We start from the raw sequence: 57671 nt of genomic DNA, 5'->3' as shown, positions 1-57671 counted from the left end.
TAGGCCCCGAGCCCGAGTTCGGCCATCAGCCGGACGTCCTCGCGCCACAGCCGGAGGTGGTCGGCCGCCACGTCGCCCGTGTGCCCGCCGTACACCTTCCCCGGCGTGGCACAGAAGGTGTCCCAGATCGAGGGCCCGCGCGAGGCGGACCCGCCCTCGATCTGGAAGGCCGCCGTGGCCGTGCCCCAGAGGAAACCCTCGGGGAATCGCATGTCCGTCATCCCTTGACCGCTCCCTGCATGATGCCGCCAACGATCTGGCGGCCGAAGACGATGAACACGAGCAGCAGCGGGAGCGTCCCCAGCAGGGCACCCGCCATGATGACCGACTGGTCCGGTATGTAGCCGCGGCCCAGCCCGGTCAGGGCCACCTGCACCGTCGGGCTGCCGTTCTGGGTCAGCGCGACGATCGGCCAGAAGAAGTCGTTCCAGGCCATGACGAAGGTCAGCATCCCCAGCACCGCCATCGCCGGTCGAGCGGCCGGGAACACCACGTGCCACATGACCCGTAAGGAACTCGCGCCGTCGGTGCGCGCCGCCTCCACCAATTCGATCGGCAGCGCGTGCACCAGGTACTGGCGCATGAAGAACACCCCGAAGGCACCCACCAGGGTCGGCAGGATCACCGCCTGGAGACGGTCGGTCCACGACAGCTTCGCGATCAGCATGTAGAGCGGCACCACGCTCAGCTGCGGCGGGATCAGCATCGTCCCGATCACCAACGCCATCAGCGTCCGTTGGCCGCGGAAGCGGAGCTTGGCGAAGGCGAAGCCCGCCAGGGTCGAGAAGAGCACGGTGCCCGCGGTGACCGTACCCGCCACGATCACGGTGTTCAGCAGGGCGGTGCCCATGTTGGCGTCGGTCCAGGCGACCTGGAGGTTGTGCCCCAGGTTCCCGCCGAACCAGAACGGCGGCGGGGTCTGCGCCAGCCGCGTGCTGTTCCGGGAGGCCGCGATCGCCGTCCACACGAGCGGGAAGAGCGAGCCGGCCGTGAACAGGCCGAGGACCAGGTACGCGAACCGGCCCGCGCGCAGTGACCTCATCGGGAGTCCTTCCGTCCGCTCAGCAGCCGCGCCGCCCCGGCGATCAGCAGCAGGATCAGGAACATCGCCCACGCGATGGCCGAGGCCCGGCCGAGGTGCAGGTTCACCCAGCCCTGCTCGTACAGGTACAGCCCGAGCGTCTGGAACTGGTGGTCCGAGCCGCCCGTGGCAGCGCCCCCGCCGTTGAACAGCAGCGGCTCCCCGAACAGCTGCGTCGCCCCGATCGTCGACACGACACAGGTGAAGAAGATCGTCGGCCGCAGCGAGGGCACCGTGACGTGCCGGAACTGTTGCCAGGGCGAGGCCCCGTCCAGCGCGGCGGACTCGTACAGCTCGCCCGGGACGGCCTGCATGGCGGCCAGGTAGATCAGCGCGTTGTAGCCGGTCCACCGCCAGATCACGATGGTGGACACCGCCAACTGCGAGGCGAAGGTGCCGTTCTGCCAGTCGACCGCCCCGAAACCGACCCCCGACAGCGCCCAGTTGATCATCCCGTAGTCCCGGCCGAACAGCAGCACGAACACGAGGGTCGCGGCCGCCACCGACGTCGCGTACGGGGTGAGCAGCGCGACCCGGAAGAAGGCGGAACCGCGCAGCTTGTAGTTGAGCAGATGGGCCAGGCCGAGCGCGATCGCCAGCTGCGGAACCGTGGACAGCAGCCCGATGGTGAAGGTGTTGCGCAGCGCGTTCCAGAAGAACTCGTCGCCCCACAGCCGGGTGAAGTTCTTCAGCCCCACCCACGTCATGCTGTCCGGATCGGTCAGCTCCACCTGGTGCAGCGCCGCCCAGCCCGTGTAGAGCAGCGGGAACAGCCCGAAGGCGGCGAAGAAGAGGAAGAAGGGCGCCACGAAGGCGTACGGGCTGAAGCGCAGGTCCCAGCGGTAGCGGCGCGAGCGCCACACCTGACCCCGCCCGCCCCGCCCGCCCCGGCCGCCCCCCTCCGCCGCCGGCCGCTGCGGGCCGACGGCGGAGGGGGACAGGACAGCGGTCTCGTCCGTCACCGGCGCCTCACTGGTCCAGGGCGTTGTCGATCGCCTTCACGGCGGCCTCCCAGCCCTCCTGCGGCGAACGGCCCTTCTGGTCGACCTGGAGCATGCCGATGTCCGCCAGGTTCTGCGAGATCACCAGGTCCTTCGGGCCGACCACCGTCACCGGCACCCCCTGCGCCGCCTTCGCGAAGATCTCGCCGATGGGGGCGCCGCCGAAGTACGCGTGCTGCGCGCCCGACACCGACGGCAGCTTGTACGCGGCGCTCGCGCTCGGGAAGCTGCCCCGCTTCTCGAACAGCTTCGCCTGCTGCTCCGGGGCCGTCAGCCAGGCCGCCAGCTTCGCCGCCTCCTGGGCGTGCTTGCCCGCCTTCGGCACCACGAGGAAGGAGCCGCCCCAGTTGCTGGGCTTCGGCGCCTGCGCCACGTCCCACTTGTCCTTGCCCGCCGGGCCCGCCTTGTCCTGGATGTAGCCGAGCATCCAGGCCGGGCAGGAGACCGTGGCGAAGGAGCCGTTGGCGAAGCCCTGGTCCCAGCCCGGGGTGAACTGCTGGAGCTTGGCGCTCAGCCCGTCGGTGGCGAAGGAGGCCGCCAGGTCGAAGGCCCCGCGCACCGCCGGGTTGGTCTTGTAGACGACCTTGCCCTGTTCGTCGTAGAACCGCTGGGCGCTGCTCCCGGTCACCGCTGCCATCACGCCCGAGGCCGAGTCCACGAAGGCCTTCCCGTCGCCCGCCTTCGCCTTGTACGCCCGGCCCGTCTCCAGGTACTTGTTCCAGTCGCCCGCCCACAGCGCCCCGACCGCGGCGCGGTCGGTGGGCAGCCCGGCCGCCTCGAAGAGGTCCTTGCGGTAGCAGATGCCCTGCGGGCCGATGTCGGTACCGAGGCCGACCGTCGCCCCGCCCTTCGCCGCGCTCGCCGTGCCCTGCGCCCACTTCCACGGCAGGTACGCGGCTTTGTCGACGCCCGGAGCCTTGCCGAGGTCGACGAGCTTGTCGGCCTGGGTGGCGGTGATCTCGGCGATGTTGTTGACCTCGACGGCCTGGATGTCCGCGAGCCCGCTGCCCGTGCCCAGGTGGGTGAGGAGCTGGGGGTAGTAGTTCTCGTTGCGCTCGATGGAGGTCTGCTCGATCCGGATCCCGGGATTCTGCGCCATGTAGTCGTCGTAGAGCCCGGCCTCCTTGAGGCCGAAGGCCCCGAAGACCCCGACGGTGAGGGTGGTCTTCCCCTTGCCGTCGGCCGGGGCGTCGGCGTCGGACTTCTCGGCCGGGTCCTGCGCGCAACCCGCGAGCAGCAGGGCGGCCGCGCCCACCGCGGTGACCACCGTGACGAGGTTTCTTCGCACTCGGGCTTGGGCTCGCATGTGCATCCTCCCTGAAGGACGGAACGTGCCGGGTGTCTGTGACACAGTGTGGGAGCGCTCCCACAGTCGTCAAGGGGTAGATTCACAACCGGGAGGAAGCCATGAACGGGCACGGGCGCAGCGGGGGACGGCCCACGCTGGAGGAGGTCGCGGCGCGCGCCAGGGTAGGGCGCGGCACGGTCTCCCGGGTGATCAACGGATCCCCCAAGGTCAGCGAGCATACCCGGGCCGCGGTCGAGGCCGCGGTGGCGGAGCTGGGGTACGTGCCGAACCGTGCCGCGCGGGCGCTGGCGGCCAACCGCAACGACGCCATCGCCCTCGTGATCCCCGAGCCCGAGGCGCGCTTCTTCGCCGAGCCCTACTTCTCCGAAGTGGTCCGCGGGGTCGGTGCCGCCCTCGCCGAGACCGACGTCCAGCTCGTCCTGACCCTGGCCGGCAGCGACCGCGAGCGCCGCCGTCTCGCCCAGTACCTGTCCGGGCACCGCGTGGACGGCGTCCTGCTCGTCTCCGTCCACGCCGGGGACCCGCTGCCGGAGCTGCTGGCCGAGCTCGGCATCCCGACCGTGATCAGCGGCCGCCGCTCCGCCGCCGAGACGCTGCCGTCCGTCGACTCCGACAACCTGGCGGGCGCGGCCGAGGCGGTACGCCACCTCCTCGCGCGGGGCCGCCGCACGGTCGCCACGATCACCGGACCGCTGGACGTGTACGGGGCCCAGTGCCGGCTCGACGGCTACCGGCAGGCCCTGGCCGCCGCCGGCCACACCGTCGACGAGACGCTGATCGCGGTCGGTGACTTCACCGAGGACGGCGGCCGCCGGGCCATGCGCGAGCTCCTGGACCGCCGCCCCGGGCTCGACGCGGTCTTCGCCGCCTCGGACGTCATGGCGGCGGGCGCCCTGCGGGAGCTGCGCGCGGCCGGCCGCCGGATACCGCAGGACGTGGCGCTCGTCGGCTTCGACGACTCGGTGGTCGCCCGGCACATGGATCCGCCGCTGACCAGCGTCCGGCAGCCGATCGAGGAGATGGGCCGCACCATGGCGCAGGTGCTGCTGGCGAGGATCGCGGGGGAGGCGGCCGAGACGGCCGAGGCGTCCGTCGTGCTGCCGAACCGGCTGGTGGTCCGCGAGTCCTCGTAGGAACGCGGAAGGCCCCGATCGCCTTCGCGATCGGGGCCTTCCCACAGGGTGAGTGACGGGACTTGAACCCGCGGCCACCTGGACCACAACCAGGTGCTCTACCAACTGAGCTACACCCACCATGTCCGGTCGGAAAACCGACCGGCCGAAGAAAAGGGTACAGGGTCCGGGAGGGTGCTCGCTCCACCCTTTCCCGCGCCCTTCTCCGGGAGGTACTACGCGCCCGGCGCGGCGTGCTTCGCGGCGATGGTCCGGGCGGTGTCCGAGTCGGGCCCGGGCTGCGGCACGAAGACCGCCTCCCGGTAGTAGCGCAGCTCGGTGATGGAGTCCTTGATGTCCGCCAGCGCCCGGTGGTTGCCGTTCTTCGGGGGGCTGTTGAAGTAGGCCCGCGGGTACCAGCGGCGCGCCAGCTCCTTGACCGAGGACACGTCCACGATCCGGTAGTGCAGGTAGCTCTCCAGCGCCGCCATGTCGCGCAGCAGGAAGCCGCGGTCGGTGCCGACCGAGTTCCCGCAGAGCGGCGCCTTGCGGGGCTCCTTCACGTGCTCCCGTACGTATGCCAGGACCTGCGCCTCGGCGTCCGCGAGGGTGGTCCCGCCGGCCAGCTCGTCGAGCAGCCCCGAGGCGGTGTGCATCTCGCGCACCACGTCGGGCATGGTCTCCAGGGCCGCGTCCGGCGGGCGGATCACGATGTCCACGCCTTCGCCGAGCACGTTGAGCTCCGAGTCGGTGACCAGTGCGGCCACCTCGATAAGTGCGTCGTCCGTCAACGAGAGCCCGGTCATCTCGCAGTCGATCCACACCATGCGATCGTTCATGTGTCCCACCTTATGCGGTCCCCCGCGGAGCGGACCGCATAAGCGGAAGGTCCCCCATCGGCGGTGACCGATGGGGGACCTTCCGTTCGTCGTACCCGCGGTGGGTTACGCGTGTTCCCGCAGGACCCGGCCCGGGGCGTAGAGCTCCGTGACCGTCGGGCCCGCAGCGGCCAGTGCCGCCGCCGCCCGGTGGGGCTGCGGAGTGCGCTGGTGCGGGACCGGCCCCGAGATCTCGGCCACCTGCGCGACGTCGGCCTGCGGCCGGCGTGCCCGGTAGGCGGAGCGGTAGGCGGCCGGGGAGGACCCCAGCTGCCGCCGGAAGTGACCCCGGAGGGCGACCGGCGAGCGGAACCCGCAGCGCCCGGCGACCTCGTCGACCGAATAGTCGGAGGTCTCCAGCAGCCGCTGCGCCTGGAGCACCCGCTGGGTGATCAGCCACTGCAGCGGCGCGCTGCCGGTGAGCGAGCGGAACCGGCGGTCGAAGGTGCGCCTGCTCATGTAGGCGCGGGCCGCCAGGGTCTCCACGTCGAACTGCTCGTGGAGGTGCTCCAGCGCCCAGGCGACGACCTCGGCCAGCGGGTCGGCGCCGATCTCCTCCGGCAGCGACCGGTCGAGATAGCGCTCCTGACCGCCCGTGCGGCGCGGCGGCACGACGAGCCTGCGGGCCAGGGCCCCGGCCGCCTCGCTGCCGTGGTCCGTGCGCACGATGTGCAGGCACAGGTCGATTCCGGCCGCGGTGCCCGCGGACGTGAGCACGTCGCCGTCGTCGACGAACAGTTCGCGCGGATCGACATGGACGGACGGGTACCGCTTGGCCAGCGTCGGCGCGTACATCCAGTGCGTCGTCGCGGGCCGGCCGTCCAGCAGACCGGCGGCGGCGAGCACGAAGGCTCCCGTGCACAGTCCGACGATCCGGGCCCCCTCCTCGTGCGCCAGACGCAGTGCGTCCAGCGCCTCGGGAGGCGGCGGTGAAGTGATGGAGCGCCAGGCGGGAACGACGACCGTGCCTGCCCGGGCGATCGCCTCCAACCCGTATGGCGCGGTCAGTTCGAGTCCGCCGGTGGTCCTCAGCGGACCGTCCTCACCGGCGCACACGAGCAGTCGGTAGCGTGGAACTCCCGCGTCCTGCCGGTCAATGCCGAACACGGAAAGTGGAATGGAGCTCTCGAAGATCGGTCCGCCGCTGAAGAGCAGCACCGCGACGATCTCCCTGCGGCGACGCCCCGCGAGCTTCCGGCCGGCGTCTGTGACGACGGCGGTGGAATCCTGGCTCATGGCGCTAAGCCCCCCTTGGGTGTCGCGACTCCTTGGTCTGGTCGCACCTGCACGTTTCCCCTCGGCCTTGCACGTGGATCCCCCGCCGTAAATACATGATCGAATCTACTGCGTCCCGTGGTGTCGGCGTGACAAGTTCAGCACGCAGCGCTATGTCGACTTCTCAACTTGGCGAAAAGCATTCGATCAGTAAGCGTTCCGCTCCGCTACCCGAATGGGAAGTCCGCCGCCCGGCTGTGGCCAGTACCCGTAGGGCCTCTGCGCCCCTCGGGTGCTGTAGTCGCTGGTGGTGAGGGGGTTGGGGGGACATTCCGGCAAGGAGGGCACCCTGCCGGGAAGTTGGCTGAAAACGTGCGGGTGTGGGTGTGCGAATGAGTCAGTCCTGCGGGGACCCGGCTCCGGAGCCGTGGCAGCCGCGCGGGTTCCCGGCCCCGCCGCGCGAGTGCCGGCGGCGGCGGGACCGCGGCGACCGCTCCTCCGTCAGGACCCGCGCCGCGGCCCGCTCCGCCTTCTCCGAGTGGCGCAGCAGCACCCGGCACGCGGCCGTCACGGCCAGCAGGCCGAGGGTCGCGACGGCCGCCCCGCCGAAGGAGGTTCCGTAGACGACGAGGACCACGGGGACGAGCAGGCAGCTGAAGGCGGCCCAGCGCACCACGTCACCCGCGGGGTCGTCATGGGCGCGCGCGGCGGACCGCACGGACGGGTGAGGGGACGAATGGCGTCCCGGGCGCTCCGACGGGGTCGAACGCGGACCCGGGTCGGCGGGCTGGAGGGACCGGACGGACTGCGTCGGCTGAGCTGGTCGGACGGGGTGGACCGGATGACCGGGCACGGCGTGCTCCCTGCGGGCTCTTCCTGGACGGTCGGACTCGTGTCCAACGCCGCGCGGCGGGGCTCGGTCACTGCGCGCACGGGTGGCGACGCCCCCGTCTCGTCACTGGCTGTAGGGGACAGTGGTCATTGCCAAGGAGCGCTCGCTCCGGCATGCTCCCTGGGACGCTCTCCAAGGGCGGCAAGCCCTGTGCAGGACAGGAGTGTCGCCGTACCCTGGTGGGTATGGGCTTGGGAAGATGCTTCCCGGACAGAGCTCCGTCACACTGCGTCGCCGATTTCTCCCCTGTTCCTTCCTCCAAGGACCTCTTCGCCGAGACACCCATGGCCGGTCACGAATTCTCCGAACCCGCGGACCGCAAGCGCAAACGCCTCGCCGACCCCGCGTCGGCCGCCGATCTGCGCGCGGTGGAACAGACACGCATGCCCTGCGATCCGGCCTTCCGGCACGGAGTCGTTGTGGGATTCGACGGATCCACGTCCAGTGAGCGTGCCCTCGCGTACGCGATCGGCATGGCGCGGCGCTCCGGATCCGGTCTGATCATCGTCCACGTCGCCAACCGGCTGCCCACCACCGTGTGGGCGGGGTGCGAGCCGCCCGTCTTCGTGGACGTGCCGGACCACCGCACCGAGGTGCTCGGGCTGGAACTCGCCTGTGCGGACTACCTGGCGGAAGTGCCGTGGATCCTCGTCGAGCGGGGTGGTGACATCTGCCATGAGCTGGAGGAGGTCGGCCGGGAGTATTCGGCCGACGCCATCGTGGTGGGTTCCACGCACGGGATCGTGGGCCGGATCTTCGGCTCGGTGGCCGGCCGTCTCGCCAAGCGCGCGCAGCGACCCGTCGTTGTCATTCCGTGACCCTCTGTTAAGTCGATTGTGCGGTTGTGCCCTCGTGTAAAGGGTAGATAAATGCTGCTGGGACGCAGCAAACAACTGCAGATCGAAGGGAGCCCGCCGTGGACAATGGTGTCTCTGCGGGAAGCACGGCCTCGACTTCGACCCTCGGGAACATCGCCCTGGGTCTCACCCTTCTCGCGTTCGGTATCGGCCACACCGGTGTCATCGACGGCGTGTCCGCTGCCAACTCCGTGTCGCTCGCGATGTACGTCGGCGGCGCGGCCCTGTTCCTCCTCGGGCTCCTGGAGTACCGCGGCGGCGACGGGTTCAACGGCACCGCGTTCGCGGGCCTCGGCATCTTCTGGTTCACCTGGGCCAAGGGCGCGGGCGCCTCGGTCTCCGACGAAGCCGCCGGAACGTTTCTCGTCCTGTTCGCGATGCTCGCGCTGACCCTCACGGTCGCCGCCGCGAGCGGTCTGTTCAGCCAGGGCGTCTACGGTCTGCTGACCCTGTCGCTCGTCCTGCTGGCGATAGGTTCCTTCATGGACAGCGGCGGGCTCGCCAAGGCAGGCGGCTGGGTCGCCGCCGTGTCCGGGCTGCTGGCCTGGTACGGGGCCACTGCGGCCCTGGCGCACTGGCCGATGGCCGTCGGCAAGTCCCGGCGCGGCGCCGTCGCCGCGAGCTGAGCACCCCCGGAATCCGCGGGGATCCGCAGGGATCCGCAGGGCTCCAACGCAATCGACCCCCGTGCGCGGTGCGCACGGGGGTCGACTCGTGTGACGGGGGGCCGTCGGCTACTCGACGGTCACCGACTTCGCCAGGTTGCGCGGCTTGTCGATGTCCCGGCCCATGGCCAGGGCCGTGTGGTACGCCAGCAGCTGGAGCGGGATGCCCATCAGGATCGGGTCCAGCTCGTCCTCGTTCTTCGGGACCACGATGGTGTGGTCCGCCTTCTCCTGCTCGCGGTGGGCGACCGCCAGGATCCGGCCGCTGCGGGCCTTGATCTCCTCCAGCGCCGCGCGGTTCTTCTCCAGCAGGTCGTCGTCCGGAACGATCGCGACCGTCGGCAGCGAGGGCTCGATCAGGGCGAGGGGGCCGTGCTTGAGCTCGGAGGCCGGGTAGGCCTCGGCGTGGATGTAGGAGATCTCCTTCAGCTTGAGGGAGGCCTCCAGGGCCACCGGGTAGCCGCGCACCCGGCCGATGAACATCATCGACTTGGCCTCGGCGAACTCGGCCGCGAGCTTCTTGATGTCCTCCTCGCCGTCGAGGATCTCCTGGATCTGCGAGGGCAGCTTGCGCAGGCCCTCGATGATCCGCTTGCCGTCGGTGACCGACAGGTCCCGGATGCGGCCCAGGTGCACGGCGAGCAGCGCGAAGGCCACGACCGTGTTGGTGAAGCACTTGGTGGAGACGACGCAGACCTCGGGGCCGGCGTGCACGTACACGCCGCCGTCGGCCTCGCGGGCGATCGCGGAGCCGACCACGTTGACCACGCCGAGGACGCGGGCGCCCTTGCGCTTGAGCTCCTGCACGGCCGCGAGCACGTCGTACGTCTCGCCCGACTGGGAGACCGCGATGTAGAGGGTGTCGGGGTCCACGACCGGATTGCGGTAGCGGAACTCGGACGCCGGCTCGGCGTCCGCGGGGATGCGGGCCATGCCCTCGATGAGGCCGGCGCCGATGAGGCCCGCGTGGTACGAGGTGCCGCAGCCGAGGATCTTGACCCGACGGATGCCGCGCGCCTCGCGCGGGTCCAGGTTCAGGCCGCCCAGGTGCACGGTGTTGAAGCGGTCGTCGATCCGGCCGCGCAGCACGCGGTCGACCGCGTCGGGCTGCTCGGAGATCTCCTTGTGCATGTACGTGTCGTGGCCGCCCATGTCGTACGAGGCGGCCTCCCACTCGACGGTCTCCGGCGTGGCGGTGGTGGTAGCACCGCTGGTGGTGTAGGTCCGGAAGTCGTCGGCCTTCAGGGTGGCCATCTCGCCGTCGTCGAGGGTGACGACCTGGCGGGTGTGCGCGACCAGGGCGGCGACGTCCGAGGCGACGAACATCTCCTTCTCGCCGATGCCGAGGACGACCGGCGAGCCGTTGCGGGCGACGACGATGCGGTCGGCGAAGTCGGCGTGCATGACGGCGATGCCGTAGGTGCCCTCGATCGCCTTGACGGCCTCGCGGACCTTGTCCTCCAGGGACTCGGCCTCGGAGCGGGCGATCAGGTGGACGATCACCTCGGTGTCGGTCTCCGACACGAAGACGACGCCCTCGGCCTCGAGCTTGGCGCGCAGCTCGGAGGCGTTGTCGACGATGCCGTTGTGGACGACGGCGACCTTGTTGTCGGCGTCCAGGTGCGGGTGCGAGTTGATGTCGCTCGGGGCGCCGTGCGTGGCCCAGCGGGTGTGGGCGATGCCGGTGGTGCCGGCGAAGCGCTTGGGGACGCGGGACTCCAGCTCGCGGACGCGGCCCTTGGCCTTGACCACCTTCAGGGCGGACGCCTTCGGGCTGTTCACGACGATGCCCGCGGAGTCGTATCCGCGGTACTCCAGCCGCTGCAGGCCCTCCAGCAGCAGCGGTGCCACGTCACGCTTGCCGATGTAACCGACGATTCCGCACATACGGTTTTGCCCCTCCTGAAGTTCGGTTCGTGTACCCGCCGGCAGCCGCGTCCGCGGCCGCCGGCTCAGCCGTAGACGATGCGGCGCAGCTGCCGGAGCGAGAGCTCCGGAGGCGCCACGGCGCGGTGCGGCAGTTCGGCCGCGATCCGCTCGAAGATCTCCGCGTTGACCGCTCCGCCGGACTGCAGTTCCCGGTGGCGGCGGCGGACGAACTCCTCGGTCGTCTCGTCGAAGTAGGCGAGCACGTCGAGTACCACCCGGGCGGCTTCGCCGCGCTGCAGCGCGGTGCTGCGCACCAGGTGGTCGACGAGGTCGTCATGCGACGGGCGGCGATCGAGCACTCGTAGATATTGGCGGCTAACGGCGCCGAACGCAAAGATCCTGCCCGAATCCGGGCAGGATCTCCCTGGTCTGGACCAGTGAATGGGTGACTCCGGTTAGAAACGCCGCAGAACGGCCTGTTTCGCCGCGGCGAACTCCTCAGCCGTCAGGACCCCGGCCTGGTGCAGATCGCCCAGCTCGCGCAGCCGTCGCAGCAGGGTGTCGTGGTCCTCGGCGGGAGCCGCCGCCGAGGAGAGCTCCGCGGGCGCGGGGACCGCGTCCGCCGGGCCCTCCTGCGGCGCCGCCGGGTGGGGCATCCGTACAGCCACGGCCGCCGCGACCAGCGCCATCAGCGGGTCCTTCTTGAAACCGAAGAGCTCCACGGTGTGCGGGTCGTACTTGGGCGCCGGGGCGGGCGGGGCGCCCGTCAGGGTGAAGCGCAGCCAGCCGTTCTCCAGGCCCTTCGACGGGGACCACTCCACCGTGCGCAGGTCGCTGATCCGGAACTCCCGCGGCCCGGCGGAGCGCTTGGCCTCCTCCGTCGTCCAGTTCCAGTCCAGGGCCACCCGCTCGCCGTCGAAGGCCGCCGTCCCGTCGCCCGCGCCCACCGCGATCGGCACGGCCGGCCCCGGCAGCAGGTAGGTGTCCACCGGGCCGGGGTCCACCTGGTCCAGCAGCAGCGCGTTGCGCACCTCGTCCACGAAGTACTCCGCGACCCCGCTGCGGTCCGACTCCACGGTCAGCCGGTACGGGTCGGAGGCCTCCGGCAGACGTCCGCCCGTCACCTGGAGCAGGGGGTCCGCGCCGTCACGCAGCCGCAGCCGCAGCCGGCCCGCCTTCCGGCTCGGCTCGTAGGAGATCCCCGCGATCGCGCGCAGCGGTACGACCACCTCGCCGAGGGTCTGCCGCAACAGCGCCACCCCCTTGTCGCGGCCCGGCACGATGCGCACCGCGTCCCCGTCGAAGCTCCAAGTGCCGTCCTTCTGGATGATTTCCGCCATCCGGCGATTCTCCCACCGTCACGGACGGACCGGTTGGCCTATACCTGGCCCATGAGAGTCCTGCGACTGCGACGCACGCTCGGCGCCCTGCTGGCCCTCGGCCTGGCGGGTGGTTCCGTCTCCTGCACCGCCGCTCACGGGGACGACGCCAGACCCGGCGACGACCCGCCCGCGGCCCTCACCCCCTTCGAGCGGCTGCTGCCCGCGCCGCTCTCCGCGCGCGCCGAGGGGCCCGGGTACTCCTTCGGGGCGGGCACGGTCATCCGGACCGGCCGCGGCGCGGACGATGAGGTCCGCCGGGTGGGCGAGCTCCTCGCGGAACAGCTGCGCGGCCCGAGCGGGCTGCCGCTGCCGGTGGCCGACGGCGCGCAGGGGGACGGGATCCGGCTCAGGATCGAGGAGGAGGCCGAAGGGCTGGGCGAGGAGGGGTACCGGCTGGAGTCCGGCCCCGACGGGATCACCCTCACCGCGCGGACCCCGGCCGGCCTCTTCCGCGCCGGGCAGACCCTGCGCCAGCTCGTTCCGGTGGCCGGGCCCGGGACGGTGCCGGGCGGGACGGTCACTGACCGGCCGCGCTTCGCGTACCGCGGGGCGATGGTCGACATCGCGCGGCACTTCTTCTCGGTGGAGCAGGTCAAGCGGTACGTGGACCAGCTCGCCCAGTACAAGGTCAACACGCTGCACCTGCACCTGACCGACGACCAGGGCTGGCGGCTCGCGGTCGACTCCTGGCCGCGGCTGGCGGAGTACGGGGGCGGCAGCGAGGTCGGCGGCGGACCCGGCGGGCACTGGACGAAGGACGAGTACCGGGAGCTGGTGGCCTACGCGGGCGAGCGGTACGTGGAGGTGGTCCCGGAGATCGACATGCCGGGGCACGTGAACGCGGCGCTCGCCTCGTACCCGGAGCTGAACTGCGACGGCAAGGCCCCGGCCCGGTACACCGGGACCAAGGTGGGCTTCAGCTCCCTGTGCGTGGCCAAGGAGCGGACGTACGAGTTCATCGACGAGGTGCTCGGCGAGCTGGCGGCGCTGACCCCCGGCCGCTACCTGCACATCGGCGGCGACGAAGCGCACGTGACGCCGGCGGCGGACTACGCGGCCTTCATGGACCGGGCGCAGGCGGTGGTGGGCCGGTACGGGAAGACGGTGGTGGCCTGGCACCAGCTCGCGACGGCGCGGCCGGCGCAGGGGGCGGTGCTCCAGTACTGGGGCCACGACAAGACCTCGGCGGCGGACCGGGCGGCCGTGGTGGCGGCGGCGAAGGCGGGCCACCCGCTGGTGCTGTCGCCGGCGGACCGGCTGTATCTGGACATGAAGTACGAGGCGGCGACGAAGCCGGGGCTGGCCTGGGCCGGGTACGTGCCGGTGAAGCGGTCGTACTCCTGGAACCCCGGCGCCTACCTGGCCGGGGTCCCGGAGTCCGCCGTCCTGGGGGTGGAGGCCCCGCTGTGGACGGAGAACGTCGCGACGCGCGCGGACTGGGAGCTGATGGCGTTCCCGCGGGTCCTGGGCCTGGCCGAGCTCGGCTGGTCCCCGGCGGGCTCGCTGGACTGGACCTCGTACAGCCGCCGCCTGGCGGCCCAGCAGCCCCGCCTCGACGCGCAGGGCATCGCCTTCTACCGGTCCCCGGACGTGCCCTGGACGAGTTGACCAGGGGAGGGGGCGGTGCCGAGGGACCGTATCGACACCGCCCCCGCCCCGTGCGTCACCGCCGGGCGAAGGCCGCGACGGGGTTCTTGAGGGTGCCGATCAGCTGCAGCGCGGCGGACGGGTCGGACAGGTCGACCATCTGCTTGTTGTTCCGCAGCTGGAGGCGGTTCAGGCAGGACAGCTGGAACTCCTCCGCGAAGAGGTCGTACCGCGCGAAGCGCTCCGCGAGCTGCGGCATCGACTCCTGGTAGGCGTGGGCGCAGTCGGCCACCGCCTGCCAGAAGGTGTCCTCCTCGCAGATGCCCTCCGTCGCCAGGATCGGGCCCAGGAAGCGGAAGAAGCAGTCGAACACGTCCGTGAAGACGGACAGGAGCTTCATGTCCTCCGGGATGTCCGCCCGGATCCGCTCGACCGCGGGCGGCAGCACCGCGTCCGGGTCCATGACCACGATCTCCTCGGCGATGTCCTTGAAGATCGCCCGCTTCACCACGCCGCCCTCGATGACGAGGATCGTGTTCTCGCCGTGCGGCATGTACGCGAGGTCGTACTGGTAGAAGCAGTGCAGCAGGGGGACCAGGTAGGCCCGCAGGTAGTGGCGCAGCCACTGCGCCGGGGTCAGCCCCGACTCCTCGATCAGGGCGCCGACGAAGGACTTGCCCTCGGCGTCCACGTGCAGGAGCGAGGCCATCGTGGCGAGCCGCTCGTCGCCCTTGAGGGAGTTGACCGGGGACTCGCGCCACAGCGCGGCCAGCATCTTGCGGTACGGCGAGTAGCGGTCGGTGGCGCGCTCGTACTGGCGGTGGTGGTAGCCGATCGCCGCACGCTCGCGGATGATCGAGAAGTCCACCGACCGCAGCACCTCGTCGCCCTCGATCAGCTGGTGCAGCCAGTCGTTGATGGCCGGCGTGGCCTCCATGTAGGCGGCCGAGAGTCCGCGCATGAAGCCCATGTTGAGGACCGAGATGGCCGTCTTGACGTAGTGCTTCTCCGGCGCGCTCCGGTTGAAGAACGTACGGATCGACTGCTGCGCCAGGTACGCGTCCGAGCCCTCGCCCAGCAGCACCAGGCGGCGGTTGGCGATCTCGGCGGCGAAGGTGACCGTGGTCTTGTTCCACCACTGCCAGGGGTGGACGGGCAGCAGGTGGTAGTCGGCCGGGTCCAGGTCCAGGGCCGCCAGCTGCGCCGCGAACCCGGCGACCGTCTCCTCGCCCAGCTCGGCCCGGACGAAGGAGTCGTGGTCCAGGCCCGCGCCGGCCGTGAAGGTGGAGACGTCCTTGCGGGCCGCCACCCACACCAGGTGGACCGGACTCGCCGTCTCCGGGGCGTACGCGAGGTACTCGTGCACGCCGAAGCCGAGACGGCCGTTGTTCGCCACGAAGCAGGGGTGGCCCTCGGTCATGCCCGTCTCGATGTCCTGGAAGGAGGACTTCGCGAGGACGGTGGCGGAGACCTGCGGCTTCGTGTACTTGAAGCCCGTGCCGGCCAGGGTGGAGGAGATCTCCTCCAGGTACACGGGCAGCACCTCCGGGCTCAGGCCCAGCGCCTCGCGCAGCTCGATGTGGAAGTCGAGCGCGTCCAGCGGGAGCTCGGCGCCGCCCTGCAGGCGGGTGACCGAGGACTCGTCCACCGCCCAGTGGTCGAGGGCGTGCAGGACGGCCTTGAACCGGTACTCCACCGTGGAGTCGTCGCTCAGGACCGAGTACCAGGAGTCGCCCAGCGGCTTCGGCGTCAGGAGGCGTTCGTGGGAGAACTCCGCGAGGGCCTTGCGGACCAGCGCGCGGTTGGCGCGGGCCCACAGTTCCGGGGAGAGGTGGGAGACGGCGTCGGCCAGGCTCATATCGACACTTCCTGCGTGATGCCGGTGGCGGCCTCGAACTGGGCGCGGGTGCAGAAGCTGAGGAGGGCTTCCTTCTCGGGCTTGCGGATCTCGCGCTCGGGGACGAAACCGACCACCGCGTTGAGGGCGTGCACGGCCGTGTTGCGGACGTCGGGCTCGACGACGACGCGCTCCGTCCGCGCGTCGGCGAAGAGGGCGGCCATGACCGTGGTGATCACGGCGCGGGTGAAGCCGCTGAGGGGCTGGTCGCTCGGCGCGACGAGGAAGTGCATGCCGACGTCGCCGGGCCGGGCGTCGTACAGGCCGACCAGTTCCAGCTCGCTCGGGTCGTAGCTCTCCATCAGGAAGGCCGGGCGGCCCTCGTGGAGACCGATGAAGGCGTGGTGGTGCTCGTGCGCGGCGATCCGCATGTACTCGCGCTCGACGTCCGGCAGCGAGGCGTCCTGCATCATCCAGAACGAGGCCTTGGGGTGCGTGACCCAGCCGTGCAGCAGCTCCGCGTCGGCGAAGGGGTCCAGCGGGCGGATGGTGAAGGTCCCGAGGGCCGGGTCCGTCCGGCTGAAGAGGGTTTCGGTGGTGCTCATGCGTGCGTGCCTTCCGGGGCTGCGAACTGCTGGAACGCGATGGACTTCTCGACCTTGTAGTACTCGCGGCCCAGGAGCTCGCCCACGATGTAGGCGTTGCGGTACGCGGCCATGCCCAGGTCGGGCGAGGTCAGGGAGTGGTTGTGGGTGGTGCCGTTCTGCAGGTACACCCCGCGGCCCGTGGTGTCGACGCTGTAGTTGCGGGCGGCGTCGAGGCGGCCGTGGCCGTCGAAGTTCAGCCGCTCGCGCACCGGGGCGAGGAACTCCGGCACCTGGTACTTGTATCCGGTGGCCAGGACCAGGCCCTCGGAGGCGAGGGTGAAGTCCCGCTCCTGCTCCTCCTGGCGCAGCCCCAGGGTGTAGGTGCCCGTGGTGGTGTCGTACGCCGTGCTGTTCAGGGAGGTGTTGGTCAGCAGGGTGGTCGGCACCTGCCCCGGCATGGTGATCCTCTTCTGGTAGAGCAGGTCGAAGATGGCGTTGATCAGGTCGCCGTCGATGCCCTTGAAGAGGTTCTTCTGCTGGGTCTCCAGCCGGTAGCGGGTGTCCTCGGGGAGCGCGTGGAAGTAGTCCACGTACTCGGGGGAGGTCATCTCCAGCGTCAGCTTCGTGTACTCCAGCGGGAAGAACCGCGGCGAGCGGGTCACCCAGTTGAGCTGGTAGCCGTACGTGTCGATCTCGGCGAGCAGGTCGTAGTAGATCTCGGCCGCGCTCTGGCCGGAGCCGATCAGGGTGATGGACTTCTTCTTCTGCAGCTCCGCCTTGTTCTGCATGTAGGAGGAGTTGTGCAGGAAGTCGCCGCCCAGACCCTCGCAGGACGGGGGGACGTGCGGCGGGGTGCCGGTGCCCAGGACCAGGCGGCGGGCCCGGTGGGTCTCCCCCTTGTCAGTGTGGACCTCGTAGAGACCGGCCTGCTCGTCGTAGGTGACCTCGGTGACGGAGGTGGAGTACAGGACGTTGTCGAGCCGGTCGGCGGCCCAGCGGCAGTAGTCGTTGTACTCGGCGCGCAGCGGGTAGAAGTTCTCCCGGATGTAGAACGAGTACAGCCGGTCCTGGTCCTTCAGGTAGTTCAGGAAGGAGAAGGGCGAGGTCGGGTCGGCGAGGGTGACCAGGTCCGACATGAACGGCGTCTGCAGGTGCGCGCCGTCCAGGAACATCCCCGCGTGCCACTCGAAGTGCGGCTTCGACTCGATGAACAGGCCGCTCAGCTCGTCGATCGGCGCGGTGAGGCAGGCGAGTCCCAGGTTGAAGGGACCGAGGCCGATACCGATGAAGTCGTGGGTCTCAGTGGTGGACGGCAAGGGATTCTCCCAGGAACTGCTCGGCGTGCGCGGCGAGGAGGTCGAGGACGGCAGCGATGTCGGCCGTCGTGGTCTGCGGGTTGAGGAGGGTGAACTTCAGGTACTGCTTCCCGTCCACCTTCGTCCCGGCGACGACGGCCTCGCCGGAGGCGAAGAGCGCCTTGCGGGCGTGGAGCTGGGCCTCGTCGAGGAGGTCGGCGGGGACCTCCCGGCCGGGCAGGAAGCGGAAGACGAGGGTGGAGATCTGCGGCTTGACGACGACCTCGAAGCGCGGGTCCGCGTCGATGAGGTCCCAGCCGGCGGCGGCCAGGTCGACGACCTCGTCGAAGAGCGAGCCGACGCCGTCGGCGCCCATCACGCGCAGGGTCATCCAGAGCTTGAGCGCGTCGAACCGGCGCGTGGTCTGGATGGACTTGTCCACCTGGTTGGGGATGCGCTCCTCGGCCATGCGGCGCGGGTTGAGGTAGTCCGCGTGGTACGTGGCGTGCTTGAGGGTGTCGCGGTCGCGGACCAGCATCGCGCTGGAGCTGACGGGCTGGAAGAACGACTTGTGGTAGTCGACCGTGACCGAGTCGGCGTGCTCGATGCCGTCGAGGAGGTGCCGGCGGGTGGGGGAGACCAGCAGTCCGCAGCCGTAGGCGGCGTCCACGTGCATCCACGCGGAGTGCTCGGCGGTCAGGCGGGCGATCTCGGGGAGCGGGTCGATGGACCCGAAGTCGGTGGTACCGGCGGTGGCGACGACGGCCATCGGGAAGAGGCCTTCGGCGGCGCACTCCTCCAGCTCCAGGGCGAGCACCGCGGTGTCCATCCGGCGGTTGCGGTCGACGGGCACCGAGATGACGGCCTCGTAGCCGAGGCCGAGCATGGCGGCCGACTTCTGCACGCTGAAGTGGCTGGCCTCGGAGGTGAAGATGCGCAGCCTGGGCAGGAGTTCGGCCTTGGTGAGCTCGGCGCCCTCGTCCAGGGCCCGCTTCATGACGATCCGGCAGGCCTCGTCACGGGCGAGGAGCAGCGCGTGGAAGTTGGACTGGCTGCCGCCGGAGGTGAAGATGCCGTCCGCGGCGGGGCCGAGGCCGATGCGCTGGGCGGTCCAGTCGACGAGGCGGCGCTCGATGAGCGTGCCGCCGATGGACTGGTCCCAGGTGTCGAGGGAGGAGTTGACGGCCGAGAGGACCGCCTCGCCGAGCACCGCGGGGATCACGACGGGGCAGTTGAGGTGCCCGAGGTAGCGCGGGTGGTGGAAGTACACCGCGTCGCGCAGGTAGACGTCCTCCAGCTCGTCCAGGACGGCGGCCGCGTCCGCGAGCGGCTTGTCCAGGTCGATCCCGTTGATGACCGGGGCGAGTTCGTCGACGGATATACCGGTGTGGGGTCGTTCCGTGGTCGCGAGTTTGGCGGCGACGCGGTCGACGCCCTCGGTGACGGAACGCCGGTAGAGGTCCGCGGTCGTCTCGTTCAGCAGATGCGAGCGCATCAACTTTCCTCCGGGCAGGGGGAGAAGGGGAGGGTGGGGCATGTGATGTTTAGGTTAGCCTAACCTAAGCTAATAGGCCAAATGGAGAGGGGCCCTGGCCGAAAGCCAGGGCCCCTCTCCAAAGGCCTTGCTGTGTAGAGCAGTTGCCTACAGTTCGGACGTGGGGTCCTCACTCGGGGCCTTGCCGGCGTACGCCTCGGCGAGGAGCTGCTCCTCGCTCGCGCCGAGCCGCCAGTAACCGGTGAAACGCACCGCGCGGCGGTCGACGGATCGTTCCTGCACGAAGTGGCGGCGCACCGCGCGAATGGTGCCGGCCTCACCCGCCAGCCAGACGTACGGGGCCTCGGCGGCGGCCGGTTCGGCCGAGCGCAGCACGCTCAGCACCTGCTCGGTCCGCTCCCGGCCGTGACCCTCGCGCACGATCCAGGTGATGTCCGCGTCGGCGAGCGTGTCCAGGGCGAGCCGGTCGTCCTCGTGCGGGACCTCGAACCAGGCCCGCACCCGGGTCCCGGAGGCCAGCCGGTCCAGGATCGCGGCCGCGGCCGGCAGGGCGGTCTCGTCCGCGTACATCCAGATCGCGTCGGTGGCGGCCGGCGGCTGGAAGCGCACGGACTTGTTCTCCGCGACGGCCGGGCCGATGGCCAGGATCCGGCGGCCGGTAACCGCACGCCCGGCCCACCGGGAAGCCGGCGAGGCGTCGCCGTGCAGGACGAAGTCGATGTCGACCTCGACCGCACCCCCGGGCGTACGGCGCTGCTCGCGCACCGTGTAGGAGCGCATCACCGGCCGCTCCTCGTCCGGCATCCCGCGCCAGGCGGCGAACCAGGTGTCCTCGTCCGTGGACGGGAGCACGGTGTGCTGCCGGCCGGACGGGGGCAGGAAGAGCGACAGGCTCTGGTCGAAGCCGCCCGAGCGGAAGTCCGCGAGGGACTCCCCGCCGAAGGTGACCCGCAGGAACGAGTGGCCGAGGCGGCGGGTGCGGACGACTTCGAGCTCGAAGAACCTGAAGTGGGCGGCGGCCGGAGCGGTGTCGTCGGACGCGGTGGCGGTCATGCGGAGGATCCCCCTGGAAGTCGGAACGGCCTACGCGCGCCCGGGGTCACCGGGCGCCGCGGGTCGACCGGGTCAGCTGACCTTCTTGGCGTTCTGGATGGACTTCGCGAGGTCCTCGAGGATCTGGGCGCACTTGGCGTACGAGTAGATCGGCTCGGTGACGCGCGGGGTGATCTGGCCGGCCTTGACCGCCGGGAGCTCGGCCCAGGTGGCCTTCGCCTTCAGGTCCTCCGGCTGCAGGGTGCCGGTGCGGTTGTCGAGCAGGACGACGTCGGCCTTGTACTTGCCGGCGTTCTCCCAGCTGAGGCTCTCGAAGAAGCCGCCCTCATCCAGCTTCTCGGGGGTGACGAACTCGACGCCGAGCTGCTTGAAGTACTTCAGGTCCGCCGAGGTGTCCGGGGTGGAGACGTAGAACAGGTCGGCGGAGCCGGAGCCCACGAGCACCTTGACGCCCGGGTTGGCCTTGGTGGCCTCGCGCACCTTCGCGGCGGCGGCCTCGAAGCGGGCCTTCGCGTCGACGGCGGTCTTGGCGTTCATGTCGGCGCCCAGGGACTTGGCGAGGTCCGCGGTGCGCTCCAGCGCCTTGTCGAGGGTGGCGTCGCCGCCCACGGAGATCGCGGCGGCCGGGGCCAGCTTCAGGATCTTGTCCTTGGAGGCCTCCGGGACGTACCAGTACGTGCCGTCCCAGGTGTTGGTGACGAGCAGCTCGGGCTGGAGGGCCGCGTACTTCTCGACGTTGAACTCGTCGTAGACGTTGCCGAGGATCTCGACCTTGGAGATGTCCATCGAGCCGGCCTGGACGTCGGGCTTGCCGTCCGCCGTCTTCGTCGGGCCGAAGACGCCCTTGACCTGGACGCCGTAGTCGTACAGCGCCGCGGCGGTGCCGGTGAAGGCGACGATGTTCTTCGGCTTCGACTTGGTGCTGACCTCCTTGCCGAGGTCGTCCTTGAAGGTCCAGGGGCCGGAAGCCGCAGCGCCGTTGTCCTTGCCGCCGTCGCCCTTCGCCGAGTCGGTGCCGCCGCATGCGGCGAGCGCCGCGACGAGGCCGAGGGCGCCGCCTGCCGCGATGAATCCGCGACGGCTGAGGGAGGAGGTGCGGGACTTGGGCATGTCGATGTCCGTTTTCGTGCGTATCCGGGCGGCCACTGAGCCGTTCGTGAGGAAGGTTAGCCTAACCTTGGCCGAAAGCGATAAGGGGGCCCTAAGTTTTTCCGGGCCCCCTCGTTCCGCCCCGTCCCCGGACGCGCTCTGCGGCTAGGCGGAGAAGCCCAGTTCACGGGCGATCAGCATGCGCTGCACCTCGCTGGTGCCCTCGCCGATCTCCAGGATCTTGGAATCCCGCCACATGCGGGCCACCGGGTACTCGTTCATGAACCCGTACCCGCCGTGGATCTGGGTCGCCTCACGCGCGTTGTCGACGGCCACCGTCGAGGAGTACAGCTTCGCGATCGCCGCCTCCTTCTTGAAGGGCTCGCCGGCCACCAGCCGGGAGGCCGCGTCGCGCCAGCCGATGCGGGCCATGTGGGCGCGCATCTCCATGTCGGCCAGCTTGAACTGGATGGCCTGGTTGTCGCCGATGGCCTTGCCGAAGGCGTGCCGCTCCTTGGCGTACTTCACCGACTCGTCCACACAGCCCTGCGCGAGCCCGGTCGCGAGCGCCGAGATGGCGATCCGGCCCTCGTCGAGGATCCGCAGGAACTGGGCGTAGCCGCGGCCCTCCGCGCCCACCAGGTTGGCCAGGGGCACCCGTACGTCGTCGAAGGACAGCTCACGGGTGTCCGAGGCGTTCCAGCCCACCTTGGAGTACGGCGCGGCCACCGTGAAGCCCGGGGTGCCGGACGGGACGATGATCGAGGAGATCTCCGGGCGGCCGTCCGCCTTGCGGCCCGTCACGGCGGTGACCGTGACCAGACCGGTGATGTCCGTACCGGAGTTGGTGATGAAGCACTTCGAACCGTTGATGACCCACTCGTCGCCGTCCTTGACGGCCGTGGTGCGGGTGCCGCCGGCGTCGGAGCCCGCGCCGGGCTCGGTCAGACCGAACGCGCCGAGGATCTCGCCGGAGCACATCCTCGGCAGCCACTCCCGCTTCTGCTCCTCCGAGCCGAAGAGGTAGATCGGCATGGCGCCCAGGGAGACACCGGCCTCCAGGGTGATGGCGACCGAGGAGTCGACGCGCGCCAGCTCCTCCAGGGCGATGCCGAGGGCGAGGTAGTCCCCGCCCATGCCGCCGTACTCCTCCGGGAACGGCAGGCCGAACAGGCCCATGCGGCCCATCTCGGCGACGATCTCGTAGGGGAACTCGTGCCGCTCGTACAGGTCGCCGATCTTCGGGGCGACGACGTCGTGCGCGAACGCCTCGACAGTGCGGCGGAGTTCCTCGTGCTCAGGGGTGAGCCGGTGGTCGAGGGACATGGTGTGACTACTCCTTGTGGGAGAGGGCGCGGACGGTACGTGAGGGGCTGGGACGCCCCAGCTGTTCGGCCATCCACACGCTCGTGGCGGTGAGGGCGGCCAGATCGACCCCGGTCTCGATGCCGAGACCGTCGAGCATCCACACCAGGTCCTCGGTCGCGAGATTGCCGGTGGCGCTCTTCGCGTACGGGCATCCGCCGAGGCCGCCGGCGGAGGCGTCGACGGTGGTCACGCCGTGCTGGAGCGCGGCGAGGGTGTTGGAGAGGGCCTGGCCGTAGGTGTCGTGGAAGTGCACGCCGATGCGGTCGGTGCCGACGCCCGCCTCGTTCAGGGCGCCGAGCAGCTCCTGGACGTGGCCGGGAGTGGCGACGCCGATGGTGTCGCCGAGGCTCAGCTCGTCGCAGCCGAGGTCCAGCAGGGACTTCGCGACCCGAACGACCTGGTGGACCGGGACGGGACCCTCCCAGGGATCGCCGAAGCACATCGAGAGATAGCCGCGCACGTGCGCCTCGTCCTGCTTCGCGCGGGCCACGACGGGCTCGAACATCGCGAGGGACTCGGCCACGGTCCGGTTGAGGTTGCGGGAGGCGAAGGTCTCGGTGGCCGAGCCGAAGACCGCGATCCGGGTGGCCCCGAGGGCGAGTGCGCGGTCCAGACCGCGCTCGTTGGGGACGAGGACGGGCAGGGCCACCCCCTCGAGGTCCGCGAGCCGCGGAAACAGCGCCTCGGCGTCGGCCAGCTGCGGAACCCACTTGGGGTGCACGAAGCTGGTGGCCTCGACGGTGGTGAGCCCGGCGGCGGCCAGGCGGTGGATGAACTCCGCCTTGACCTCCGTCGGTACGGCGCTCTTCTCGTTCTGGAGCCCGTCCCGCGCGCCGACCTCGTGGATCCGGACCCGGGCCGGGAGGCCGGGGACCGGGACGGTCATGGGCAGCCTGTTCACGCGGCGCCCTCCTCGTCCTCGTCGGGGGTGACGACGGCCAGGACCTGGTCCATCGCGACCGTGGTGCCGGGGGTCACGTCGAGCTCGGTGACGGTGCCGGCGTGCGGGGCGGAGATGACGTGCTCCATCTTCATGGCCTCGACGACGAGCAGGCTCTGCCCGGCCGTCACCCGGTCGCCGACGGCCACCTTGACGACGGTGACGGTGCCGGGCATGGGGGCGGCGAGGGTGTCGGCGCCGCCGCGTCCGGCCCCGCTGAGGTTCGCCACGACGGGGTCGTACGCCTGGACGTGCCAGCTGTCGCCGTCGCGGCCGAGCCAGGTCCCCTCCGGGGAGGTCGCGTGGCTGAACCGGTGCGTGACGCCGTCGAGTTCGACCGTGACGAGGTCGGTGGTGCGGGCCACGATCCGGGCTCGCGCCGGTGCGCCGGGGCTCTGCCCCAGACCCCGCGCCTCAAACGCCGGCGAGGCTGGATCGCTGAGCCGCGTCTCGATCAGTACGGGTGCCTGGCCCGGCAGGCGGAGGTGGTGCACCGTCCACGCGGGGGTGCCGCCCAGGCGCCAGCCGTTGGGGACGTCGAAGGGGTCGAGCCACCCCTTCAGCCCGTCCGGCGTCTGAGGACCGGGGTCCGGGGCGGAGCCCCGGTCTCGGGAAGGGGCGGGGTGGGGGAGAGACAGCAGCGCCGCAGCCACGTACACCTCGTCCGGGACCCCCTCCGGCAGGAGCTCGGCGAGGTCCCGCTCCACCAACCCGGTGTCGAGGTCACCCGACACCACGTCCGGATGGGCCAGCAGCCTCCGCAGGAAACCGGCGTTGGTCTGGACGCCCAGGATCACGGTGTCCGCCAGAGCCCCCCGCAGCAGGCGCAGCGCACTGGCGCGGTCGGGCCCGTACGCGATCACCTTCGACAGCATCGGGTCGTACGTCGACCCCACCGGCACGCCCGCCGTCAGCCCGGAGTCCGTGCGCACGGCCCCGCCGTCCGGCTCGGAGAGGGCGAGGACGGTACCGCCCGACGGCAGGAACCCGCGCGCCGGGTCCTCCGCGCAGACGCGGGCCTCGATCGCGTGCCCGGTGAGCGTCACCCCGGACTGGTCGAAGCCCAGCGGGGCGCCGGCCGCCACCCGGATCTGCTGCTCCACCAGGTCCAGCCCGGTGATCAGCTCCGTCACCGGGTGCTCGACCTGGAGGCGGGTGTTCATCTCCATGAAGTAGTAGGAGGAGGGGTCCACGCCCGGGACGATGAACTCCACCGTGCCCGCGCCGACGTACCCGCAGGAGCGGGCGGCGTCGACCGCCGCCGCGCCCATCGCCGCACGCGTCTTCTCGTCGAGCAGGACCGACGGCGCCTCCTCGATCACCTTCTGGTGCCGGCGCTGCAGCGAGCACTCCCGCTCGCCGAGGTGCACGACGTTCCCGTGGGCGTCCGCCAGCACCTGGATCTCGATGTGCCGCGGCCGGTCGATCCACCGCTCCACGAGGAGGGTGTCGTCGCCGAAGGAGGACTTCGCCTCGCGGCGGGCCGCCGCGATCTCCTCGGCCAGCACCGCCTCGTCGCGGACCAGCCGCATGCCCTTGCCGCCGCCGCCCGCGGAGGGCTTGAGCAGCACCGGCATGCCGATCTCCACCGCGGCCGCGACCAGTTCGGCGTCGGTCAGGCCGCTGCCGGAGGAGCCGGGGACCACGGGCACGCCCGCCGCCTTCACCGTCTCCTTCGCGCGGATCTTGTCGCCCATCAGGGAGATGGCGGAGGCCGGCGGCCCGATGAAGGCCAGCCCGGCGTCCGCGCAGGCCTGGGCGAAGGCCGCGTTCTCGGCGAGGAAGCCGTAGCCCGGGTGGACGGCCTCGGCGCCCGTGCGCCGGGCGGCGTCGAGGAGCCGCTCCACGGACAGGTAGCTCTCGGCGGCCGCCGCCGGGCCGATCCGGACGGCCGTGTCGGCCTCCCGTACGTGCCGGGCGTCCGCGTCGGCGTCGCTGAAGACGGCCACGGAGCGGATGCCGAGCTCCCGCAGCGTGCGGATGACCCGGACCGCGATCTCGCCGCGGTTCGCGACCAGAACAGTGCTGAACATCAGTGAGGTCCTCACGTCACATACGGAAGATGCCGAAGCCCGAGTCGCCCAGCGGGGCGTTCGCGCACGCGGTCAGGGCCAGCCCCAGCACCTGCCGGGTCTCCATGGGGTCGATGACCCCGTCGTCCCACAGCCGGGCCGTGGCGTAGTAGGCGTTGCCCTGCTCCTCGTACTGCGCGCGGACCGGGGCCTTGAAGGCCTCCTCGTCCTCGGCCGGCCACTCCTGGCCCGCGCCCTCGATCTGGTCGCGCTTGACGGTGGCGAGGACCGAGGCCGCCTGCTCGCCGCCCATCACGGAGATCTTGGCGTTGGGCCACATCCACAGGAACCGCGGCGAGTACGCCCGCCCGCACATCGAGTAGTTGCCCGCGCCGTACGAACCGCCGACGACCACCGTCAGCTTCGGCACCCGGGTGCAGGCCACGGCCGTCACCATCTTGGCGCCGTGCTTGGCGATGCCGCCCGCCTCGTAGTCCTTGCCGACCATGAAGCCGGAGATGTTCTGGAGGAAGAGGAGCGGGATGCCGCGCTGGTCGCACAGCTCGATGAAGTGCGCGCCCTTCTGGGCGGACTCGGCGAACAGGATGCCGTTGTTGGCGATGATCCCGACCGGGTGTCCGTGGATCCGGGCGAAGCCGGTGACCAGGGTCTGGCCGAACTCGGACTTGAACTCCTGGAAGCGGGACCCGTCCACGATCCGCGCGATGATCTCGCGGGCGTCGTACGGGGTGCGCGAGTCGACGGGGACCGCGCCGTACAGGCCGTACGGGTCCACCTTGGGCTCCTCCGGAGCCTCGACCGCCCAGGGCAGGGCTCCGCGCTCCGGGAGGGTCGCCACGATGTTCCGTACGATCCGCAGCGCGTGCGCGTCGTCCTCCGCGAGGTGGTCGGTCACGCCGGAGACGCGGGAGTGGACCTCGCCGCCGCCGAGCTCCTCGGCCGTGACCACCTCGCCGGTGGCGGCCTTCACCAGCGGCGGGCCGCCGAGGAAGATCGTGCCCTGGTTGCGGACGATGACGGCCTCGTCGCTCATGGCCGGTACGTACGCTCCGCCCGCCGTGCAGGAGCCGAGGACGGCGGCGATCTGCGGGATGCCGGCCCCCGACATGCGCGCCTGGTTGTAGAAGATGCGGCCGAAGTGCTCCCGGTCCGGGAAGACCTCGTCCTGCATGGGGAGGAAGGCGCCGCCCGAGTCGACCAGGTAGAGGCAGGGGAGACGGTTCTCCAGCGCCACCTCCTGGGCGCGGAGGTGCTTCTTGACGGTCATCGGGTAGTACGTGCCGCCCTTGACGGTGGCGTCGTTCGCGACGATCACGCACTCGCGGCCGCTGACCCGGCCGATGCCCGCGATGACCCCGGCGGCGGGGGCGGCGCCCCCGTACATGCCCTCGGCGGCCAGCGGGGCCAGCTCCAGGAAGGGCGACCCGGGGTCGAGGAGGGTGTCGACGCGGTCGCGGGGGAGGAGCTTCCCGCGGGCGGTGTGGCGGGCGCGGGCCTTCTCGCCGCCGCCGAGCCGGGCCGCGTCGAGCCGGGCGCGCAGGCCCTCGGTCAGCTCGCGGTGGGCGGCCTCGTTGGTCCGCCAGGCCTCGGACGCCGGGTCCGCGGCGCTCGTCAGCACTGGTGCCTGCTGCATCGGTCGAGCTCCCTTGCTCGGTGCACGCTGTTAATAAGCGTTAACGCATGTACGGCCTAGGTTAACGAGCGCTAACGGCCCTGTCTAGAATGGTTTCCCATGAGCACCAGAGCGGCCGCCCCCACCCGTCGCGAGCAGATCCTCAGTGAGGCCGCCCGCCTCTTCGCCGCGCGCGGATTCCACGGTGTCGGCGTCGACGAGATAGGCGCCGCGGTGGGCATCAGCGGCCCCGGCCTGTACCGGCACTTCGCGGGCAAGGACGCCATGCTGGCCGAGCTGCTCGTCGGTATCAGCGAGCGGCTGCTGACCGGCGGCCGCCACCGGGTGGCGGAGGCGGCGGGCGCCCCGGAGCGGGTCCTGTCCTCCCTCATCGACGGGCACATCGACTTCGCGCTCGACGACCGGGCGCTGATCACCCTGCACGACCGGGAGCTGGACCGGCTGCGGGAGGCCGACCGCAAGCTCGTACGGCAGCTCCAGCGCCAGTACGTGGAGCTGTGGGTGGAGGTCGTACGGGAACTGCACCCGGAGGTCGCCGAGGCCGAGGTGCGCGTCTCGGTCCACGCGGTCTTCGGCCTGCTGAACTCCACCCCCCACCTGGCGGCCCTGGGCCGGGAGGCGACGGAATCCCTGCTGCGCCGCCTCGCGCACGGGGCGTTCGGGGCGCTGTCGGCATGACCCGGGGCGTCCGCCGATCGGAATGGACGCGCCGCCTCCGCCCGGGCGGCGGCAGAATGGCCCGTATGCCGAAGCCGATAGAGACGCCGAGCCGTGCCGAACTCATCGACCATCTGGTCCGTACGCGGATCGCGGGGCAGGTGGCGACTCCGCGCGAGAACAACCTCTCCCACTACCGCAAGCTCGCCAACGGTGACCGGCACTACTGGCTCGGGCTGGAGCTGGGCGACCGCTGGACGGACGAACAGGACGTCCTCGCGGTGATGGCGGAGCGGTGCGGGGTCGTGGACGACCCGGCCTTCCGGTACGGCCAGGACACCATCGACCCGGAGCTGACCGTGGCCGGCCTGGACCGGCTGGCGGCGCGGCTGCGCAAGGCGGCGCTCGACCGGCAGAGCGTGCTGTTCGCCACCGGCCACCCGGGCGGACTGCTGGACGTCCACCGCGCCACGGCGGCGGCCCTGCGCGCCGCGGGCTGCGAGATCGTCGTCATCCCCTCGGGCCTGGTGGCCGACGAGGGCTCGGTGTGGCAGTTCGCCGACGTCGCGGTCCTGGAGCGGGGCGCCACGCTCTGGCACACCCACTCCCCGGAGCCGATGGCCGCGATCCTCGACGGCCTGACGGCCGAGAACCGCCCCCAGCCGGACCTGGTCGTCGCCGACCACGGCTGGGCCGGCTGCGCGGCCCAGCGCGGCCTGGACGCGGTCGGCTACGCCGACTGCAACGACCCGGCCCTCTTCCTCGGCGAAGCCGAAGGCACCCTCCAGGTCGCGATCCCCCTGGACGACCACGTCCGCGACCCCCGCCACTACGACCCGCTGGTCGCCTACCTCCTGGACGCGGCGGGCCTGCAGGCCGTATAGCGCGGCGGCCACCGAAAAGCCCCGGCGGCAGTTCCTACTGGGGGGCGGGGGTCGCGCGGCTCGTCATTACGAGCGAACCAATGAGACCCCCGGCCCCACAGGCGCGAAGTTCGTGTCCGAAATTCGACGCCCCTATCGCGGAAGCATCTTATCGGTCCGCGACAGGATCTCTTTTGTATCGCTCGCCCATGCCGTCGTCCTGGCGTAGATATATTTCAACGTAAGGCCGCGTCCCCACCCACATTGCATTCAGTGTGCAATGGGTGGGCTTGTCCAGCCCTGTGTCGAATTCGATCCGGACGCCCGGAAGTTCGTCCGGGATGGTTTCAAATTTCCATTTCCCGTCGCCGGATGTGCGCGGGACTGCGGCCCGGAGGTTTTCCGGAACGCAGTATGGGTCCTGCGTGATGTTGCTAAACGAGACTGCTCCTTCCTCTGTTAACGTGATTCGACCGCCTTTGTTGCTCTCCCACGTGCCGGCGACGTCCACCGCCGTGAGCTTCTCGATGCGGGAGCTGTGAGGTCCGCATGATGCCAAGGCGAAGCTCGCGGCAATGAGGAAGCCGAAGGCTGCGGTACGTCGAAGGGATCTATTCATCGGCGCCCTCGAGGTTTCAGAGTGGATAGGTTGAATTCAAAATCCGTAGCCCTCGCGATTTGATCGGAACTGGCGAATTCTTTGGCTCGGGATATCAGGGGTTCAAATTGTCTCTGCTTGAGCCATTGGGTCGGTTGTTCTCCGCTCTCCTTCGACGCCTGGCGAATCGCCTGCCCGATGGCCCTCCCCCGGACATTGTTATAAAGGTCGGCGATGTGGTCGCGCTGCTCGGCATACGGAAAATATGCCTCATGGGCATCGCCCCACGCTTCAGCCGTCTTGGCGCCGAATTCTACTGTCATGCGCCCTTGCCAAAGGGCGTGCCGATAGGCATTGTTATCGACGCTCGGGTCTTTCTCGGCGTCTGAAACGTCCCAGGCCCACTGCATCACCTCCTTCACCTCCCAGCATTCCAAAGGGTTGCTCAAGCAGAGAGTCAGTTCTGCCAGATTCAAGGTGGGATTGGGGCCCTCGGGTCGCGCCCACGGCTGTTGCCCTTGCTTCTCCCATGAATTAGGCCAGCGCGTGTTCAGGAAATCCTCGCGGTCCAAATCCTTCCCGAGCAAAATGATATCTTCCTTGCTCAGTCGGCCGCCGCTCTTCGCTGTCTGACGGGCTCCCTTGGTTTGCTGCCAGACCCTGTTGGGCCTGTCGTCTCCGTAGTGACCGTATCTTGTGGCCGCGCTGACGACGCTCTGCGGTTTGGACTGGAAGCCGCCGTCGTTGTCGCCTTCGAAGTATTTGAGGCCACTCGGGTCGGAGAAGGTGAAGGGGTTGTTCGCGGCGTAGGTGTAGCCGTGGAGTTGCTGGGAGTCCTTGAGGTCCATGATCGGGTCGACGGAGATGAATCGGCCGATCAGGGGGTCGTACTCGCGGGCGCCGATGTGGGTCAGGCCGCTGTCGTTGTCCTTGGTTCCTCCGACGAAGGTCTTCTCGCCGGTCCACGCCGTCGGCTGGGTGCCGCGTGATTCTCCGAACAGGCCCGTCTTGCGGCGGGTGACCGTCTGGGTGGTGTCGGCGGTGATCTGCGTGGTGCTGGTGTTGTGGTGGTCGGCGAGGGTGAAGGTGAGCTTGCCACCCGTGCGCATCGCGACGTCGCCGTAGTAGCGGGTCCCGGTGGGTGTGCCCGTCTTGTCGAGCTTCAACTCGTTCCCGGAGGGCAGGTACAGGGTGGTGGCGTCCTTCTCCTTGCGCAGGATGCGGTTACCGGTCGCGTCGTAGACGAACGAGTCGGTGGCAGTGCCCTGCACGAGGGACTTGAGGCGTCCCTCCGCGTCCCAGTCGAGGTACTGGGTCTCACCCGTGCCGCTCTTGCGGGTCTTGGTGTTGCCGCCCGCGTCGTAGGTGAACGCCTCCTCGTGCGGGTCAGTACCGGTCTGGGTGACCTTGGGAAGACCGTGCTTTCCGACGGCCGGTGTCGCGTAGGTGCGGACGGTGTCCGCGGTCGGGCCCGAGGCGGTCTTGTGCTTGGTCTCCGTCTTGCGGTTGCCGACGGCGTCGTAGGTGTACGTGGTCCAGTACGGGTCCTCGCCGCCGATGACGGTGGTCGACGGAGCGGCCGCGCAGGTCTCGGCCTTGTTGGTCCAGGCCTCGGTGATGCGGCGCAGGGCATCGAGGTTGACGCACTGGGTGTCGGTCGTCCGGGTGATGTCCTGGCCGTATGCGGTGGCGATGGCGGTCAGGTTGCCGACGGGGTCGTTCGTGTACTTGGTGTCCTCGATCCGCTGAGGGGCGAGGTCACGATCGGCATAGGCCCGGGTGAGGGCGCCGGTGTGCTCGTCGAACTCGTTCGACCGGTACAGGCGCTGGCCGGCGGCGCCCAGTTCCTGCCGGATGGTTCGGCCGTAGTGGTCGTACGTCATCGACGACACGAGGCGGCTGGTGCCGGCGCCCATGTTGTTGAGCAGACCGGAGACCGATTTGTAGGTGCTTCCTACCGTCTCGGCCGGGAGGCCGCCCATGGCCGGGTGCTTGGTCGTGAGGACCTGGCCGGCGATGTTGTAGGTGTTCGTCCACTTGTACGTGCCGGCCAGGGCGCCGGTGTCCGGATGGGACGGGACGGTGACCTGGGATTCGAGAGGCTGGTAGAGGTCGTTGTAGGCCAGGACCTCCGAGGTGTACGCCTTACCGTCTACATAGCGTGTGGACTTGGCCGGCTGGCCCTTGGCCACGGTGTCGTATACGGAAGAGGTCAGCGTCGTCGCGCCCTGCTTGGTGGCGACGGGACGGCCGAGGTCGTCGTAGTCGGTGTGCAGGGTGACGCCGCGGGCGTCGGTGACATCGATGACGCGGTCACCGACGTCGTAAGCCGTCTTGGTGACGCCCTTGTCCGGGTCGTTCGCCTCGACCTGACGACCGCGGACGTCGTAGGTGTACGTCCACTTGGCGTTGCCCGGGTCGGTGACCTGGGCCAGTTGCCCGAGCTTGTTGTAGGTGTAGACGGTCGACTGCGAGGCGGTGCGGGCCGGGTCGGTGTACTGCTTGGCCTCGACCGTGCGGCCCAGCGCGTCGACGACGGTGGTGGTCGTGGTGCCGCCCTGGGGCGGAATGACCGTGGTGGTGTCGCCGGTGTAGCTGGTCGTGGTGCGCTTGGTCTCGGTGCCGAACTTCTTGGCGATCACCGCCGTCGGGCGGCCGGCACCGTCGAAGAGGGTGTCGGTGGAGGCCGGGTAGGTGAGCTCCTGCCCCGTGACCAGGTCGGGCGAAGGTGCGCCGTCGGCGTAGTAGGTGCCAGAGGTGCGCCAAGCGAGGCCGCGGGTGTCGTAGAAGGTCTCCGTGACCAGACGGCCTGCCAGGTCCGGCGACTGGGTCTGCGTCTGGCGCTCGCGCAGCAGACCGTCCTGGATGGAGTGGACGACGGAGTACTTGTAGTCGTGCGTCAGCGTCTTCGACGTGACGACATTGGGACCACTGTTGCGGACGGTGTACTCGAACACCCGGCTCGGCAGGTCCGGGTTGGCCTCCGCGGTCCAGTTCGGGACCCAGACCTTCGTCACCCGGCCCAGGGCGTCGTACGCCGTCGTGACGACCTTGCCGTTGGGGTCGGTGACCTTGGTCGCCTGACCGCGCAGTGGGTCGAGCTGGCTGGTGACGGTGTGGCCCAGCGCGTTGGTCACCGTCATCGCGGTCGGGACCTCGCCGGTGGCCGGCGTGTACGCGGTGGTGGTGACCTTTCCGTAGGCGTCGGCGGCCGCCAGTGCCCGGCCGTACATGTCGTAGCAGAGCTGGTCCTTGGCCGCACCACACGTGGACGGGATGCTCGACGTGGTGTCGTAGCCGTCGCCCTTGCCGTTGATCTTCTCGGTCTTCGTCACCAGACCCGTGCCGGGTACGGTGCCGAGCGTACCGTTGTCGAAGTAGGTCCGGGTGTCGCTCATGACGTCCGCCGGAGTGCTGCCGGTGGTTTCACAGGGCAGCGCGACGGTTTCGACGTGGCTCTGCCGGTCCAGGATCCAGGTGGCGGTGTTGCGCGCGTAGCTGGTCCTCGTGCAGGACTCGTCGCCGGTTTTGGCGGTGTCACCGGTGCTCGACTGCCAGTCGACCATGCCGTAGTCGTCGAAGTGGTGGATGGTCTCGATCGTGCGGGTGCCCCCGGCGACGGTGGTACGGGTCGACTCCTTCTCGACATTGGTCTTGTAGGAGACGAGGTTGGGGAGGCCGGGGCGAAGACGCTTGGCCACCTCACCCGAGCGCCACGGCGTGCTGGACGTCGCACCCACGAGCTTGGCCGTGTCGTCGCCGTCGTACGTAGCCGTCTCGCGGACCATGCCGGCGAACTCGGGCCGGTCCGTGACCGCGGTCCCGGTGCCGTCCTTGACCGCCTTGCCGTCCAGGCCCCGGAAGTAGCGGGTCTCCGACAGCGTCTTCGGGTCACTGGCCGCACCGGTGCGGGTCTGGACCAGTTCATAGCCGCGCGGGACGGAGTGGACGCGGTCCTCGGCCTTGGTGAACTCGCTGGTGTCCTTGTCCCAGGCCGCTCCGCCGACGTAGGTGTACGAGGTCACCTTGTCGGGCGTCGAAGCCAGGTTGTCGCCCTCCACGATCTGGGTGACGACGTAGGTGTTGAACCAGTCGAGCTTTGAGTCGTCCCCCTCCCACACCCACTTGACCGGGAAGCAGCGCGTGGTGTTCGTCGCGTCCGCGGCCGGGAGCGTGGTGGGCGTGCAGTCCTGCTGGGAGTAGGTGACACCGATGGTGCCGCCGGTCTCGGTGTTGACCTGGTACATCCGCAGCCGGATGTACGGGGCCAGGCCGTCCCCGGTCTTGTCCACCCGGTTGGGGCGCGGCTCACCCGCGAAGGTGACGGGATCGAACGGGACGTCCGGCGCGGCGCCCCCCTTGGCGGTGCGCACGATGGACTTCAACCACATCGGGGTGGAGATGCCGTCGCCCGCCGGCGGGAAGTTCTGGTCCAGGATCCAGGAATCGACGTCCTGGTACGCGCCGCCCGTGAGGATCCTGGTGTTGATCCCGGTGAGGCGTATCCGCGACCAGAACGTCGGCGAGAACTGGCTCTTGCACTCCGTGGACCCGTCCTTGCAGAACATGTCGTACGGCGAGTCCGGCCAGTTCGTGGCGTTGGCCTCGTCGAAGGTGCCGCAGCCGGTGAGGCAGCGCTCGTTGACGTCGAACTTCACCTGTGCCATGGCCTTGCCGGTGTAGACCGTGTCGGAGCGCAGGCCGTAGTCGATGTGGTCGAGCCAGCCGCCACGGATGTACGGCGTGACCGTGGCCTTGCCGGTGGTCTCCGAGAAGTTGCGGCCGTAGTTGTTGGTCTCGGTCTTCCAGTAGTACGCCATGGCGCTGCCGCCGGGGGCGACGACATAGTCGAGCTGCCAGCGCCAGGCCTGCTGGCACCACGCGCTCGCGAACGAGGCGTTGTAGCAGGGTTCGCCCGACTGGTTGCCGAACACCGGGACGGTCCAGGTCGAGTTGGTCGTCGGGTCGTCAGCGGCCGTGCCGTTGTCCTTCCAGCCGGGAAGACGGTTCAGGCCGAAGAAGTACTGCGTGCCGTCGGTCGTGGTGATCTTCCAGTGCTCACCCACACCATCGACGCCCGCAGTGCCCTTGTCGCCGTTGGTGGCGCCGGTGAGCTTCTCGACCTTCTCGCCCGAGTCCGAGGCCGGGTGCCACCCCTTGCCCTGCTCGTAGACGAGTTCGGTCGACTTGCCACCCAGCGACATCGTGGCGTTGTCGTTGAACCAGCACTGGTCGCCGACCTTGGAGGTGTTGGTGCCACCGGTCTTGTCGTCGTTGCAGGGCTTGTACTTGCGCTCGATGAAGCCGGGCTCCCAGTTCCAGCCGTCACCGATCCACGAGCTCTGGCTGTTGGACGCGCCGGTGCGGCCGTCGACGGACTGGGAGCTGTAGCCGAGCGAGATCTGCGGGGCCGGCCCGCCGGGCACGGAGGGCGTAGCGACCGGATAGGACCAGGAAAAGGCGCCCGTCGATCCGCCCGAGCTCCACGAGCCCGACTGCTGGAGGGAGGTCGCCTTGTAGTCACCCGTCGGACCCGCGTCACCGGCCGTCGCGGCCAGTACGGTCCCGCTGCGCGAAGCAGCGGAGGCGGACATGGCCTGCGCACCCGCGGCCTTGGCCGACGGTGTGGTCACCTGGGCCGAGAGCTTGCCCGTGCGGGTGTCGTTGTGCGTCTGCAGCGGCTTCTGCGTACGGCACTCCGCGCGGTCGGGAGTCGTCAGCGCACACGCCGGAAGCTCGACCAGGCGCAGCCGGGAGGCGTAGTCGCCGCCGTAGGCGCCCCGGAAGGAGTTGTAGTCCACCTCGACCTTCGCCGACGCGGACTGCGTGGCGCCGTCGGAGCGGCTCACCGACAGCAGGACACCGTCGACGCCCGCCTTGCGCGCCTCGTCCTTGCCGGTGACGGAGACCTTGACCTTCGACGGCGCTTCGGCCGCCTTGCCCGGCGCGACGTAGACCGCGACAGGGAGCTTGCCCGCCTGCGGCGAGCCTGATCCGACGGCCGGCCCCCGAGCGGCACCCGACAGGAACGACTTCGAGACCGGACCCGACGCCGAAGCCGAAATCAGGTCCACCTCCGCCGAACCGGCGGCCGGCCAGGAGACCTTCGGCGCCTTCCACGGAGTCGCCCCCGCGTCATCGGCTTTCTTCGCCCCACCCGCACGAACCGGCTTGACCGGCACCGCCTTCGGCTGCTTGAGCTCTGACAGCGAAGGCTTGGCTTTGCTGTCCGCTACGGCAATTGCGCCGGGCAACATGCCTGAGAGGACTACTGTGGCCAACGCCACAGAAAGTCCTCGCACACGAAATTTTCTCACACCCCACCCCATGCTTCTAGAAAGATTTAGGGCGCAGACTAACAGGCGGAATTAGCCAATCAGGCATCCTGGAAATGAGCTCTAAGTGGACCTAGTGGATGTAGTGGATCAAATGGGGTGGTCAGCGTGTGACCCACATAAAAATCGCAGGTCAGGGTGGTCTGCGTTGAAACTCTGAGTAGAGTCGCCCATGGATATCGGACAGATGGAGTTGGTGTGAGAAGAAAAGAGGCCTCATTCGGTTCGCCGAGTGGGCGGGGGGTTTTGCGGGCTGTTTCCGTGGCCCTGATAACCGGAATGGCTGCCACCGGATTGGCTGTAATTCAGTCATCGGCGACCGCGGTCGCCGCCACTGATCCTGTCGCCGAGGGCTCGATGAGCGCGGCGGACTTCGCGCTTGCCAAGGCGAAGGAAACCGGCCAGCCCTACGAGCTGACGTCCGCGCGGACCGAGACCTCGGACACCTGGGCGCTGCCGACGGGCAAGTGGTCGGTCAAGCGGCACGGCACGACCGTGCGCGTCCGGCGCGCCGGCGGGTGGGTCGCGACCGACCCGACGCTGCAGTTCGCGGCGGACGGGAAGGTGAAGCCGAAGGCGTCGGCCGTCTCGATCGCTTTCTCGGGGGGTGGGACCGGTCCGCTGCTGACAGGGGTGAGGAACGGACGCACCCTGTCGCTCACGTGGCCCACGGCGCTGCCGAAGCCGACGCTCGCCTCGAACGTGGCGACGTACCCGAACGTCCTGCCGGACGTGGACCTGCAGCTGAAGGCCGAGGTCGAGGGTTTCTCCCAGCTGCTGGTGGTCAAGACCGCCGCCGCGGCCAAGCATCCCGACCTCGCGACGCTGAAGTTCAAGCTCGACACCGTCGGCCTGAACGTCACCAGGAACGCGACGACCGGACTGCTGACCGCGGTCAATCCGGCCGGTGAGGTGGTCTTCACCTCCCCGACACCGGTGATGTGGGACTCCACCACCACGGGGGCTCCGCCCCAGGTGCCCGCAGGCGCGGGAGTGCTCAGCGACGCCGGTTCGGAGACGGACCCGGCACCCGCGGACGCCTTCGTGACACCGTCCGGGGCCAAGAACGCCCAAATGCCCACCACCGTCACGGACGACAACCTGGAGATCAAGCCCGACCAGGCTCTCCTCACGAGCCCCGAGACGAAGTACCCCGTCTTCATCGACCCGTCAGTGGCGTGGGGCGAGCGGCAGAACTGGTCGTGGGTCTACCGCAAGTGGGAGACGAATTCCTACTGGAACACCAAGGAGGACGTGCGGGTCGGGTACGAGAAGGATACGCACGGCCTCTCTCGCGCCTACTTCCAGCTCGACACCTCGGACGTCAAGGGTGCCCAGGTGTCGAAGGCGACGTTCCGGATCAGGGAGACCTGGTCCTGGTCCTGTACCAAGACCCCGGTGGAGCTGTGGAGCACCGGTCCCATCTCGTCCGAGACGACATGGAAAAATCAGCCGGGCAAGGCGAACGCTCGCTGGCAGGACACAGTCAAGGACGCGAAGGGGCGCGCCGAATGTGGTGCCGGCAACCTCGAGTTCAACGCCACTGATGCCGTGCAGCAGTCCGCGGCCAACCACTGGTCGAGCGTGACCCTGGGCCTGTTCGCGTCGGACGAGACCGACGAGTTCCAGTGGAAGCGTTTCGACGCGAAGACCATGACGCTGGAGATCGAGTACAACAATCCGCCGGACACGCCGTCTGACCTGGGGACCTCTCCTTGGGTGCCCTGCGTCCAGGGCGGATCGATCGGCAATGCCACCATCAGCGTCAACGCGACCATCGCAGACCGTGATTCGGGCAACCTGAGCACCGAGTTCCAGATCTTCAGGGACGGCCAGAGCACCCCTGCCGCCAGCCAGCACATTCCGGCCAACAACGGCAAGGTCGCCACCTGGAACGTGCCCGACGCCTCCCTTCCCGACGGGGGCTACACCTGGAAGGCGCGGACGACCGACCAGGACGGTGCGCAGTCGGCCTGGTCCCAGACGTGCAAGTTCACCGTTGACCGTAGCCGGCCGGCGGAGGCCCCGAAGATCACCTCCACCGCTTTCCCCGACGGGAAGAACGGCTGGCCGCAGGGCACGGGCAAGGCCCGTCAGGAAGGTGACTTCGTCCTCTCCGCCAACGGCGACAAGGACGTCACCTGGTACGGCTACTACACCGACTGGGACCCGGAGGTGAGGAGCACCTCCGTCGCCGCGGGCGCTTCCTTTACCGCGAAGCTCACCCCGCCCGGCGCGGGCCCGCACTTCGTCTACGCCTTCAGCCAGGACGCCGCCGGGAACCGTTCCGACACCGCTGCCTACCAGTTCTACGCGGCGCGCACGACGACGGTGGACGTGCCCCACGACCTCAATGGCGACGGCTTCCGTGACATCTGGAGCAGCGACCTCTTCGGCAGCCTCCTGACCTACACCGGCCAGGGCAACGGCAAGTTCTCCGCAACCGTCAGCTCCGCCAACTCCTTCGCCCGCTCCCAGGTGGCAGCCTTGGGTGACTGGAACGATGACGGCTACAACGACATGCTCGCTCTCGAGCAGCAGGCCGGCATGACCCGCAAGACGCTGTGGGTCTACGAGAACAACGGCCAGGGCACCGTCGACAACCACACCGAGAAGACCGCCGACCGGCCCCAGGACGACCACTGGTCCGACGCGGAGCAGATCATCGCCCCTGGCGACCTCAACGGCGACAGGGTTCCGGACATCCTCGTCAAGCAGGGCAACAAGCTCTGGGCCTACTACAACACCCTCTGGGGCGCTCTCGAAGCACCCGTGCTGGTGGGCGGCACCGACTGGGACAAGTACACGGTCATCGCCCCCGGCGATCTCAACAAGGACGGCGTGCCCGACCTATGGCTGAGGGACAACGCCAACGGCGACATTCTGCGCACCTACGGAAAGAAGAGCCCGGAAGAGGGCCAGGCGGTCGACCTGGCCACGTGGGGCACCCAGACGCGCAGCAGGGTGGGTTCCGGCGTGACGCAGGCCGGATACCCGCAGGTCAGCTCCTCCGGTGACCTCAACGGTGACGGTGTCCCCGACCTGTGGGCCCGACAGTCCGACAACACCATGGTCGGCTGGCCGGGGAAGCTTTCCACCGACGGCGGCACCGTCGGCTCCTTTACACCCCGCTTCGAGATCGACGGCGTGCCGGGCGCGCGCATTCCCAGCGGCACGACCCTGGCCTCGGGGCAGGAGTTCTCCAGCGGCAACTCCAAGCTGCTGATGCAGGCCGACGGCAACCTCGTGCTCTCCAGCAAGGACAACAAGCAGCTCTGGGCCACCGGGACCAAGAGCCCGGGCGCCACGGCCCGAATGCAGAGCGACGGCAACTTCGTGGTCTACGCGGCCGACGGCAAGACCGGACTGTGGAGCAGCAAGACCAGCACTCCGTACTCCTATGCGGTACTGCAGCCTCGTGGAGTGCTCGTCGTCTACAGCGCCTCCGGGCAGAGCCTGTGGACAAGCGGTTCCCAGAGCCGGCCGGACTACAACGGCGACGGCTACACGGACGTGGCGGTCCGTGACGTCAACGGTCACCTGTGGATCTATCCCGGCACCGGCGGTACGGGCACCAAAACGCTCGGCGAACGGTACCTCGCAGGCAACGGCTGGTGGCGTGACCACTGGACGAACGTGTACACCACCGATTTCAACAACGACGGTTACACCGACATCGTCGCGCGAAACCACCTCGGGGACCTGTGGGTGTACCCGGGCACCGGAAAGACCGGAACCAAGACGCTCAACAACCCCATCCTGATCGGCACCGGCTGGAACATCTACCCGGACCTCGGCTTCGGCGACATGAACGGTGACGGCCGCACAGACGTCATCGGCCGTGACGGTGGCGGCAATCTGTGGGTCTACCCCCACAGCGGCGGCACCGGCACCCAAGCCCTCAGCAGCCGGTTCTCCATCGGCGTCGGCTGGTGGGCTGCCGACTGGCCCACCCTCCGGTTCGCCGATCTGAACGACGACAACAAGATCGACGTCCTGGCGCACCGCAACAACGGCAAGCTCTACCTCTACCCGAACACCAGCAACGGTTCCATCAGCCTCGGCAGCCCCAGCGTCGTCGGCGAGGGCTGGTGGAACGGCGAATGGAGCCCGTTCGCCGGCGACCTCAACAACGACGGCAAGCCGGAACAAGTCGGCGTGACCCGTACGGGGGAGCTCCACGACTTCACCGGCACCGGCAGCACCCTGATCGGCGTCGGCTGGACCGGATACGACATCGTCCTCTGACCCAGGTCGATCAGTGAGGGGGTGAGGTCCGAGGAGGCCTCACCCCCCTTCGGCGTAAGGCCCGTTGTCAGTGGTGGTGGCTACCTTCGGTCGTATGTCGAAGACGCCGAAGTCGCCGGAGGGGCACCGCTCGTTGGACTTGCTGGGTGGTGATCCTCGAGGGGTGGGGCTGGGGCTGGGGTTGCCCGCCGGTGGGGTGGTGAGTGTGCGGGGGGAACCGTTGTTGTGGGTGTCCGACGGGGCCGTGGGGGTCGGGGCGCTCGCCGCGCAGCGGAGTCCGGCCCTGGCCGCCGCCGGGTTGCAGGCCGTGCTGTTCCAGGGCCGGCGGGGTCTGGAGGAGTGGTGGCGGGACCGGGAGCTGCGGCCGCAGCGGATGTCCGACCCGGACGACCACCACGTCGAGCCGGTGCTGCGCGAGTTCTGGCACGGTGTGGTCCCCGACCCCGAGGAGGGGGAGGAGGGCGATGAGCTCATCGCCCCCTTCGGCCGGGACTGGCCGGGGCTCGCGGAGTCCGGGCCGGTGGACGGGCCGGACGCGGCGGATCCGGAGGCCGTCGCCTGTGCGCTGGCGGACGAGCTGATCGGGAGCGGGGCGCTGCCGAGTCCGCGGCTCGCGCTGGTTCCCGCCGCCCGCGGAGCCGACGTACCCACGGCGATGGGCTGGTGCGGGCCGACCAACCACGAGAACGACACCGCCCGCATCAGCGCGGTCCTGCGGTCCTGGGAGGACCGGTTCGGCGCCCGCGTCGTCGCCCTCGGTTTCGACGAGCTGTACGTCTCGGTCGCGGCCCCGCCGCCCACGGTCGCCCGCGCGCTGCCAGTGGCCGCGGAGCACTTCGCCTTCGCGCCCGACAACATCTGGCAGGGCTGCGGCACGATCCGCGCCTACGCCGACGAGGCGGTCACCGGCAGCAACCTTTGGGGTTTCTGGTGGGACTGAGCGACCGTCACGCGCGGGGAACGCGGACGACGCCCTCCTGGATGACCGTCACGGCCAGCCGGCCGTCCTGGGTCCAGATGCGGGCCTGGCCGAGGCCCCGGCCGGCGGCCGCCGAGGGCGACTCCTGGTCGTACAGCAGCCACTCGTCCGCGCGGAACGGCCGGTGGAACCACATCGCGTGGTCCAGCGAGGCGCCGACCACGTCGCCCACCGCCCAGCCGCCCCGGCCGTGCGCGAGCAGCACCGAGTCCAGCAGGGTCATGTCGGAGACGTAGGTGGCCAGGCAGGTGTGCAGCAGGGGATCGGCGCTGTCCAGCTTGCCGGCGGTCCGGAACCACACCTGCGAGCGCGGCTCCACCGGTTCGCCGACGCTGCCCCAGGGCGGGGTCGTGGCGTACCGGAGGTCCACCGCCTCGCGGGTCTCGATCAGCCGCTCCACCGTGCCCGGGTCACGGAAGATCTCCCGGTACGCGGGCAGCGACTCGGCCGCCGTGGGCAGGGACTCCGGGTCCGGCGCCGACGGCATCGCGACCTGGTGGTCGAGGCCGTCCTCGTACGTCTGGAACGACGCGGAGAGGTGGAAGATCGGCTGGCCGTGCTGGACGGCGACGACCCGGCGCGTGGTGAAGGAGCGCCCGTCGCGGATCCGGTCCACCGAGTACACGATGGGCGCGCCGGTGTCCCCGGTGCGCAGGAAGTACGAGTGCAGCGAGTGCGCGGTGCGGTCCGCGGGGACGGTCCGCCCGGCCGCGACCAGGGCCTGGGCCGCGACCTGACCGCCGAAGACGCGCGGTACCAGCGAAGGGCGGCTGGTACCGCGGAAGATGTTCTCCTCGATCTGCTCGAGGTCGAGCAGATCGAGGAGCGACGTCAGTGCCTCGTTCATGGGGGAAGGGTAAGTGCCCGGATTCCTTACAGGCCCATGGACTTGGCGATGATGGACTTCATGACCTCGCTGGTGCCGCCGTAGATGCGGTTCACGCGGTTGTCGGCGTACAGGCGGGCGATCGGGTACTCGTTCATGTAGCCGTAACCGCCGTGCAGCTGGAGGCACTTGTCGATGACGCGGTGCGCGACCTCGGTGCAGAACAGCTTCGCGGACGCGGCCTCGGCGGCGGTCAGCTCGCCGGCGTCCAGGGCCTCCAGGGCGCGGTCGGCGACGGCCTCGGCGGCGTCCACCTCGGCCTGGCAGGCGGCCAGTTCGAACTTGGTGTTCTGGAAGTGCGCGACCGGCTTGCCGAAGACGGTGCGCTCCGTCACGTACTGCTGGGCGAACCGGATGGCGGCCTTGGCCTGCGCGTACGCGCCGAAGGCGATGCCCCAGCGCTCGGACGGCAGGTTCGCGCCGAGGTAGTAGAAGCCCTTGTTCTCCTCGCCGAGCAGGTCCTCGACCGGGACCTTCACGTCGACGAACGCCAGCTCGGCGGTGTCGGAGGTGCGCAGGCCCAGCTTGTCCAGCTTGCGGCCGATGGAGTAGCCCTCGGACTTGGTGTCCACGGCGAAGAGGGAGATGCCGAAGCGGCGGTCCTCCGCGCTCGGGGCGGAGGTGCGGGCGCAGACGATCACGCGGTCGGCGTGCACGCCACCGGTGATGAAGGTCTTGGCGCCGTTGAGGACGTAGTGGGTGCCGTCCTCGGAGAGCTTGGCGGTGGTCTTCATGCCCGCGACGTCGGAGCCGGTGCCCGGCTCGGTCATGGCGAGGGCCCACATCTCCTCACCGGAGACGAACTTCGGGAGGTAACGCTTCTTCTGCTCGTCGTCGGCGAGCATCTTGATGTAGGGCAGGGCGAGCAGCACGTGCACGCCGGAGCCGCCGAAGTTGACGCCCGCGCGCGAGGTCTCCTCGTACAGGACGGCCTCGAACTTGTGGGTGTCCAGGCCCGCGCCGCCGAACTCCTCGGGGACGTTGATGCCGAAGACGCCCAGCTCGCCGAGCTTGTAGTAGAAATCGCGGGGCGCCTGTCCGGCGGCGAACCACTCGTCGTAGACGGGGACGACCTCGGCCTCGATGAAGGCGCGGATGGTCTCGCGGAACGCCTCGTGGTCCTCGTTGAACACCGTACGGCGCACGGCCGGCTCCCTTCGGTCGCGGCAGTCCGCCGCCTGAATCTAAGCGCTTGCTCAGATTAAGTTACCGGCGAGTTGTGCACCCTGTCCAGAGTGGGTGACCGACCTCATGCGGGGGCGCCGGCGCAGGCGGGGCGGGCTCAGCCCGCGGCCGAGGCCAGGTGCTCGGCCAGCGCCTCGTGGGTGAGGTGCAGCCCGGCCCGCAGGACCGCGTCACGGCGGCCGGGATGGGCGGCCCGGTGCCGCAGTTCGAGCTCCCGGGCCAGCCGCAGCCGGTCCGCGAAGTCCTCGCCGCGCAGGGCCGCGTCGAGGGCCGAGGCGGTCGCCCCGACCAACGGCGCCATGGCCCGCACCGCCGCGTCGGCTCCTGCGCCCGGGGCCGCTCCCGGAGGTTCCGAAGGCGCCCCGCCGGCATGCGGCCGTTCCCCGCCGGCCTCCCGTCGTTCCCCGTCGGCGGAGGAGGACCGGATCTCCAGCTCCCGGGCGAGGAACAGCAGGGCCGGCGCCGTCCGCGCGGCCAGCCGCAGCCGCGGACGGAGCGTGGCCGCCGCCCCTGCCGGCGCCTGCCGGGGTGGCAGGAGCAGCAGGCGCCCCGTCCTGCGGTCCAGCGCGGCGGACAGTTCGTACGGCCGGCGCCAGCGGGCGAAGCGGTCCGCCGGCGCGGGGCCCGTGGGCCGCCCGGCGGCGGCCCGCGCCGCGATCCGCTCCAGCAGGGCGCCGAGCCCGGTGCGGTACTCCTCCAGGCCCCGCACGGCCTCCCGGTAGGGATCCGGCGGCCACAGCAGCGGGCCGAGGAGCACCACGACGGCGATGCCGACCGCGCTCTCCTCCAGCCGGGCCAGCGGGTACCCGGGCACCGGCGTCGCGTAGATCACCAGCGCGGTGACCAGCACCTGCTGGTTGGGGGAGCCGTCGTGGCGCAGCAGGAACATCCCGGCGCAGGCGCACACGACGAGGACCAGGAACGACAACGAGCCCGACGGCAGCCAGTGCAGGACCAGCACGCTCAGCACCACGCCCACGACCACCCCCACCAGCCGCTCCAGGGCCATCCGGGGCGCCGCGAACACGTCGTCGCGCAGGATGAGGACGGCGGGCAGGGCGGCCGGCACGGGGGCCGTGCTGGTGCCGAGCCACACGCACAGGAACCAGGGGATGGTCGCACACACCAGCAGCCGGGCGGCCGGTGCCAGGCGCTCACCGAAGGGGCGGCTCCGCGCCGGTACGGACGTGCTGCCGAGCATGCGGCACATCGTAGGGGCGGCCGCCGTCCCCGGCGGGCCCGCCGGCCGGGCGTCGGAGGGCGTTCAGCCGCCCGGCCGCGGCGGGGGCTCCTCCCAGCGCAGGGCGAACCACAGCTCCATCCGGGTGTCCGGGTCGTCCAGGTCCCGCCCCAGCAGCTCCGCGCAGCGGGCCACGCGCTGGCGGACCGTGTTGCGGTGCACCCAGAGGGCGGCGGCGGTGCGGTCCCACCCGCCGTGGTGCGCCAGCCAGCCGCGCAGGGTCTCCCGCAGGACGGGGGAGAGCGGTGCGAGCAGGGCCGCGGCGTGCGCGCGGGCCTCCGCCTCCCCGACCAGGCCGGAGAAGCCGGGCGCGGCGTGCCGGGCCAGGGGGGTGCGGGCCGCCTCGGCGCGCTCCAGGGCCCGCCGGGCCTGCGCGTCGGCGGCGGGCAGCGAGCCGGGGGCGGCCGGTGCGCTCACCCCGAGGCGCCACCCGGGCCGCGCGCCCGGCTCCCGCTCGGTGAGCAGCCGTACGGGATCCCCGCGCGGGTCGACCAGTACGGTGCCCAGCGCGGCCGCGAGGGCCTGGGGGTCGCCCGTCCCGCGGGCGTGCACCACGTGCCAGGGGCCAGGCGACAGGGCCGCGGCGGGGTCGCCGTCGAGGAGCAGCCGGGTCAGGGCCGCCGCCTCGGGTCCGGCAGCCGGGCGGTGCGCGGTGAGGAGGGTCAGCAGCACCGCCGCGACCGAGGCGATGGTGTGGTCGCCGGGGGCGCGGGCCGGGGTGGCGGTCCCGAGCGCCCGCACGGCTTCCGCACCCGGCTCGACCGCGGGCTCCGGCGCGGCCTCCGCCGCGGATTCCGGCCCGGCGTCCCGCCCGCCCGCCCGTCCGGCACCCGGCCCGGCTCCCGGCCCCGGCGCAGTGCCCTGCCCCGGGAGGCCGCCCGGTGCCGGGGCCGTCGCGGGTGCCGGGCCGCCGAGGGCGTGGGCCGTGAGGTGCCATCCGCCCGCCTGGTCGGTCGCCGTCGCGGGCCCGCCCGCCCGGCCGACCCGGGCCAGCAGCGCGCGCAGCGCCGCCGCGGCCTCCGGAGGCGGCGGGTTCCCCGCGGAGCGGTCGTCCGGCCGGAGCGTGACGTGACCGCCCAGGCTCGCCGCCAGCCGCGACAGCACCGCCGGGACCGGATCGGGCCGCGCGGCCGCCGCCGCGAGGGACTGCTGGGCCTCGGTGACCCGGCGCAGCTCCCGCGTACGGGCCCCCGCCATCAGCCGCCAGACCGTACGGGCCACCGCGCTGAACGGGGTGCCGGGCGGGACCTCCAGGAGCGGCAGCCCGTGGTGCGCGCAGGCCTCGGCCAGGCCGGCCGGCACCCGCTCGTGCACGGGCGCCACCCCGAAGCCGAGCGCCGCCACCCCGGCCTCGGCCAGGCGGGCGACGTAGCCGTCGGGATCCGTGCCCAGCCCGGCCCCCGCGGTCAGCAGCAGCTCGCCGCCCAGCAGGTACGGGGAGGGATCCGCCATCTCGGAGGCGTGCACCCCGTGCACATCGGCCTCGGCCGGGCCGGCCAGGTGGCGCAGGCCCAGCTCGCGGTCGGGCAGCAGGGCGCCGAGCGCCACCGATGCGGTCGGCGGGGGCGGGGCAGTGGGCGAGGCCGCCATGGATACTCCGTACAGATCAGGGGTCTCCTGTGGATGGTACGTACACTTCGCGCCGGGTGGGCGCCCCTTTACGCTCGAAGAACCGCACTTGTAGGACCTCCAGAAGGGCACCCCCCATGAGCACGCAGCCGCGCGGCCCCGTCGACTCCTCCCGCATCCCGCGCTACGCGGGCCCGGCGACCTTCGCCCGGCTGCCCCGCCTCGACGAGGTCGGCGGCAAGGCCGACGTCGCCGTCGTCGGCGTGCCCTTCGACTCCGGCGTCTCCTACCGCCCCGGCGCCCGCTTCGGCGGCAACGCCATCCGCGAGGCCTCGCGCCTGCTGCGCCCCTACAACCCGGCGCAGGACGCCTCCCCCTTCGCCCTCGCGCAGGTCGCCGACGCCGGTGACATCGCCGCGAACCCGTTCAACATCAACGAGGCCGTCGAGACGGTCGAGGCCGCGGCCGACGAGCTGATCGGCAACGGCTCCCGCCTGATGACCCTCGGCGGCGACCACACCATCGCCCTCCCGCTGCTCCGCTCCGTCGCGAAGAAGCACGGCCCGGTGGCCCTGCTCCACTTCGACGCGCACCTGGACACCTGGGACACGTACTTCGGCGCCGAGTACACCCACGGCACGCCGTTCCGCCGCGCCGTGGAGGAGGGCATCCTCGACACCGAGGCGCTCTCGCACGTCGGCACCCGCGGCCCGCTGTACGGCAAGCAGGACCTCGACGACGACGCCAAGATGGGCTTCGGCATCGTCACCTCGGCGGACGTCTACCGCCGCGGCGCCGACGAGGTCGCGGACCAGCTGCGCCAGCGCATCGGCGACCGCCCGCTGTACATCTCCATCGACATCGACGTGCTGGACCCGGCGCACGCGCCCGGCACCGGCACCCCCGAGGCGGGCGGCATGACCTCCCGCGAGCTGCTGGAGATCATCCGCGGCCTGTCCTCCTGCAACCTGGTTTCGGCGGACGTCGTCGAGGTGGCCCCCGCGTACGATCACGCGGAGATCACCTCGGTCGCGGCCTCGCACACCGCGTACGAGCTGACCACGATCATGAGCCGTCAGATCTCCGCCGCCAGGCAGGGTCGATAAGCACAGCGCGGCGGCGACGGCGAACCCGAAGGGTGAGTAAGCGCACGTGACGCACGACCACGACCTGGTACTCCGTCCCACCGAGGCCCAGACGGCCGCCGCCCTGGCCCCACCGCCGGGGCGGACGGGCGGGGACCTGGTCGTGGAAACGCTGCGCTCGCTCGGCGCCACCACCGTCTTCGGGCTGCCGGGGCAGCACGCCCTCGGCCTCTTCGACGCGGTGGGGCGCTCCGACCTGCGCCTCGTCGGGCTCCGTACGGAGAACAACGCGGGCTTCGCCGCCGACGCCTACGGCCGCATCACGGGCGAGGCGGTCCCCCTCCTCCTGTCCACCGGCCCGGGCGCGCTCATGGCCCTGCCCGCGCTCGCGGAGGCGGCCGCCGCCTCGGCCCCGGTGCTCGCCATCTCCTCGCAGGTCCCCGTCGCGGGTCTGGGCGGGGGCCGGCGCGGCCACCTGCACGAGCTGCGCGACCAGTCGGCCTCCTTCCGGGACGTCGTGAAGTCGGTCCACACCGCCCGCACCCCCTCCCAGATCCCCTCCGTCGTCGCGGAGGCCTGGGAGTCGGCGCTGACCGCTCCGCACGGCCCGGTCTGGGTGGAGGTCGCGGAGGACGTCCTGCGCGCGGAGACGTTCATCCCCCAGGTCACGGGCATGGACGCGACCCCGCACGAACTCGCCCCCCGCCCGGAGCTCACGGCCCTGGCCGCGCACTGGCTGTCCTCGGCCGAGCGTCCGGTGATCATCGCGGGCGGCGGGGTCGTCCGCTCCGACGCCGCGGGCAAGCTCAGGCAGCTGGCGGAACGCCTGGGCGCCCCCGTGGTCACCACCTTCGGCGGCAAGGGCGCCTTCCCGTGGACCCACCCGCTCTCCCTCCAGTCCTGGCTGGAGGACCGCCACATGACGGACTTCCTGGAGGACGCGGACGTCCTGCTGGTCGTCGGCTCGGGCCTCGGGGAACTCTCCTCGAACTACCACACGTTCCTCCCCACGGGCCGCGTCGTCCAGATCGAGGCCGACCTCGGCAAGCTGGAGTCCAACCACCCGGCCCTCGGCATCCACGCGGACGCCCGCCTGGCCCTGCAGGCCCTGCTGGAGACGGTGTCCGAGCGCGAGGACCCCGCCGCGCCGGAGCGCGTCCGCCGCGTCCTCGACGACATCGAGGCGCGCCTCGCCGGCCAGGACGTCTCTCTGGAGCGCTCGCTGCTGACCTCGATCCGCTCCGCCCTGCCCGCACGCTCCCCTTCCTTCTGGGACATGACGATCCTGTCCTACTGGGCCTGGTCCGCCTTCGACGCGAAGCACCCCAACACCATGCACTCGGCGCAGGGCGCGGGCGGCCTCGGCTACGCCTTCCCGGCGGCCCTCGGCGCCTGCGTCGCCGAACCGGGCACCCCGGTCCTGGCGGTGTCCGGCGACGGCGGCGCGATGTACTCGATCGCGGAGCTGGCCACGGCCCGCCAGCACGACCTCGACGTCACCTGGCTGATCGTGGACGACGGGGGCTACGGCATCCTGCGCGAGTACATGACGCAGTCCTTCGGCAGCGCCACCGCCACGGAACTCACCCGCCCCGACTTCGCCGCCCTGGCGGCGTCCTTCGACGTCCCGGCGACGACGACCACCCCGCAATCCCTGGCTTCCGACCTCAAGAAGGCCCTCGCCACCCCGGGCCCCTCGGTGGTCGTCCTGCCGGCCCTCCTCAAGATGTTCGCCCCGACCCACCTCTGACCGCGGCGGCCCCGGCCCACCCTGCCCCCGACCCGCCCTGCCCCCGGCGGCCCCCGGTCCACCCGGCGATCGGTCCCGCCCGGCCACGTCCGGGTGCTTCCCACGTGCGCCGGAGCCGCCCTGCGTACACGTTCGAATTGTTGCAGCGGGATGAAATCCGCCGGTCGGGGCGTTGCCGCCTCCGGCAAGACAAGACGAACGGGGAGGCACCACGTGACGGCGGCTGGGGAGAAACAGGGCTGGGGCAAGCGGCTGACGGCCTACACCTGGCGGTACAGGCGCAACGTGCTGCTCGCGCTCGGCTCCTCGCTGGGCGGCATGGCCGTCATGGCGCTCGTACCGCTCGTCACCCGGGTGATCATCGACGACGTCATCGGGGACCACAGCAAGCCCATGGGGCCCTGGGCCGGGCTCCTCATAGCCGCCGCCCTCCTCGTCTACGTGCTCACCTACGTACGCCGGTACTACGGCGGGCGGCTCGCCCTCGACGTGCAGCACGACCTGCGCACCGACATGTACGCCACCATCTCCCGCCTCGACGGGCGCCGCCAGGACGAGCTGTCCACCGGCCAGGTCGTCGGCCGGGCCACCACCGACCTCCAGCTGATCCAGGGCCTGCTCTTCATGCTGCCCATGACCATCGGGAACTTCCTGCTCTTCGGGATATCCCTCGGGGTCATGCTGTGGCTCTCCCCGCTGCTGACCGTCGTCGCGCTGCTGATGGCCCCCGCCCTCTGGTTCATCGCCAAGCGCAGCCGCAAGAAGCTCTTCCCGGCCACCTGGTGGGCCCAGGGCCAGGCCGCCGCCGTCGCCACCGTCGTCGACGGGGCCGTGACCGGCGTCCGCGTCGTCAAGGGCTTCGGCCAGGAGGAGCAGGAGACCGGCAAGCTGCGCGCGGCGAGCCGCCGGCTGTTCGCCGGACGGATGCGCACCATCCGCCTCAACTCCCGCTACACCCCCGCACTCCAGGCCGTACCCGCCCTCGCCCAGGTCGCCATGCTGGCCCTCGGCGGCTGGATGGCCACCGAGGGCCAGGTCACCCTCGGCACCTTCGTCGCCTTCTCCACCTACCTGGCCCAGCTCGTCGGCCCGGTCCGCATGCTCGCCATGGTCCTCACCGTCGGCCAGCAGGCCCGCGCCGGCGTCGAGCGGGTCTTCGAGCTCATCGACACCGAGCCCGCGATCCGGGAGGGCACCCACGAGCTGCCCGCCGACGCCCCCGCCACCGTCGAGTTCGACGACGTCCGCTTCGGCTACGACCCCGAGCGGCCCGTCCTCGACGGGTTCTCGCTCTCCGTCGCGGAAGGCGAGACCATCGCCGTCGTCGGTGCCTCGGGAAGCGGGAAGTCCACGCTCGCGCTGCTGCTGCCCCGCTTCTACGACGCCGACGGCGGAGCGGTCCGCGTCGGCGGGCACGACGTCCGCGAGCTGACCTACGACTCCCTGCGCTCCGCGATCGGGCTCGTCCCGGAGGACTCCTTCCTCTTCTCCGACACCATCCGGTCCAACATCGCCTACGGGCACCCCGGCGCCACCGACGCGCAGATCGAGGCGGCCGCCCGCGCCGCCCAGGCCGAGGGCTTCATCCACGCCCTGCCCGCCGGGTACGACACCAAGGTCGGCGAGCAGGGGCTCACCCTCTCCGGCGGCCAGCGCCAGCGCATCGCCCTCGCCCGGGCCATCCTCACCGACCCCCGCCTGCTCCTCCTCGACGACGCCACCTCCGCCGTGGACGCGCGCGTCGAGCACAAGATCCACGAGGCCCTGCGCGCCGTCATGGCAGGCCGGACCACCCTGCTGATCGCCCACCGCCGCTCCACGCTCGCGCTGGCCGACCGGATCGCCGTACTCGACCGCGGGCGGCTCGCCGACCTCGGGACGCACGAGGAGCTGGAGCGCCGCTCGGCGCTCTACCGCCGGCTGCTCACCGACCCCGACGCGCTCGGTGCCGGCTCGCCGCGGACTCCGGACGCCCCGCTGATGACGGAGTTCGAGCGGGAGCTCGACCGCAAGCTCGAACGGGACATCGAGCTCGAAGCCGAGATCGACTCCGAGCCGGTCAACGCCAAGCGCCGGGTCGCGGCCGGGATCACCCCCGAGCTGTGGCGGCGGCGCGACGACCAGAGCGGCGGCCAGGCCCCCGCCGCCGCGGGCGCCGCGCCCGGAGCCGGCCACTCCCTGGCCGGGGCCGTCGCCGGCATGCCGGCGACGCCCGAACTCCTGGCGCAGGTGGCCGCGCTGCCGCCCGCCGAGGACGAACCCGACGTGGACGAGACCCGCGCCGCGTCCGCCGAGGACAGCTACGGCCTGCGCCGCCTGCTCCGCGGCTTCTGGGCGCCGCTCGCCCTCAGCCTCGGCCTCGTCGCCGTGGACGCCGGCGCCGGACTGCTGCTGCCGATCCTGATCCGGCACGGCATCGACAAGGGCGTGGAGCAGGCCGTGCTCGGCGCCGTCTGGGTGGCCGCCGGGCTCGCCCTCGCCCTCGTCTTCGCCCAGTGGGCCGCGCAGTTCGCCGAGACCCGCATGACGGGCCGTACCGGCGAGCGCGTCCTGTACGCCCTGCGCGTCAAGATCTTCGCCCAGCTCCAGCGCCTCGGCCTCGACTACTACGAGCGCGAGCTGACCGGCAAGATCATGACCCGGATGACCACCGACGTCGACTCACTGAGCTCGTTCCTGCAGACCGGGCTCGTCACCGCCGTCGTCTCCGTCTTCACCTTCTTCGGGATTCTCGTCGCCCTGCTCGTCCTCGACGTCGAGCTCGCGCTGATCGTCTTCGCGACGCTGCCCGTCCTGGTCCTCGGCACGATCGTCTTCCGCCGCAGGTCCGTCGCCGCCTACGAGCTCGCCCGCGACCGGGTCAGCCTGGTCAACGCCGACCTCCAGGAGTCCGTCTCGGGCCTGCGCATCGTCCAGGCCTTCCGCCGCGAGGGCTCCGGTGCCACCCGCTTCGCCGAGCGCAGCGACTCGTACCGCGAGGCCCGCGTCCGCGGCCAGTGGCTGATATCCGTCTACTTCCCCTTCGTGCAGCTGCTGTCCTCGGGCGCCGCGGCCGCCGTGCTGATCGTCGGCGCGGGCCGGGTGGAGGCCGGGACGCTCACCACCGGCGCGCTCGTCGCGTACCTGCTCTACATCGACCTGTTCTTCGCGCCCGTCCAGCAGCTCTCCCAGGTCTTCGACGGCTACCAGCAGGCCACCGTCTCCCTGGGCCGCATCCAGGGGCTGCTGCGCGAGCCCACCACCACCCCGCTCCCCGACGCGCCCCTCGAGGTGCCGGAGCTGCGCGGGGAGATCGCCTTCGAGGACGTCCGCTTCCGGTACGGGACGGCGGAGGAACGCGGCGAGAAGGGGGAGGCACTGGCCGGCATCAGTCTGCGGATCCCCGCCGGACAGACCGTCGCCTTCGTCGGCGAGACCGGAGCCGGCAAGTCCACGCTGGTCAAGATGGTGGCCCGGTTCTACGACCCGACCTCCGGCCGGATCACCGTGGACGGCGCCGATCTGCGGCAGCTCGACCTGACGGCCTACCGGCACCGGCTGGGCGTCGTCCCGCAGGAGCCCTACCTCTTCCCGGGGACCGTCCGCGACGCCATCGCCTACGGGCGGCCCGACGCGAGCGACGCCGAGGTCGAGGCCGCGGCCCGCGCGGTCGGCGCCCACGACATGGTCGCCACCCTCGACGGCGGCTACCTGCACACCGTCGCCGAACGCGGCCGCAACCTCTCCGCCGGCCAGCGCCAGCTGATCGCGCTGGCCCGGGCCGAACTCGTCGACCCGGACGTGCTGCTGCTCGACGAGGCCACCGCCGCCCTGGACCTGGCCACCGAGGCCCAGGTCAACCAGGCGACGGACCGGCTCGCCGGCAAGCGCACCACCCTGGTGGTCGCGCACCGGCTGACCACCGCAGCGCGCGCCGACCGCGTCGTGGTCATGGACCGCGGCCGGGTCGTGGAGGACGGCACCCACGCCGAACTCCTGGCGCGCGGCGGCCGGTACGCCGAGCTGTGGCGCACCTTCGTCGGGGAGGACGAGCGCGCCGCGGCCTGACAGGGGCAGGGGCGTCAGAGGCTCACAGCTCGCCGAAGAGCAGGTTGCCCGGGGCGTCCTCGTCGGTGCCGGTGTAGTACTCGCGTACCGCGTGCAGGAGTTCGTCCACCGTCAGGGTGCCGTCCCCGTCGGCGTCGATCCGCCGGAACAACGCCTCGGTGTCGGCGGGGCTCAGCCTCGTGCCGAAGGCCTCCTGGGCCTTGTGGAACTCCTCCGGGCTGATGACCCCGTCGCCGTCGGTGTCGACGATCGTGAGGATCGCCCGCATCATCGGCCGGAACGACCGGTCGTAGGCGGGCCCGCCCTGGGCGTACAGGCGGGTCATGCCCAGCTTGTACTCCTCGGGCGTGACCTTGCCGTCCCGGTCCACGTCCAGCTCGGTGAAGAGGTCCTGCCAGAAGTCGGTCAGACCGCGCATCACCAGTTCGGCCTTGGGCGAGGTGGCCGGCTCGTCGAGGGCCGACAGCAGCCGGGAACCGAGCGCGAAGATGTCGTCGGCCTCGACCACCCCGCTCCCGTCGGCGTCCAGGTGCGTGAAGGCGCGCTCCAGCTTGCGGTCGAGCAGGTCGTCGATCATGTCAGTGCCTTTCACGGCTACGGGTACGGCTGCGGCCACGCCGAGGGGGTATGTCGTCGCCCACCGTAATGTCCGGCTCGATCGTGAACTCCTGTTCTCAGGCAGGGAAGTTGTGGATGCACTCGTACGGGGGACGGGCGGCGGCCGCGGCCCGGCGCCCGCGATGAGGTCCCGCGACGCGGCGGGGGTGGCCGGGTCCTTGTGTGCTGCAACCTTCCGCGGGGTTCGGGCGTCGTACGTGCGTGCGCATGCGGTGCGTGCGACCGATCGGGGGACAGGTTGTTGCAGGGGTGGAGGAGACGGGCCCGCCGGGCCGCGTCCTTGGGGGTCTTCGCGGCGGCCCTGTGGCTCTGCGCCGGCGGGCTGCTCACGGCGCCGCCCGCGCAGGCGGCGGCCCACGGCTGCGGGGGCCGGCTGGCGAGGACCGTGCCCTTCGAGACGGGTGAGGTGCGCGTCTACAAGAGCCGCAACCAGGCCTGCGCGGTGACCGTGGCCCGCGTCCCCGGCGAGGGGTGGCGGATGGCGGTGAGCATCCAGCCGCGCGGCGGGGCTCCCGTCCGCGAAGAGGGGCGATTCACCCGATATGCCGGGCCTGTCACTGTCGGTGCGATCAGTCGCTGCGTGTATGTAAGGGGCGGCGTGGGTGCCGGATCGGCCGCTTCCGGCTGGATCCTGTGCTGAGGTACCGGCCCAACTAGGTCTGTTCAGCGGCGCGTTGCCCCCGCTAGGTTCACGGCGACCGAAGTGAACTCAAGGGGAGGGTGAATGCGCAAGACGCTCGGATGGCTGCTGTCGCTCGTGGTGCTCATCGGCACCATGGGCGCGGCCGGCTCCACGGCGCAAGCGGCCACAGCCGCGGAACCGCCGGCCGCCACGGACATCAAGGACCAGATCCTCGGCATTCCGGGGATGAGCCTGATCGAGGAGAAGCCGTACCCCGGCTACCGCTTCTTCGTTCTGAACTACGAGCAGCCGGTGGACCACCGGCAGCCGTGGAAGGGCACCTTCAAGCAGCGCCTGACCCTTCTGCACAAGGACGTCTCGCGGCCGTCGGTGTTCTTCACCTCCGGCTACAACGTCAACACCAACCCGCGCCGCAGCGAGCCGACGACCATCGTCGACGGCAACCAGGTGTCCCTGGAGTATCGATTCTTCACCCCCTCCCGGCCCGACCCGGCCAACTGGGCGAACCTGGACATCTGGCAGGCCGCCAGTGACCAGCACCGCCTCTTCACCGCCCTGAAGAAGATCTACAAGAAGAACTGGCTGGCCACGGGCGGCAGCAAGGGCGGCATGACGGCGACGTACTACGAGCGGTACTACCCGCGCGACATGGACGGCGTCGTCGCGTACGTCGCGCCCAACGACGTCGTCAACAAGGAGGACTCGGCCTACGACCGGTTCTTCGCCAAGGTCGGCACCAAGGAGTGCCGCGACAAGCTGAACGCGGTCCAGCGCGAGGCGCTCGTGCGCCGCGAGCCGCTGGAGGCCAAGTACGCCGTGGCCGCGGCCGAGAACGGCTGGACCTTCACCACCGTCGGGAACCTCGACAAGGCCTACGAGGCCGTCGTGCTCGACTACGTCTGGGCCTTCTGGCAGTACAGCCTGCTCTCCGACTGCGGCTCCATCCCGGCCGCGGCGACCGCGAGCGACCAGGAGATCTGGGACTCGATCGACGCGATCTCCGGCTTCTCGGCCTACGCCGACCAGGGCCTGGAGACGTACACGCCGTACTACTACCAGGCGGGTACGCAGCTCGGTTCCCCGGACATCAAGCAGCCGCACCTGGGCAACCTGAGCCGCTACGGCTACCAGCCGCCGCGCAACTTCGTGCCCCGCGACATCCCCATGACCTTCCAGCCGGGGGTCATGGCGGACGTGGACAAGTGGGTGCGCGACAACGCCGACCAGATGCTCTTCGTGTACGGGCAGAACGACCCGTGGGGCGCCGAGCCCTTCCACCTCGGGTACGGGGCGCGCGACAGCTACGTCATGATCGCGCCGGGCGCCAACCACGGGGCCAACGTCGCGAAGCTCCTGGACGGCGAGAAGACCCTCGCCACCGCGAAGATCCTCCAGTGGGCCGGGGTGGCCCCGGCCGCCACGATCGCCGACGAGTCGAAGGCGGCGCCGCTGGCCGCCGCGGACGCGCAGCTCGACCAGCGCGACCTGGAGCGCGAGCCGCAGCTGCGGCCGTGACGCACCGGGCCGGGGCCGAGCCGGTCCCGGCCCGTGGGCCGCGGGCTGACCTGGTCCCGGCCCGTGGGCCGCGGGCTGACGCCGGGAACTACCGCGTCAGCCCGTGGCCCAGCGGGTAGCGGCCCGGCACCGGGACGGGGAGGCGGCCGGCGGGCCGTACCGCCCCGGTGAGCACCCGGGCCGCCGCCCGCATCTCCACGTCCGTCCACGAGTACGTCGCCAGCTCCGCCGCGCAGGCCGGCAGCCGGGCCGGGTCGTACGGATTGCGGACCGCCAGCAGGATCACCGGCACTCCGGACGCGACCAGGTCCGTCACCAGCCGGTGCTGTGCGTTCTCGTCGTCCTGTTCCGGGACGTTGTACGTGCACACCAGCACGGCCGCGTGGCCGGGCACCGCGGCCGGCGCACGGGCGGGCGGCACCGCCGTGGCCCGGCAGCCCAGGGCCGTCAGCTCGCGCGCCAGTACGGCCGTGGGCGGGCCCGTGGTGCCCGTGGGGGAGGCCGGATCCGTCCCCGTGACCAGCAGCCGGGGGCCGGCCGTCGCGTCGATCGGCACCAGCCCGCGGGGATTGGCCAGCAGGGTCGTGGTACGCGCCGCGATCTGGTCGGCGGCGTCCCGGTGCCTGCGGACGCCGACGGTGGCGTCCACCGCCTCCGTCGTGGTGTAGGCCTCGTCGAACAGCCCCCGGCGGGACTTCAGTTCCAGGATCCGCAGCACCGACTCCTCGATCCGGGCCTCCGTCAGCTCGCCCGCCTCGACGGCCGCCAGCACGCTGCGGTACGCGAGCCCCAGGTCCGGCGGGTTCAGCAACTGGTCGCAGCCCGCCAGCAGGGCCAGTACGGGAACGCGGTCGTCCCCGTACTTCTGGCGGACCCCGGCCATGTCGAGGGCGTCCGTGACCACCACCCCCTGGAAGCCGAGGCGTTCGCGCAGGATGCCCGTGACGATCGGCCGGGAGAGCGTGGCCGGGTCCCCCGAGGGGTCGAGCGCGGGGAAGACGATGTGCGCCGTCATGACCGCGTCCACGCCCGCCTCCACCGCGGCCCGGAACGGCGGCTCGTCCAGCTCCTCCCAGACGGCGCGGGTGTGCCGCATCACCGGCAGGCCCACGTGGCTGTCGGTCTCGGTGTCCCCGTGGCCCGGGAAGTGCTTCGCGGTGGCGGCCACGCCCGCCCCCTGGTAGCCGCGCACTTGGGCGGCCACCAGGGCCGCCACGGCGTGCGGGTCGGAGCCGAAGGACCGTACGCCGATCACGGGGTTGGCCGGGTTGACGTTGACGTCGGCCACCGGCGCGTAGTCCTGCCGGATGCCCAGCGCGGCCAGCTCTGCGCCCGCGATGCGCGCGGCCCGCTGGGCGTCGGCGGTGGAACCGCCCGCGCCGAGCGCCATCGCCCCGGGGAACAGGGTGGCCGGGGCGCCGATCCGGGCGACGGCGCCGTGCTCCTGGTCGGTCGAGAGCAGCAGTGGGATCCGGGCGCCGGAGGTGAGGGCGGCCTGCTGGAGGCCGACGGAGAGGGCGGCGATCTGGTGCGGGGTGCGGGTGTTGTGGGCCCAGGCGAAGTAGACGATCCCGCCGAGGTGGTAGCGCGCGACCAGTTCGGCGGCGGTGCGCACGCCGAACAGGGTCTGGTTCTGCTCGGCGTCGGCCGGGTCGGGATCGGTCGCCGAGTGCCCGTACGCCCGCGACACGAAGAGCTGCCCGACCTTCTCGGCGAGGCTCATGCCGTCCACGAAGCGGCGCAGGCGCGCCCGGTCCGGGTGGTGGCCGGGCGGACCCTCGGGGGACCTCGGGTCGTCGGGGGTGCCGTGCGGGCCGAGCGTGGCGGCGGCGGCCCCGGCGGCGGCGACGGCGGCCATGGCGGCTGCGGTGAGCAGGGTCCGGCGGGAGGCGTGGTGCGGCACGGGGCGGACCCTACCGGGTGCCCTCCGGGCGGGTCGGCTGCGTCGGGGTGTGTTGGCCAAGTACCGCCGGTTGCCGTGCCTTGCGTGGCCTGGGCGGGCGGGGTGGGGGCGGTTAGGGCGGGGCCGGGCGTGCGCCGGGGCGTCTCCTCGGGCGCCGAACGTGTCGGGGGGTCGGAGCGTCCGGGCACCTTGCGTTCGACGCCCTGCGGGGATCACCCCGACACACACCCGGCCCCGCCCAAACCGCCCGGCGTGGCCCCGCCGGAACCGTTCGGTGCGTGCCCGGCCGTGCCGGGGCCTGTGCCTAGTGGTGTGGACCGGAAAACTTGGCGGGTGAAAGAACAGGGGGGGGAAGGGGGAGGGGGGGGTTTT

40 protein-coding genes and 1 tRNA gene (1 of these 41 running past the window's edge) are annotated in these 57671 nt (G+C 70.9%); 13 read left to right on the top strand and 28 right to left on the bottom strand.

Annotated elements, in window-relative coordinates; all coding sequences use genetic code 11:
- The 4 genes in view from ACZ6JT_RS10925 to ACZ6JT_RS10910 are tightly spaced (at most 7 nt apart) and all read right to left on the bottom strand, a layout consistent with a single transcriptional unit that may run on beyond the window.
- On the bottom strand, nucleotides 1-221 hold the 5' end (the start) of the coding sequence (locus ACZ6JT_RS10925; RefSeq protein WP_469209123.1) for a GH1 family beta-glucosidase. Its footprint begins 1114 nt before the window's first position; the window shows 221 of its 1335 coding nt (coding positions 1-221); the start codon lies at nucleotides 219-221; its stop codon lies off the left edge, out of view.
- A complete protein-coding gene (locus ACZ6JT_RS10920) occupies nucleotides 218-1042 on the bottom strand; it encodes a carbohydrate ABC transporter permease (RefSeq protein ID WP_469209122.1) in 825 nt (274 codons plus the stop codon). The genes ACZ6JT_RS10925 and ACZ6JT_RS10920 overlap by 4 nt, the downstream gene beginning before the upstream one ends.
- Nucleotides 1039-2043, bottom strand: coding sequence for a carbohydrate ABC transporter permease (locus ACZ6JT_RS10915; protein ID WP_469209121.1), 1005 nt, complete (start codon nucleotides 2041-2043; stop codon nucleotides 1039-1041). The genes ACZ6JT_RS10920 and ACZ6JT_RS10915 overlap by 4 nt, the downstream gene beginning before the upstream one ends.
- 7 nt (nucleotides 2044-2050) lie before the next feature.
- Complete coding sequence (locus ACZ6JT_RS10910) at nucleotides 2051-3388, bottom strand: ABC transporter substrate-binding protein (protein WP_469209120.1); 1338 nt, start codon at nucleotides 3386-3388, stop codon at nucleotides 2051-2053.
- 101 nt (nucleotides 3389-3489) lie between these two features.
- Between ACZ6JT_RS10910 and ACZ6JT_RS10905 the strand changes: the two genes are divergently transcribed.
- Complete coding sequence (locus ACZ6JT_RS10905) at nucleotides 3490-4524, top strand: LacI family DNA-binding transcriptional regulator (RefSeq protein WP_469209119.1); 1035 nt, start codon at nucleotides 3490-3492, stop codon at nucleotides 4522-4524.
- Between the two features lie 47 nt (nucleotides 4525-4571).
- On the opposite strand, the gene ACZ6JT_RS10900 is transcribed toward ACZ6JT_RS10905, so the two are convergent.
- From ACZ6JT_RS10900 to ACZ6JT_RS10885, 4 genes are all read right to left on the bottom strand, one after another.
- Nucleotides 4572-4644: transfer RNA gene (locus ACZ6JT_RS10900), tRNA-His, on the bottom strand.
- A 95-nt stretch (nucleotides 4645-4739) separates the two neighbouring features.
- Nucleotides 4740-5342 carry an oligoribonuclease gene (gene orn / locus ACZ6JT_RS10895; protein WP_351588178.1) on the bottom strand — a complete coding sequence of 201 codons (603 nt, stop codon included), beginning with the start codon at nucleotides 5340-5342 and terminating at the stop codon, nucleotides 4740-4742.
- A 105-nt stretch (nucleotides 5343-5447) separates the two neighbouring features.
- Entirely contained in the window at nucleotides 5448-6617 is a 1170-nt protein-coding gene (locus tag ACZ6JT_RS10890) for a helix-turn-helix domain-containing protein (RefSeq protein ID WP_030718170.1), read from the bottom strand.
- Between the two features lie 376 nt (nucleotides 6618-6993).
- Nucleotides 6994-7314, bottom strand: a complete 321-nt coding sequence (locus ACZ6JT_RS10885) for a hypothetical protein (protein ID WP_469209118.1) — start codon at nucleotides 7312-7314, stop codon at nucleotides 6994-6996.
- Nucleotides 7315-7772: 458 nt separating this feature from the next.
- Between ACZ6JT_RS10885 and ACZ6JT_RS10880 the strand changes: the two genes are divergently transcribed.
- Nucleotides 7773-8306, top strand: a complete 534-nt coding sequence (locus tag ACZ6JT_RS10880; RefSeq protein ID WP_030718175.1) for a universal stress protein — start codon at nucleotides 7773-7775, stop codon at nucleotides 8304-8306.
- Between the two features lie 98 nt (nucleotides 8307-8404).
- A complete protein-coding gene (locus tag ACZ6JT_RS10875) occupies nucleotides 8405-8971 on the top strand; it encodes an acetate uptake transporter (protein ID WP_469209117.1) in 567 nt (188 codons plus the stop codon).
- A 108-nt stretch (nucleotides 8972-9079) separates the two neighbouring features.
- Here the strand turns inward: ACZ6JT_RS10875 and glmS are convergent, their stop codons facing one another.
- The 3 genes from glmS to ACZ6JT_RS10860 all read right to left on the bottom strand — a co-directional run bounded on the left by glmS (nucleotide 9080) and on the right by ACZ6JT_RS10860 (nucleotide 12219).
- A complete protein-coding gene (glmS, locus tag ACZ6JT_RS10870) occupies nucleotides 9080-10897 on the bottom strand; it encodes a glutamine--fructose-6-phosphate transaminase (isomerizing) (RefSeq protein ID WP_469209116.1) in 1818 nt (605 codons plus the stop codon).
- Between the two features lie 65 nt (nucleotides 10898-10962).
- A complete protein-coding gene (locus ACZ6JT_RS10865) occupies nucleotides 10963-11238 on the bottom strand; it encodes a hypothetical protein (RefSeq protein ID WP_030008735.1) in 276 nt (91 codons plus the stop codon).
- A 96-nt stretch (nucleotides 11239-11334) separates the two neighbouring features.
- Nucleotides 11335-12219, bottom strand: coding sequence for a DUF4429 domain-containing protein (locus ACZ6JT_RS10860; RefSeq protein WP_469209115.1), 885 nt, complete (start codon nucleotides 12217-12219; stop codon nucleotides 11335-11337).
- Nucleotides 12220-12270: 51 nt separating this feature from the next.
- On the opposite strand from ACZ6JT_RS10860, the gene ACZ6JT_RS10855 reads away from it, so the two are divergent.
- Nucleotides 12271-13869: a beta-N-acetylhexosaminidase gene (locus ACZ6JT_RS10855; protein WP_469209114.1), complete on the top strand. Its 1599-nt coding sequence runs from the start codon at nucleotides 12271-12273 to the stop codon at nucleotides 13867-13869.
- Nucleotides 13870-13924: 55 nt separating this feature from the next.
- Here the strand turns inward: ACZ6JT_RS10855 and ACZ6JT_RS10850 are convergent, their stop codons facing one another.
- The 10 genes from ACZ6JT_RS10850 to ACZ6JT_RS10805 all read right to left on the bottom strand — a co-directional run bounded on the left by ACZ6JT_RS10850 (nucleotide 13925) and on the right by ACZ6JT_RS10805 (nucleotide 27178).
- On the bottom strand, nucleotides 13925-15706 hold the full coding sequence (locus ACZ6JT_RS10850) for an IucA/IucC family protein (protein ID WP_469209113.1): 1782 nt from the start codon (nucleotides 15704-15706) through the stop codon (nucleotides 13925-13927).
- On the bottom strand, nucleotides 15703-16290 hold the full coding sequence (locus ACZ6JT_RS10845) for a GNAT family N-acetyltransferase (RefSeq protein ID WP_469209112.1): 588 nt from the start codon (nucleotides 16288-16290) through the stop codon (nucleotides 15703-15705). The genes ACZ6JT_RS10850 and ACZ6JT_RS10845 overlap by 4 nt, the downstream gene beginning before the upstream one ends.
- Entirely contained in the window at nucleotides 16287-17588 is a 1302-nt protein-coding gene (locus ACZ6JT_RS10840; RefSeq protein WP_469209111.1) for a lysine N(6)-hydroxylase/L-ornithine N(5)-oxygenase family protein, read from the bottom strand. The genes ACZ6JT_RS10845 and ACZ6JT_RS10840 overlap by 4 nt, the downstream gene beginning before the upstream one ends.
- Nucleotides 17572-19062 (bottom strand): pyridoxal phosphate-dependent decarboxylase family protein, encoded by a 1491-nt coding sequence (locus tag ACZ6JT_RS10835; RefSeq protein ID WP_469209110.1) that lies wholly within the window; start codon nucleotides 19060-19062, stop codon nucleotides 17572-17574. Before ACZ6JT_RS10835 ends, ACZ6JT_RS10840 begins: the two co-directional genes overlap by 17 nt.
- A 147-nt stretch (nucleotides 19063-19209) precedes the next feature.
- Nucleotides 19210-20115 carry a siderophore-interacting protein gene (locus ACZ6JT_RS10830; RefSeq protein WP_469209109.1) on the bottom strand — a complete coding sequence of 302 codons (906 nt, stop codon included), beginning with the start codon at nucleotides 20113-20115 and terminating at the stop codon, nucleotides 19210-19212.
- A gap of 72 nt (nucleotides 20116-20187) precedes the next feature.
- Complete coding sequence (locus tag ACZ6JT_RS10825; protein ID WP_469209108.1) at nucleotides 20188-21225, bottom strand: ABC transporter substrate-binding protein; 1038 nt, start codon at nucleotides 21223-21225, stop codon at nucleotides 20188-20190.
- A gap of 144 nt (nucleotides 21226-21369) precedes the next feature.
- Nucleotides 21370-22530: an acyl-CoA dehydrogenase family protein gene (locus ACZ6JT_RS10820; RefSeq protein WP_469209107.1), complete on the bottom strand. Its 1161-nt coding sequence runs from the start codon at nucleotides 22528-22530 to the stop codon at nucleotides 21370-21372.
- Nucleotides 22531-22537: 7 nt separating this feature from the next.
- Nucleotides 22538-23458: a hydroxymethylglutaryl-CoA lyase gene (locus tag ACZ6JT_RS10815; protein WP_469209628.1), complete on the bottom strand. Its 921-nt coding sequence runs from the start codon at nucleotides 23456-23458 to the stop codon at nucleotides 22538-22540.
- An 11-nt stretch (nucleotides 23459-23469) separates the two neighbouring features.
- A complete protein-coding gene (locus tag ACZ6JT_RS10810) occupies nucleotides 23470-25545 on the bottom strand; it encodes an acetyl/propionyl/methylcrotonyl-CoA carboxylase subunit alpha (protein ID WP_469209106.1) in 2076 nt (691 codons plus the stop codon).
- Between the two features lie 16 nt (nucleotides 25546-25561).
- Nucleotides 25562-27178, bottom strand: coding sequence for a carboxyl transferase domain-containing protein (locus tag ACZ6JT_RS10805; protein WP_385809910.1), 1617 nt, complete (start codon nucleotides 27176-27178; stop codon nucleotides 25562-25564).
- Between the two features lie 99 nt (nucleotides 27179-27277).
- On the opposite strand from ACZ6JT_RS10805, the gene ACZ6JT_RS10800 reads away from it, so the two are divergent.
- Both ACZ6JT_RS10800 and ACZ6JT_RS10795 read left to right on the top strand, forming a co-directional pair.
- Nucleotides 27278-27856, top strand: coding sequence for an SACE_7040 family transcriptional regulator (locus tag ACZ6JT_RS10800; protein WP_362808860.1), 579 nt, complete (start codon nucleotides 27278-27280; stop codon nucleotides 27854-27856).
- 56 nt (nucleotides 27857-27912) lie between these two features.
- Nucleotides 27913-28719 (top strand): phosphatase, encoded by an 807-nt coding sequence (locus ACZ6JT_RS10795; RefSeq protein ID WP_469209105.1) that lies wholly within the window; start codon nucleotides 27913-27915, stop codon nucleotides 28717-28719.
- Between the two features lie 594 nt (nucleotides 28720-29313).
- Here the strand turns inward: ACZ6JT_RS10795 and ACZ6JT_RS10790 are convergent.
- Nucleotides 29314-35370, bottom strand: coding sequence for an RHS repeat domain-containing protein (locus ACZ6JT_RS10790; protein WP_469209104.1), 6057 nt, complete (start codon nucleotides 35368-35370; stop codon nucleotides 29314-29316).
- A gap of 618 nt (nucleotides 35371-35988) precedes the next feature.
- Here ACZ6JT_RS10790 and ACZ6JT_RS10785 point away from each other — a divergent pair.
- Nucleotides 35989-39879 (top strand): FG-GAP-like repeat-containing protein, encoded by a 3891-nt coding sequence (locus tag ACZ6JT_RS10785; RefSeq protein WP_469209103.1) that lies wholly within the window; start codon nucleotides 35989-35991, stop codon nucleotides 39877-39879.
- Between the two features lie 229 nt (nucleotides 39880-40108).
- Nucleotides 40109-40819: a DUF4253 domain-containing protein gene (locus tag ACZ6JT_RS10780; protein ID WP_469209102.1), complete on the top strand. Its 711-nt coding sequence runs from the start codon at nucleotides 40109-40111 to the stop codon at nucleotides 40817-40819.
- Nucleotides 40820-40826: 7 nt separating this feature from the next.
- On the opposite strand, the gene tesB is transcribed toward ACZ6JT_RS10780, so the two are convergent.
- From tesB to ACZ6JT_RS10760, 4 genes are all read right to left on the bottom strand, one after another.
- The gene (gene tesB, locus ACZ6JT_RS10775) at nucleotides 40827-41705 is read right to left on the bottom strand and encodes an acyl-CoA thioesterase II (RefSeq protein WP_319722966.1); all 879 of its coding nucleotides are present in this window, start codon (nucleotides 41703-41705) and stop codon (nucleotides 40827-40829) included.
- A 26-nt stretch (nucleotides 41706-41731) separates the two neighbouring features.
- Nucleotides 41732-42889 carry an acyl-CoA dehydrogenase family protein gene (locus ACZ6JT_RS10770; RefSeq protein ID WP_030718239.1) on the bottom strand — a complete coding sequence of 386 codons (1158 nt, stop codon included), beginning with the start codon at nucleotides 42887-42889 and terminating at the stop codon, nucleotides 41732-41734.
- Between the two features lie 137 nt (nucleotides 42890-43026).
- Nucleotides 43027-44130 (bottom strand): FUSC family protein, encoded by a 1104-nt coding sequence (locus ACZ6JT_RS10765; RefSeq protein ID WP_469209101.1) that lies wholly within the window; start codon nucleotides 44128-44130, stop codon nucleotides 43027-43029.
- A 63-nt stretch (nucleotides 44131-44193) separates the two neighbouring features.
- Nucleotides 44194-45759, bottom strand: a complete 1566-nt coding sequence (locus ACZ6JT_RS10760) for a PucR family transcriptional regulator ligand-binding domain-containing protein (protein ID WP_469209100.1) — start codon at nucleotides 45757-45759, stop codon at nucleotides 44194-44196.
- Between the two features lie 116 nt (nucleotides 45760-45875).
- Between ACZ6JT_RS10760 and speB the strand changes: the two genes are divergently transcribed.
- The 3 genes from speB (at nucleotide 45876) to ACZ6JT_RS10745 (ending at nucleotide 52620) form a co-directional block, all read left to right on the top strand.
- Nucleotides 45876-46844, top strand: coding sequence for an agmatinase (gene speB / locus ACZ6JT_RS10755; RefSeq protein WP_469209099.1), 969 nt, complete (start codon nucleotides 45876-45878; stop codon nucleotides 46842-46844).
- A gap of 46 nt (nucleotides 46845-46890) precedes the next feature.
- Complete coding sequence (locus tag ACZ6JT_RS10750) at nucleotides 46891-48573, top strand: thiamine pyrophosphate-binding protein (protein ID WP_469209098.1); 1683 nt, start codon at nucleotides 46891-46893, stop codon at nucleotides 48571-48573.
- Between the two features lie 150 nt (nucleotides 48574-48723).
- Complete coding sequence (locus tag ACZ6JT_RS10745; RefSeq protein WP_469209097.1) at nucleotides 48724-52620, top strand: ABC transporter ATP-binding protein; 3897 nt, start codon at nucleotides 48724-48726, stop codon at nucleotides 52618-52620.
- A gap of 22 nt (nucleotides 52621-52642) precedes the next feature.
- On the opposite strand, the gene ACZ6JT_RS10740 is transcribed toward ACZ6JT_RS10745, so the two are convergent.
- A complete protein-coding gene (locus ACZ6JT_RS10740) occupies nucleotides 52643-53197 on the bottom strand; it encodes an EF-hand domain-containing protein (protein ID WP_469209096.1) in 555 nt (184 codons plus the stop codon).
- Nucleotides 53198-53518: 321 nt separating this feature from the next.
- Between ACZ6JT_RS10740 and ACZ6JT_RS10735 the strand changes: the two genes are divergently transcribed.
- Both ACZ6JT_RS10735 and ACZ6JT_RS10730 read left to right on the top strand, forming a co-directional pair.
- Nucleotides 53519-53878: a hypothetical protein gene (locus ACZ6JT_RS10735; RefSeq protein ID WP_469209095.1), complete on the top strand. Its 360-nt coding sequence runs from the start codon at nucleotides 53519-53521 to the stop codon at nucleotides 53876-53878.
- Nucleotides 53879-53962: 84 nt separating this feature from the next.
- The gene (locus ACZ6JT_RS10730) at nucleotides 53963-55396 is read left to right on the top strand and encodes a S28 family serine protease (protein ID WP_469209094.1); all 1434 of its coding nucleotides are present in this window, start codon (nucleotides 53963-53965) and stop codon (nucleotides 55394-55396) included.
- 88 nt (nucleotides 55397-55484) lie between these two features.
- Here ACZ6JT_RS10730 and ACZ6JT_RS10725 read toward each other — a convergent pair whose 3' ends face one another.
- On the bottom strand, nucleotides 55485-57299 hold the full coding sequence (locus ACZ6JT_RS10725) for a glycoside hydrolase family 3 protein (RefSeq protein WP_469209093.1): 1815 nt from the start codon (nucleotides 57297-57299) through the stop codon (nucleotides 55485-55487).
- Nucleotides 57300-57671 lie beyond the last annotated feature (372 nt).

The organism is Streptomyces sp. NPDC046308, assembly GCF_055588065.1.
The sequence above is the reverse complement of the archived record's forward strand: the minus strand, read 5'-3'. Positions and strand labels throughout refer to the sequence as shown.

Excerpts from the sequence above, each read along its gene's own strand:
- ACZ6JT_RS10785 (WP_469209103.1), top strand. The coding sequence starts at position 35,989 with ATGAGCGCGGCGGACTTCGCGCTTGCCAAGGCGAAGGAAACCGGCCAG.
- ACZ6JT_RS10805 (WP_385809910.1), bottom strand. The coding sequence starts at position 27,178 with ATGCAGCAGGCACCAGTGCTGACGAGCGCCGCGGACCCGGCGTCCGAG.
- ACZ6JT_RS10820 (WP_469209107.1), bottom strand. The coding sequence starts at position 22,530 with ATGTCCCTCGACCACCGGCTCACCCCTGAGCACGAGGAACTCCGCCGC.
- ACZ6JT_RS10910 (WP_469209120.1), bottom strand. The coding sequence starts at position 3,388 with ATGCGAGCCCAAGCCCGAGTGCGAAGAAACCTCGTCACGGTGGTCACC.
- ACZ6JT_RS10905 (WP_469209119.1), top strand. The coding sequence starts at position 3,490 with ATGAACGGGCACGGGCGCAGCGGGGGACGGCCCACGCTGGAGGAGGTC.
- ACZ6JT_RS10880 (WP_030718175.1), top strand. The coding sequence starts at position 7,773 with ATGGCCGGTCACGAATTCTCCGAACCCGCGGACCGCAAGCGCAAACGC.
- ACZ6JT_RS10850 (WP_469209113.1), bottom strand. The coding sequence starts at position 15,706 with ATGAGCCTGGCCGACGCCGTCTCCCACCTCTCCCCGGAACTGTGGGCC.
- ACZ6JT_RS10800 (WP_362808860.1), top strand. The coding sequence starts at position 27,278 with ATGAGCACCAGAGCGGCCGCCCCCACCCGTCGCGAGCAGATCCTCAGT.
- ACZ6JT_RS10740 (WP_469209096.1), bottom strand. The coding sequence starts at position 53,197 with ATGATCGACGACCTGCTCGACCGCAAGCTGGAGCGCGCCTTCACGCAC.
- ACZ6JT_RS10815 (WP_469209628.1), bottom strand. The coding sequence starts at position 23,458 with ATGACCGTCCCGGTCCCCGGCCTCCCGGCCCGGGTCCGGATCCACGAG.
- ACZ6JT_RS10730 (WP_469209094.1), top strand. The coding sequence starts at position 53,963 with ATGCGCAAGACGCTCGGATGGCTGCTGTCGCTCGTGGTGCTCATCGGC.
- speB (WP_469209099.1), top strand. The coding sequence starts at position 45,876 with ATGAGCACGCAGCCGCGCGGCCCCGTCGACTCCTCCCGCATCCCGCGC.
- ACZ6JT_RS10860 (WP_469209115.1), bottom strand. The coding sequence starts at position 12,219 with ATGGCGGAAATCATCCAGAAGGACGGCACTTGGAGCTTCGACGGGGAC.
- ACZ6JT_RS10830 (WP_469209109.1), bottom strand. The coding sequence starts at position 20,115 with ATGACCGCCACCGCGTCCGACGACACCGCTCCGGCCGCCGCCCACTTC.
- ACZ6JT_RS10745 (WP_469209097.1), top strand. The coding sequence starts at position 48,724 with ATGAAATCCGCCGGTCGGGGCGTTGCCGCCTCCGGCAAGACAAGACGA.
- ACZ6JT_RS10810 (WP_469209106.1), bottom strand. The coding sequence starts at position 25,545 with ATGTTCAGCACTGTTCTGGTCGCGAACCGCGGCGAGATCGCGGTCCGG.
- ACZ6JT_RS10855 (WP_469209114.1), top strand. The coding sequence starts at position 12,271 with ATGAGAGTCCTGCGACTGCGACGCACGCTCGGCGCCCTGCTGGCCCTC.
- ACZ6JT_RS10845 (WP_469209112.1), bottom strand. The coding sequence starts at position 16,290 with ATGAGCACCACCGAAACCCTCTTCAGCCGGACGGACCCGGCCCTCGGG.
- ACZ6JT_RS10920 (WP_469209122.1), bottom strand. The coding sequence starts at position 1,042 with ATGAGGTCACTGCGCGCGGGCCGGTTCGCGTACCTGGTCCTCGGCCTG.
- tesB (WP_319722966.1), bottom strand. The coding sequence starts at position 41,705 with ATGAACGAGGCACTGACGTCGCTCCTCGATCTGCTCGACCTCGAGCAG.
- ACZ6JT_RS10835 (WP_469209110.1), bottom strand. The coding sequence starts at position 19,062 with ATGCGCTCGCATCTGCTGAACGAGACGACCGCGGACCTCTACCGGCGT.
- ACZ6JT_RS10890 (WP_030718170.1), bottom strand. The coding sequence starts at position 6,617 with ATGAGCCAGGATTCCACCGCCGTCGTCACAGACGCCGGCCGGAAGCTC.
- glmS (WP_469209116.1), bottom strand. The coding sequence starts at position 10,897 with ATGTGCGGAATCGTCGGTTACATCGGCAAGCGTGACGTGGCACCGCTG.
- ACZ6JT_RS10765 (WP_469209101.1), bottom strand. The coding sequence starts at position 44,130 with ATGCTCGGCAGCACGTCCGTACCGGCGCGGAGCCGCCCCTTCGGTGAG.
- orn (WP_351588178.1), bottom strand. The coding sequence starts at position 5,342 with ATGAACGATCGCATGGTGTGGATCGACTGCGAGATGACCGGGCTCTCG.
- ACZ6JT_RS10795 (WP_469209105.1), top strand. The coding sequence starts at position 27,913 with ATGGCCCGTATGCCGAAGCCGATAGAGACGCCGAGCCGTGCCGAACTC.
- ACZ6JT_RS10825 (WP_469209108.1), bottom strand. The coding sequence starts at position 21,225 with ATGCCCAAGTCCCGCACCTCCTCCCTCAGCCGTCGCGGATTCATCGCG.
- ACZ6JT_RS10760 (WP_469209100.1), bottom strand. The coding sequence starts at position 45,759 with ATGGCGGCCTCGCCCACTGCCCCGCCCCCGCCGACCGCATCGGTGGCG.